Source organism: Lysobacter zhanggongensis, assembly GCF_046638635.1.
Taxonomy (GTDB): Bacteria; Pseudomonadota; Gammaproteobacteria; order Xanthomonadales; family Xanthomonadaceae; genus Novilysobacter; species Novilysobacter luteus.
Genome location: NZ_JBJXHK010000016.1, coordinates 1 through 44,801 on the forward strand (window position 1 = coordinate 1; position 44,801 = coordinate 44,801).

At 68.2% G+C, this 44,801-nt stretch carries 39 protein-coding genes and 1 pseudogene; 17 read left to right on the forward strand and 23 right to left on the reverse strand.

The features are described 5' to 3' along the window. The coding region (locus tag ACKVMH_RS04520) for a DUF5671 domain-containing protein (RefSeq protein ID WP_412699407.1) at positions 1 to 718 on the reverse strand (718 nt) is incomplete at its 3' end. Between the two features lie 172 nt (positions 719 to 890). Here ACKVMH_RS04520 and ACKVMH_RS04525 point away from each other — a divergent pair. Genes ACKVMH_RS04525 through ACKVMH_RS04540 form a run of 4 tightly spaced genes read left to right on the forward strand, consistent with a single transcriptional unit; the run spans position 891 to position 4,069 of the window. Then, positions 891 to 2,147 (forward strand): sensor histidine kinase, encoded by a 1,257-nt coding sequence (locus tag ACKVMH_RS04525; RefSeq protein WP_251370621.1) that lies wholly within the window; start codon positions 891 to 893, stop codon positions 2,145 to 2,147. Beyond that, positions 2,140 to 2,928 carry a LytR/AlgR family response regulator transcription factor gene (locus ACKVMH_RS04530; protein ID WP_412699408.1) on the forward strand — a complete coding sequence of 263 codons (789 nt, stop codon included), beginning with the start codon at positions 2,140 to 2,142 and terminating at the stop codon, positions 2,926 to 2,928. The genes ACKVMH_RS04525 and ACKVMH_RS04530 overlap by 8 nt, the downstream gene beginning before the upstream one ends. Positions 2,929 to 2,950: 22 nt before the next feature. Continuing rightward, positions 2,951 to 3,319 (forward strand): hypothetical protein, encoded by a 369-nt coding sequence (locus ACKVMH_RS04535; protein ID WP_215219395.1) that lies wholly within the window; start codon positions 2,951 to 2,953, stop codon positions 3,317 to 3,319. A gap of 48 nt (positions 3,320 to 3,367) precedes the next feature. After that, positions 3,368 to 4,069 carry an ion channel gene (locus ACKVMH_RS04540; RefSeq protein ID WP_215219394.1) on the forward strand — a complete coding sequence of 234 codons (702 nt, stop codon included), beginning with the start codon at positions 3,368 to 3,370 and terminating at the stop codon, positions 4,067 to 4,069. Positions 4,070 to 4,081: 12 nt separating this feature from the next. Here the strand turns inward: ACKVMH_RS04540 and ACKVMH_RS04545 are convergent, their stop codons facing one another. Then, positions 4,082 to 4,519 (reverse strand): Lrp/AsnC family transcriptional regulator, encoded by a 438-nt coding sequence (locus ACKVMH_RS04545; protein ID WP_215219393.1) that lies wholly within the window; start codon positions 4,517 to 4,519, stop codon positions 4,082 to 4,084. A 97-nt stretch (positions 4,520 to 4,616) separates the two neighbouring features. Here ACKVMH_RS04545 and ACKVMH_RS04550 point away from each other — a divergent pair, with 97 nt between their 5' ends. Next, positions 4,617 to 5,183: a cysteine hydrolase family protein gene (locus ACKVMH_RS04550; RefSeq protein ID WP_412699409.1), complete on the forward strand. Its 567-nt coding sequence runs from the start codon at positions 4,617 to 4,619 to the stop codon at positions 5,181 to 5,183. 69 nt (positions 5,184 to 5,252) lie between these two features. Then, on the forward strand, positions 5,253 to 5,660 hold the full coding sequence (locus ACKVMH_RS04555; protein WP_412699410.1) for an energy transducer TonB: 408 nt from the start codon (positions 5,253 to 5,255) through the stop codon (positions 5,658 to 5,660). Between the two features lie 17 nt (positions 5,661 to 5,677). Here the strand turns inward: ACKVMH_RS04555 and msrA are convergent, their stop codons facing one another. After that, complete coding sequence (msrA, locus tag ACKVMH_RS04560; protein ID WP_412699411.1) at positions 5,678 to 6,184, reverse strand: peptide-methionine (S)-S-oxide reductase MsrA; 507 nt, start codon at positions 6,182 to 6,184, stop codon at positions 5,678 to 5,680. Then, positions 6,181 to 6,633, reverse strand: a complete 453-nt coding sequence (msrB, locus tag ACKVMH_RS04565) for a peptide-methionine (R)-S-oxide reductase MsrB (RefSeq protein WP_215219389.1) — start codon at positions 6,631 to 6,633, stop codon at positions 6,181 to 6,183. The genes msrA and msrB overlap by 4 nt, the downstream gene beginning before the upstream one ends. A gap of 153 nt (positions 6,634 to 6,786) precedes the next feature. Between msrB and ACKVMH_RS04570 the strand changes: the two genes are divergently transcribed. Continuing rightward, positions 6,787 to 7,254 (forward strand): DUF1203 domain-containing protein, encoded by a 468-nt coding sequence (locus tag ACKVMH_RS04570; protein WP_412699412.1) that lies wholly within the window; start codon positions 6,787 to 6,789, stop codon positions 7,252 to 7,254. Between the two features lies 1 nt (position 7,255). Here ACKVMH_RS04570 and ACKVMH_RS04575 read toward each other — a convergent pair whose 3' ends face one another. From ACKVMH_RS04575 to ACKVMH_RS04600, 6 genes are all read right to left on the reverse strand, one after another. Further along, positions 7,256 to 7,456 (reverse strand): hypothetical protein, encoded by a 201-nt coding sequence (locus ACKVMH_RS04575; protein ID WP_215219387.1) that lies wholly within the window; start codon positions 7,454 to 7,456, stop codon positions 7,256 to 7,258. Next, positions 7,453 to 8,169, reverse strand: a complete 717-nt coding sequence (locus tag ACKVMH_RS04580; RefSeq protein ID WP_412699413.1) for a hypothetical protein — start codon at positions 8,167 to 8,169, stop codon at positions 7,453 to 7,455. Before ACKVMH_RS04580 ends, ACKVMH_RS04575 begins: the two co-directional genes overlap by 4 nt. Continuing rightward, positions 8,166 to 9,011 carry a DUF2167 domain-containing protein gene (locus ACKVMH_RS04585; RefSeq protein ID WP_412699414.1) on the reverse strand — a complete coding sequence of 282 codons (846 nt, stop codon included), beginning with the start codon at positions 9,009 to 9,011 and terminating at the stop codon, positions 8,166 to 8,168. Before ACKVMH_RS04585 ends, ACKVMH_RS04580 begins: the two co-directional genes overlap by 4 nt. A 125-nt stretch (positions 9,012 to 9,136) precedes the next feature. Next, entirely contained in the window at positions 9,137 to 10,054 is a 918-nt protein-coding gene (locus ACKVMH_RS04590) for a DUF808 domain-containing protein (protein ID WP_412699415.1), read from the reverse strand. Positions 10,055 to 10,262: 208 nt separating this feature from the next. After that, the gene (locus tag ACKVMH_RS04595) at positions 10,263 to 12,296 is read right to left on the reverse strand and encodes a S9 family peptidase (RefSeq protein ID WP_412699436.1); all 2,034 of its coding nucleotides are present in this window, start codon (positions 12,294 to 12,296) and stop codon (positions 10,263 to 10,265) included. 212 nt (positions 12,297 to 12,508) lie between these two features. Beyond that, the gene (locus ACKVMH_RS04600; protein WP_412699416.1) at positions 12,509 to 14,374 is read right to left on the reverse strand and encodes a DUF885 domain-containing protein; all 1,866 of its coding nucleotides are present in this window, start codon (positions 14,372 to 14,374) and stop codon (positions 12,509 to 12,511) included. A 120-nt stretch (positions 14,375 to 14,494) separates the two neighbouring features. Between ACKVMH_RS04600 and ACKVMH_RS04605 the strand changes: the two genes are divergently transcribed. After that, positions 14,495 to 14,740: a hypothetical protein gene (locus ACKVMH_RS04605; protein WP_215219381.1), complete on the forward strand. Its 246-nt coding sequence runs from the start codon at positions 14,495 to 14,497 to the stop codon at positions 14,738 to 14,740. Between the two features lie 17 nt (positions 14,741 to 14,757). Here the strand turns inward: ACKVMH_RS04605 and ACKVMH_RS04610 are convergent, their stop codons facing one another. Next, complete coding sequence (locus tag ACKVMH_RS04610; protein WP_412699417.1) at positions 14,758 to 15,546, reverse strand: TSUP family transporter; 789 nt, start codon at positions 15,544 to 15,546, stop codon at positions 14,758 to 14,760. A 101-nt stretch (positions 15,547 to 15,647) separates the two neighbouring features. Beyond that, positions 15,648 to 16,220, reverse strand: a complete 573-nt coding sequence (locus ACKVMH_RS04615; RefSeq protein ID WP_412699418.1) for a hypothetical protein — start codon at positions 16,218 to 16,220, stop codon at positions 15,648 to 15,650. A gap of 299 nt (positions 16,221 to 16,519) precedes the next feature. Between ACKVMH_RS04615 and ACKVMH_RS04620 the strand changes: the two genes are divergently transcribed. Continuing rightward, positions 16,520 to 17,470, forward strand: a complete 951-nt coding sequence (locus tag ACKVMH_RS04620) for an SOS response-associated peptidase family protein (RefSeq protein ID WP_412699419.1) — start codon at positions 16,520 to 16,522, stop codon at positions 17,468 to 17,470. Positions 17,471 to 17,592: 122 nt separating this feature from the next. Beyond that, positions 17,593 to 18,297, forward strand: a complete 705-nt coding sequence (locus ACKVMH_RS04625; protein WP_412699437.1) for a glycosyltransferase — start codon at positions 17,593 to 17,595, stop codon at positions 18,295 to 18,297. 45 nt (positions 18,298 to 18,342) lie between these two features. On the opposite strand, the gene ACKVMH_RS04630 is transcribed toward ACKVMH_RS04625, so the two are convergent. The 6 genes from ACKVMH_RS04630 to aceE form a co-directional block, all read right to left on the reverse strand. Further along, a complete protein-coding gene (locus ACKVMH_RS04630; protein ID WP_412699420.1) occupies positions 18,343 to 19,962 on the reverse strand; it encodes a type I restriction-modification system subunit M in 1,620 nt (539 codons plus the stop codon). After that, positions 19,959 to 21,137 carry an anticodon nuclease gene (locus ACKVMH_RS04635; RefSeq protein WP_412699421.1) on the reverse strand — a complete coding sequence of 393 codons (1,179 nt, stop codon included), beginning with the start codon at positions 21,135 to 21,137 and terminating at the stop codon, positions 19,959 to 19,961. The genes ACKVMH_RS04630 and ACKVMH_RS04635 overlap by 4 nt, the downstream gene beginning before the upstream one ends. Beyond that, entirely contained in the window at positions 21,134 to 22,135 is a 1,002-nt protein-coding gene (locus ACKVMH_RS04640) for a virulence RhuM family protein (RefSeq protein ID WP_412699422.1), read from the reverse strand. Before ACKVMH_RS04640 ends, ACKVMH_RS04635 begins: the two co-directional genes overlap by 4 nt. Further along, positions 22,132 to 23,337 carry a restriction endonuclease subunit S gene (locus tag ACKVMH_RS04645; protein ID WP_412699423.1) on the reverse strand — a complete coding sequence of 402 codons (1,206 nt, stop codon included), beginning with the start codon at positions 23,335 to 23,337 and terminating at the stop codon, positions 22,132 to 22,134. Before ACKVMH_RS04645 ends, ACKVMH_RS04640 begins: the two co-directional genes overlap by 4 nt. Continuing rightward, the gene (locus ACKVMH_RS04650; protein WP_412699424.1) at positions 23,337 to 26,357 is read right to left on the reverse strand and encodes a type I restriction endonuclease subunit R; all 3,021 of its coding nucleotides are present in this window, start codon (positions 26,355 to 26,357) and stop codon (positions 23,337 to 23,339) included. The genes ACKVMH_RS04645 and ACKVMH_RS04650 overlap by 1 nt, the downstream gene beginning before the upstream one ends. A gap of 128 nt (positions 26,358 to 26,485) precedes the next feature. Continuing rightward, positions 26,486 to 29,191 (reverse strand): pyruvate dehydrogenase (acetyl-transferring), homodimeric type, encoded by a 2,706-nt coding sequence (gene aceE, locus ACKVMH_RS04655; protein WP_412699425.1) that lies wholly within the window; start codon positions 29,189 to 29,191, stop codon positions 26,486 to 26,488. Positions 29,192 to 29,482: 291 nt separating this feature from the next. Here aceE and ACKVMH_RS04660 point away from each other — a divergent pair, with 291 nt between their 5' ends. Further along, positions 29,483 to 29,935 carry an REP-associated tyrosine transposase gene (locus ACKVMH_RS04660; protein ID WP_412699426.1) on the forward strand — a complete coding sequence of 151 codons (453 nt, stop codon included), beginning with the start codon at positions 29,483 to 29,485 and terminating at the stop codon, positions 29,933 to 29,935. A gap of 103 nt (positions 29,936 to 30,038) precedes the next feature. Here ACKVMH_RS04660 and ACKVMH_RS04665 read toward each other — a convergent pair whose 3' ends face one another. The 3 genes from ACKVMH_RS04665 to rsgA all read right to left on the reverse strand — a co-directional run bounded on the left by ACKVMH_RS04665 (position 30,039) and on the right by rsgA (position 34,987). Further along, on the reverse strand, positions 30,039 to 32,336 hold the full coding sequence (locus ACKVMH_RS04665; RefSeq protein WP_412699427.1) for an NADP-dependent malic enzyme: 2,298 nt from the start codon (positions 32,334 to 32,336) through the stop codon (positions 30,039 to 30,041). 82 nt (positions 32,337 to 32,418) lie between these two features. Then, entirely contained in the window at positions 32,419 to 33,684 is a 1,266-nt protein-coding gene (locus ACKVMH_RS04670) for a flavohemoglobin expression-modulating QEGLA motif protein (protein WP_412699428.1), read from the reverse strand. Between the two features lie 184 nt (positions 33,685 to 33,868). Next, complete coding sequence (rsgA, locus tag ACKVMH_RS04675; protein WP_412699429.1) at positions 33,869 to 34,987, reverse strand: ribosome small subunit-dependent GTPase A; 1,119 nt, start codon at positions 34,985 to 34,987, stop codon at positions 33,869 to 33,871. Positions 34,988 to 35,237: 250 nt separating this feature from the next. Between rsgA and ACKVMH_RS04680 the strand changes: the two genes are divergently transcribed. From ACKVMH_RS04680 to ACKVMH_RS04690, 3 genes are read left to right on the forward strand one after another with little or no spacing between them, the layout of a single operon-like run. After that, positions 35,238 to 36,488, forward strand: a complete 1,251-nt coding sequence (locus tag ACKVMH_RS04680; protein ID WP_412699430.1) for a pyridoxal phosphate-dependent aminotransferase — start codon at positions 35,238 to 35,240, stop codon at positions 36,486 to 36,488. A gap of 34 nt (positions 36,489 to 36,522) precedes the next feature. After that, a complete protein-coding gene (locus tag ACKVMH_RS04685) occupies positions 36,523 to 37,155 on the forward strand; it encodes an SGNH/GDSL hydrolase family protein (RefSeq protein WP_215219367.1) in 633 nt (210 codons plus the stop codon). 17 nt (positions 37,156 to 37,172) lie between these two features. Further along, complete coding sequence (locus ACKVMH_RS04690; protein ID WP_412699431.1) at positions 37,173 to 37,862, forward strand: methyltransferase domain-containing protein; 690 nt, start codon at positions 37,173 to 37,175, stop codon at positions 37,860 to 37,862. A gap of 9 nt (positions 37,863 to 37,871) precedes the next feature. Here ACKVMH_RS04690 and hemF read toward each other — a convergent pair whose 3' ends face one another. Both hemF and ACKVMH_RS04700 read right to left on the reverse strand, forming a co-directional pair. Beyond that, positions 37,872 to 38,822: an oxygen-dependent coproporphyrinogen oxidase gene (gene hemF, locus ACKVMH_RS04695; protein WP_412699432.1), complete on the reverse strand. Its 951-nt coding sequence runs from the start codon at positions 38,820 to 38,822 to the stop codon at positions 37,872 to 37,874. A 263-nt stretch (positions 38,823 to 39,085) separates the two neighbouring features. Beyond that, positions 39,086 to 41,487 (reverse strand): annotated as a pseudogene (locus tag ACKVMH_RS04700) (S9 family peptidase). A 317-nt stretch (positions 41,488 to 41,804) separates the two neighbouring features. Here ACKVMH_RS04700 and ACKVMH_RS04705 point away from each other — a divergent pair. The 3 genes from ACKVMH_RS04705 (at position 41,805) to ACKVMH_RS04715 (ending at position 44,668) form a co-directional block, all read left to right on the forward strand. Next, entirely contained in the window at positions 41,805 to 43,271 is a 1,467-nt protein-coding gene (locus tag ACKVMH_RS04705; protein ID WP_412699433.1) for a cytochrome ubiquinol oxidase subunit I, read from the forward strand. Next, positions 43,271 to 44,284: a cytochrome d ubiquinol oxidase subunit II gene (gene cydB, locus ACKVMH_RS04710; RefSeq protein WP_412699434.1), complete on the forward strand. Its 1,014-nt coding sequence runs from the start codon at positions 43,271 to 43,273 to the stop codon at positions 44,282 to 44,284. Before ACKVMH_RS04705 ends, cydB begins: the two co-directional genes overlap by 1 nt. 111 nt (positions 44,285 to 44,395) lie before the next feature. Beyond that, entirely contained in the window at positions 44,396 to 44,668 is a 273-nt protein-coding gene (locus ACKVMH_RS04715; protein WP_412699435.1) for a YcgL domain-containing protein, read from the forward strand. Positions 44,669 to 44,801 lie beyond the last annotated feature (133 nt).

Here is a 44,801-nt window from a genome sequence, read left to right on the forward strand (position 1 = left end):
CGGCGAGCGCCAGCGTGCGACCGCCCGGGCCGGCCCGTCGCGCGGGCGCGGACTGCGGCTGCTCCGCCTCGCCCGTACGCACCTGCTCCTCGCGCCGAAGGTCACCCAGGTAGTAGCCGAACACGGTCCCGGCAAGCACCCCGACCACCAGCACCTTCAGCAGGAACCGGACCGTGATCTCGCCACCCAGCACGTTGTAGACCAGCGCGATCAGGTCGCAGATCAGCACCGTCGCGGCCACGAACAGCGTCAGGTAAGTCAGCCAGCGCCGCACCGCCGACAGCCGGCGCGCGGGATTGGCCCGCTCCTCGCGAGCCAGCAGCCGGGCCACGAACAGGAAGACCGGCATCGCGATCACGAGCGACGCCACCGACCAGCGCATCGACTGCATCCGCCCGTCCACCATCCACGCCGCATCGGCCGCGTCGGGGAAGGCATGGTTGATCAGGTCGAACAGCAGGCTGCCCAGGTGCCAGGCCGACAGGTACAGCGCGGCGAACAGCAGCAGGTAGAGGAACGCGTCGCGCGGTGACAGGTACGGCTGCGGGCGTGGCACCGGCACCGGGAAGTCGATGTCCGCGTAGCCGGCGAGCACGCTGCGCACCTGCTCGGGTGGCCAGCCGGCCGAGGCGAGCGCCGCTTCGACCGCCTCGCGGCTGGCGCCACGGCCGAGCGCTTCGCGGACGAACAATTCGAGTTCCTGGGTGGCGGCGGCCATGGCGGTTCCTTCGATGGACTGTCCGCGGAAGCTAGCAAATCGCGCGGCGGCGGCGTGATTCGTCCGCCAACCTTCCGCTTCGTCGGCGCATCCCACGGTTCGTCACACCGGCCGCCATCCGCGCGTCCCTGCTCGCTATGCTCCGCCGCAATCACTCCCATCGGCCATTCCCGTGATCAAGAGCACCTTCTTCGTCCTGCGCCTTGCCATCGCCTGGATGCTGGCGATCTTCCTGGTCGCCGCGCTGTGGTCCAACCTGCCGCTGATCGGCTGGATCGAATGGCCGATCGTGCTCGCGGGCATGATCACGATGGCGCTGGTGGTGGCGGGCGCACTGTCGCACCTGGGCCGGGTCCGACTGATCACGGGGCGCATCGACAAGTCGACCCTGGCCAATCGGCAGCGCCGCCAGATCGAGATCCCGTTCGAGGCCGGCGAGGCGTTCGACCTGCTCGACGCCGCCATCCGCGAACTGCCGCGCATCGAACACGTCGAGAGTGCACGCGACAGCCTGCAGGTGCGCGCCCGGGTGGGACGTCCGAAGACCTACGGCGAGCATTCGATGGGCCGGTGGAACCCCTTGCTGTGGTGGTTCGGCATCCCGCGCAACCAGATCCTGGCCACCGTCACCCCGAGCCACGACAGCGGCAGCGTCACCCTGATCTGCGAGCCCGAGAGCCCGGCGTGGAGTGACTGGTTCCTGGTGGACGACGCAACCAACTACGAGAACGCCGAGGCGATCACCCGCGCGATCAGCCGCCGGGTCGCCGAGCGCCGCCGCGGCGAGAAGGCCGACGCCGCGCAGACCGCCACCGAGAAGGAACTCACCGTGGCCCGGTTGAGCCTGCTGCACGCGCAGGTCGAGCCGCACTTCCTCTACAACACGCTGGCCAGCGCCCAGTTGCTGACCCGCAGCGACCCGGCCCGCGCCGACCAGATGCTCGGCCACCTGATCCAGTACCTGCGCCGCTCGCTGCCCAGCGCCGACGAATCCATGTCGACCCTGGGCGCGGAGCTCGAGCGTGCGATCGCGTACCTGGAGATCCTCAAGATCCGGATGGGTGCGCGGCTGGCCGTGCAGGTGGACGTGCCCGAGCCGCTGCGCGCCACCCTGCTGCCGCCGATGATGCTGCAGACGCTGGTGGAGAACGCGATCAAGCACGGGCTGGAGCCGCGCACCGGCGGCGGCACCATCTGGATCCGCGCCCGCGCCACCGACGGCGACGTGGCGGTGACCGTGGCCGACGACGGCGACGGATTCAACACCAAGACCAGCGGCACCGGGATCGGCCTGAAGAACGTGCGCGAGCGCCTGCGGCTGGCGTTCGGGGGCGCCGCCTCGCTGGCGGTGGTGGCCAACTTCCCGACCGGTGTCGCCGCCACGCTCTCGGTGCCGGCCCGCTACGAGCGCGAGGCATCCCATGTCTGAGCACCTGCCCACCTGCATCGTCGCCGAGGACGAACCGCTGCTGCGGCGCGCCCTGCTCGACCAGCTCGCCGTCGCGTGGCCGCAACTGCAGGTCCTGGCCGAATGCGAGGACGGCGCCAGCGCGGTCGAGGCGCTGGCCGGGCACCGTCCCGACGTCGCTTTCCTCGACATCCGCATGCCCGGTCTGACCGGCCTGGACGTCGCCGCCGCCGCGGTCGAGGCCAGCCCGGCGACGCAGATCGTGTTCGTCACCGCCTACGACCAGTACGCGGTGGATGCGTTCGAGCGCGGCGCGGTCGACTACCTGCTCAAGCCGATCAAGCCCGAGCGCCTGGCCGCCACGGTCGAGCGCCTGCAGTCGCGCACCGGCAACAACGAGGCCGCGGCGCTGGCCGGCCTGCTGGAGCGCCTGGGCGCGCACGCCGGCATCAACCAGCACAACGACAACGCCGCGCCGCCGCTGACCTGGCTGACCGCGAGCGCCGGCCGCGAGACCCGCCTGATCCTGGTCGACGAGGTCGCGTACTTCCGCGCCGACAACAAGTACACCACCGTCGTGACCGCCGACGGCGAGGCGCTGCTGCGCACGCCGATCAAGGACCTGCTGGCCGCGCTGGACCCGACCACGTTCAAGCAGATCCACCGCTCGACCATCGTCAACCTGCGCGCGGTCGCCGGCGTGGTCCGCGACGACAGCGGCCGCGGCACCGTGCGGCTCAAGTCGCGCCCCGAGACCCTCGCCGTCAGCGCGCCGTTCATGGCGCTGTTCCGGCACATGTGAATCCGCTTTCCCGAGGTGATCCATGAACACGTTGCTTGCGTTGTGCGCTTTCGTGCTGTCCCTGGCCGGTGTCGACCTGGGCGCGGGCACGTTCGTCCACCAGTTGCGCGAAGGGGGCGCCGAGATCCTCCACAGCCGTGCGGTGGTGCAGGCCGGCGTGGGCCATTTCGAGTGCGTGCGCAGTGCCAGCGGGCGTTGCCATTACACCGTCTACCCGCGGGGTTGCGAACCTTCGGCCGAGTGCGGCGAGCATCCGCTCCGGCGTTTCGCGCTCGACAGTGGCGACAGCCGGCAGGTGACGGGGTTGGCCCACGTGCGCCTGTGCGTCGGGCCCGACGACCCGGCGCCACAGCGGACCTGCAAGCCGCCACGCGCCCTCGCACAACGCTGACCGCGACCCTACCGCGCGGGTGGCCGCCGGATGCGGCATCCTTGCGCGATGCCACTGCATCCGCTGATCCGCTCGCCCCGGCGCCTGTTCCTCCTGGCCGCGTCGCACCCGTCTGCGATGCTGCTGGCGGCGCAGTTGCTCAGCCTGCTGCTGTACCCGGCCATGGATGCCACGCGCGACGGCCGGGTGGTGTTCGGCGCGGTTGCGCTGGTGGTGGTGCCGCTCACGGTCTGGGTGGTGCGCAGCAGCCGCTCGGTGAACTGGGTCGCCTGGGCGCTGGCGATCCCCGCGATCGTGCTGTCGCTGACGGCGATCGCGCTCGACCGCCCGGGCCTGGTGGCCGGCTCGGCGGCGCTGGAGTCGGCGCTGTACTTCTACGCGGCCGCCGCGCTGATCCGTTACATGCTCGACGACCACCGGGTCAGCGTCGACGAGCTGTTCGCCGCGGCCGCAACGTTCACCCTGCTCGCGTGGGGCTTCGCCTACGCGTTCCTGGTGTGCGAGGCGCTCTACCCCGGCAGCTTCACCGGCATGGTCGAACCCGAACGGCCACGCCGCTGGATCGAACTGCTGTTCCTGAGCTTCGCGACGCTGTCGGGGACCGGTAACGGCGACATCCTGCCGATCGGCGCACAGGCCCGGGCACTGGTGATGCTCGAACAGTTCGCCGGCGTGGGCTACATCGCGGCGGTGGTCGGCCGGGTGATCGGCCTGACCCTGATCCGCGAGCAGCGCCGTCGCGACCGCTAGCGCGGCGCCGCCTTACCCGCCGCGATCCAGGGTCACCCGCAGCACGGGCATCGTCGTGACGTCATCGATGCCCTTGAACGCCGCGATGCGCTCGCGCAGGTCGGCCAGCATCGATGGCGTGTCGGCCTGCACCAGCACCAGCATGTCGATCTCCCCGGCGACGCTGTGGCAGGTCCGCACCGCCGGCAGCTCGACCAGCAGCGGCATCACGTCGTCGCAGCTGAAGCCGTCGGCGTAACGCAGCAGCAACCAGGCCTGAAGCGGGTCGCCGCCGCTGCCCAAGCGCACGGTGTACTGCGCGATGACACCGGCCGATTCGAGCCGGTGCACGCGCTCCTGCACCGCGCTGCGCGACAGCCCGACCGCCTTCGCGAGGGCGACCGTCGACAACCGCGCGTTGTCCTGCAGCAATGCGATGAGCTTGCGGTCGGTGGCGTCGAGGGTCTTCATGGGCCGGCAGAGCGGTGGCGTCACCGGCATTCTGCCGGGTTGAGACCGGCGCGCGCACGCGCGCATCGTGGCGGCCCACCCAACGCGACTGATCCCGATGACCCGTGTCCTGGACGTACCCACCGCATTGATTCCGATCGACGTGCAACAGGCGTTCGACATGGAGGCCAGCAGCAACCCGGCGATGGAAGCCAACGGCCTGCGCCTGCTATCGGCGTGGCGCGGCACCGGCCGGCCGCTGATCCACGTGCGGCATGACTCGGTGCAGCCGGGCTCGCCGTTCCAGCCAGGCCAGCCCGGCAACGGGTTGCGGTCGGGCTTCGAACCACGCGACGACGAGCCACTGGTGAGCAAGTCGGTCAACGCCGCGTTCATCGGCACCGACCTGGACCTGCAGCTGCGTCGCCTGGGCGTGCAGCAGGTCGTGCTGTTCGGCATGACCACCGACATGTGCGTGTCGACCAGCGCGCGCGTGGCCGCGAACCTCGGCTACCGCACCGTCATCGTCGGTGATGCGACCGCGTGCTTCGACCAGGCTGGCCCGGATGGCGGTACCGTTCCGGCGGCCGACCTCCATCGTGCGCACCTGGCGACGCTGCATGCCGAGTTCGGCATCGTCGTCACCACCGACGACGTCGTCGCGTGCATCACAGCAACCGGTTGAGCGATCGCGCATGCCATCGGCGTCGACGCATCTTGTAGGCTTGCCGGTCCGCCATTCGCGAGACATCGCATGCGTCTGACCCGTACCGCCATCGCCGCGGCCGTGCTGGCATTGGCCGGCTGCGCAAGTGCACCGGTCCTGCAAGCACCCCCGGTCGAAATCACCGGAGAGCAGGTGACGGAGTACTGGACCCCGGTCCACGACACGATCATGCGCCCCATGGGCCAGTCCCGGCTGCGGTCGGGCGAAGTGCGGCCGCACGCGGACAAGGTCACGGTCACCTACCTGATCGATTCCAACGGCCGGGTGCACGACGCGCGCGTGGTCTCCGCTGAACCAGCGAACGCCTACGCCGGCTGGGCGGTGGACGCGATCAGTGCGTTCTCCTACCGGCCCGCGCCGGACAACCCGGGGCGGGTGCCGGTGAAGCCGACCCAGACGCTGACCCTGCTGCCTGGGCCGCCACCGACACCCTGACGCAACCGCCCACAGGCTCAGTCCCGCTTGCGCGCGGGCAGTACCCAGTCGGGCCGGATGAAGTGGCAGGTGTACCCATCGGGGTAACGCTCGAGGTAGTCCTGGTGCTCGGGCTCGGCCTCCCAGAAGTCGCCGACCGGTGCGAGCTCGGTAACCACCTTGCCCGGCCACAGGCCGGACGCCTCGACGTCGGCGATGGTGTCCTCGGCGATGCGCTGCTGCTCCGGCGAGGTGTAGTAGATCGCCGAGCGGTAGGACATGCCGCGGTCGTTGCCTTGCCGGTCCGGCGTGGTCGGGTCGTGGATCTGGAAGAAGAACTCCAGCAACCGGCGGAAACTCGTCCGCTGCGGGTCGAACACGATCTCGATCGCTTCGGCGTGGGTGCCATGGTTGCGGTAGGTCGCATTGGGCACGTCGCCGCCGCTGTACCCCACGCGCGTGGACACCACGCCTTCCTGCTTGCGGATCAGGTCCTGCATGCCCCAGAAGCATCCCCCGGCCAGCACGGCGCGCTCGGTGTTCATCCCTCGCCCTCCTGCACCTGGTCGAGGTAGGCGCCGTAGCCCTGCGCTTCCATCTCTTCGCGCGGGACGAACCGCAGGGACGCGGAGTTGATGCAGTAGCGCAAGCCGCCGCGATCCATCGGGCCGTCCGGGAACACGTGGCCGAGGTGGCTGTCGCCATGGGTCGAGCGCACCTCGGTGCGGATCATCCCGTGCGAGGTGTCGCGGATCTCGTTGACGTGCGCCGGCTCGATCGGCCGGGTGAAGCTCGGCCAGCCGCAGCCGGATTCGAACTTGTCGCTGGAGGCGAACAGCGGCTCGCCCGAAACGATGTCGACGTAAATGCCGGGCTTCTTGTTGGCGAGGTACTCGCCGGTGCCGGGGTGTTCGGTGCCACTCTGCTGGGTGACGCGGAATTGCTCCGGCGTCAGCCGGGCGATGGCGTCGGGGTCCTTGCGGTAGTCGGGCATGGCGTGATCCTGCAACGACGGGGGTCCTGGATGGATGGGGACCCGCCGCCGGAACTCAATGTCACCCGCCGGATGCCATGTCCGGAAACGGCGAGAACCACAGGCCCGCCGCGCATACCGTGGTCACACCCCAACCCACGCGAACCGACGCACATGGACTACCGCATTACCGGTCTCTCCCCTGAACCCTTCGAGCCGCTGTTCGGCCTGTCCGACGCAGCGTTGGCCCGGCATGGCGCGCAACGCTGGGTCGCCGGACCCGACTCGCGCCTGCCGGACCGCATCGGGATGCGCGACGCCGAGCCGGGCGAGACGCTGCTGCTGGTCAACCACGTGCACCAGCCGGCCGACACGCCGTACCGCGCCAGCCACGCGATCTTCGTGCGCGAGGGCGCGACGCAGGCCTACGACCGGGTCGGTGTCGTACCCGAGGTGATGCGCAGCCGCATGCTTTCGCTGCGTGCCTTCGACCGCGCGCACCTGATGGTCGATGCCGAACTGGTTGATGGCCGCGAGAGCGAAGCCGCGATCCGGCGCCTGCTGGCCGACGCGCGTGTCGAGTACCTGCAGGCGCACTACGCCACGCGGGGCTGCTACGCCGGGCACATCGCCCGCGCCTGACTCACATTTCCCGGCGGACCGTCGGCTCGTCGCCTTCGGTATCCGCGTCGAGGCCGGGCGCGTCGGCAGCTTCCTCCGACGCGCCGGCATCCTGGTTGCCAGCTTCGTCATCGGTGCGCCCGAGCATTGGCAGGACGACCGCAACGATCCAGTAGCCGACCACCAGTCCGCCGATGACCACGACGATCTCGGTCCCGGTCATGGGGCCGCCTCCAACTGCAGGCGCGCCCGCTGTTCGCCGAGGCGGCCGACCGTCGCGCCGTCCGGCGGCAGGTAGGACAGCATGTCGTCGATGCGGTGCGCCGCGGCCCGGCGCAGACGGCGGTGGCCTTCCTCGCCGAACACCCGCCGGGCATCGTGCAAGCGGACCCGCTTGATCCGCCCGCTCAGCTTGCGGACGATATTGATCGCGAACGGCGCACACAACGCGCACTCCAGCGCGAGCGACGTGACCGCCGCCGCCGGCAGTTCCAGCACGTGCCGGTACCGCCACAACCGCCACGCGATCGAACCGATCACCGCATACACCGCCACCATCCATGCCAGCAGCTCGGCACCGGTGCCGAAGGTGCGGAGCACCAGCGGCAACCCGGGGAAGAACAGCATCAGCAGCACCGTCGCGCGCCGCCCGAACGGTCGCAGCGCGGCGAGGAAATGCCGGGTGTCGTTGCCGGGCGGCACGCGCTCACAAGCGAGCCGCTCGACCGAAACCGGCAGCAGCGCCCGCCACGGTCGCAGCAGGTCGGGCAGCAGCGGGCGGCGGCCGGAAACCAGCACGGCGGCGCCATCGCGTGCGCGCCACCGGTTGCCCCGGCCTTCCAGCATGAACTCGTCGGCATACAGCAGCCGGCCGGCGTCGAACGCGTACAGCGCGAACGCGCCCGCCACCAGCAGCAGCTCGCCGGCCGGGATCACCGGCGGTCTTTCTTCTTGAACAGCGACTTGAGCCAGACGCCCAGCCCAACCAGACCGGCCAGCAGGAGTTTCCAGCTGGCCGCCAGGAACGCCGCGATCGCGCCGAAGAAGCCCTTCTTGCCCGCCACCGCGACCGCGCCGCCGGTGATCAGCGCGGCCAGTCCGTACTCGGCAACGCGGTCGCCGGGAACGTAGTCGGCGTAGCGCTCGCCGGCGTTGTAGGCAAAGCCGTCCATGCTCGACTTGAACTCGGCCAGGCCGGTCTCGAAGTTGTCCGGCCGTGCGACCACCTGCACGCTCATCGTGCCCTTCCGCCCCAGCACGCGCGTGTTGTAGTTGATGGTGACGTTGCCCGACGCCGGCTCGGTCAGCCGCGTCGCCCATTCCAGCGCGCGTGTCTCGGCGTTGTAACGCGGCGGCACCTGCCAGCCGTCGATATGCAGCTCCGGCCAGCCGCGGCTGCGGCGCTCCTCGTTGGAGGCTTCCTGGCCTTCGCGCAGCGTGGCGAGCAGCGCATCGGCATCGAGTGCTTCGGTGTCCTTGACGTAGCCTTCGTCGTAGAACGAAAAGTACGCCTCCCACTCGTCCGTGGTCGGCCCGAACAGGTACTCCTCGCCGGACGGGATGTTCTCGGTCCACTCGACGTAGCGACGCGTCTCGTCGGCATCGAGGAAGACATAGCCCTCCGGGATCTGGATCGCCGCGCGCTTGCCGATGGCACCGGTCGAGGGCCCGCGCTGCCAGTCGAACTCGACCGCCGGCGCGCCCCCTTCCTGCGCCTGCACCGTACCGCCCGTCCACAGCACTGCCAGCAGCCCTGCGGCCGCAAGAAACTTCTTCATTCCCCTTCCCCTGTCAGTCAGTCCGTCGATGTGCGGCGCGCCATCCCCATGGCGCCCGGCCGCACCGGATCATCGCCGCTCGCACGGGCACTTGTCACCTTGCCGCCCCCACGGCAGGCCGATCGTCAGTGCGCGGGCTGCGTGGAGCCGCCGCGCATCCGGCGCACCACTGCGACGATGGCGACCACCAGCGCCCCCACCGCCATGCCGACCACCGCATTGCCCAGCGACGCAAGCAGGGTGCCGGCCAGCCCTTCGGGCACCAACCCTTCCAACCAGTGGGCCAGCGCCGGGATCGAGTGGACCAGGATGCCGCCGCCCACCAGGAACATCGCGGCGGTGCCGGCGATGGACAGGAACTTCATCAACCAGGGCGCGCTGTACACCAGCGCCCGGCCAATCACGGCGCGCGCGCCGCCCTTCTCGGTCAAATGCACGCCGGCATCGTCCATCTTGACGATGCCGGCGACCAGTCCGTACACGCCGACGGTAATCGCCAGCGCGATGGCCACCAGCACCAGCGCCTGCTGCAGGAAGGGACGGCCTTCCACCACCCCCAGCGACAGCACGATGATCTCCGCCGAGAGGATGAAATCGGTGCGGATGGCGCCCTTGATCTTGTCCTTCTCGTACGCGACCAGGTCGACCTTCTCGTCGGCGACCGCCTTGACCAGCTCGCCGTGCTTCTGGGCGTCCTCTTCCCTGGAGTGCAGGAAGCGGTGCGCCAGCTTTTCCATCCCCTCGTACACCAGGTAGGTGCCGCCGATCATCATCAACGGGGTGATCAGCACCGGCAGCCAGGCGCTGATGGCCAGCGCCGCCGGCACCAGGATCGCCTTGTTCTTGAACGACCCCTTGGCCACCGCCCACACCACCGGCAACTCACGCGAGGCCTTCACCCCGGTCACCTGCTGGGCATTGAGCGCCAGGTCGTCGCCGAGGACACCGGCGGTCTTCTTGGCGGCGAGCTTGGTCAGGATGGCGACGTCGTCGAGGAGGGTGGCGATGTCGTCGAGAAGCGTGAACAGGGTGGCGCCGGCCATGCGGACTCCGTGGTGCGACGGGGCGGGCATTGTGCCCGGCGCGGGTGTCATCCCGGCGCGATGGCCGGATCCGCCCCGCCGGCAAGACTGTGCCGTAGCCGGCAACGACAAAGCCCGGGCGTCACCCGGGCCTTGTCTGGCAAAGCGGTCGAACCTCGACGGTCGGCCCTTGCTTGCGACCGCGATCCGTTGGCGATCCCGCGTCGGCCTACTTGCGGATCACCTGCTCATGCTCGTCCAGCGCTTCGGCCAGGCCCGGCACGCCATCGGCGCCGGTCGGCACGCTGATGCTGGAGCCCTCGAAGTCGCTGCCGATCGGCTGTGCGCGGCCGCCGAGGCACTGGGCCAGGAAGCCTTCGGCCACCGCATTGAACGCCTTGCTGTTCTCCGGCCGCGCGAAGCCATGGCCTTCGTCGGGGAACAGCACGTAGGTCACCGGGATGTCGTTGGCGGTCATTGCCTTGACGATCTGGTCGGACTCGTCCTGCTTGACCCGCGGATCGTTGGCGCCCTGGCCGATCAGCAGCGGCTTGCTGATCCGGTCGGCCCGGGTCAGCGGCGAACGCTCGGTGAGCCACGCCTTGCCTTCCTCGGTGCGCGGGTCGCCCATGCGTTTGGTCAGCTGCTCGTAGAAGCTGGCCCAGTACGGCGGGACCGTGCCCAGCAGGGTGTTGAGGTTGGAGGGGCCGACGATGTCGACGCCGCACGCGAACGCGTCGGGAGTAAAGGTCAGCCCGGCCAACGTCGCGTAGCCACCGTAGCTGCCGCCCATGATCGCGACCTGGTCGGCGGTGGTGACGCCGGCATCGACCGCCCATTGCACCGCGTCGATCAGGTCGTCGTGCATCTTGCCGGCCCACTCGCCGTTGCCGGCGTTGGTGAAGTCCTTGCCGAAGCCAGTGGAGCCGCGGAAGTTGACCGACAACGTGGCGTAGCCGCGGTTGGCCAGCCACTGGTCGTAGCTGCTGTAGCCGTAGCTGTCGCGCGCCCACGGGCCGCCGTGGACGAACAGCACCAGCGGCACCGGCGCATCGGCCTTGCCGTCGTTGTCGGCATCGGCGCTCTTGGGCAGCGACAGGTAGCTGACCAGTGTCTTGCCGTCGCGCGAGCGGATCTCCTGCGGCCACATCGGCACCAGCGGCTTGCCTTCCAGCTCGGGTCGCGCGGAGAACAGCTTGGTCAGCGTGCCGCCGGCGCCGCGGTCGTAGCGGTAGTACGACACCGGGTCCTCGGCCGCCGCGTAGGTCACGATCCAGGTGTTGTCGTCGTGGGTGCGGCTGTTGACGCCGATCTCGCCCGGCCCGATCGCCTGCAGCTTCTCCAGGTCGGCCTTGATGGCGGGGTCGACCGCCTGCCACTCCTCGCGCAGGTAGTTGACCGACACCGCCTGCACCTCGCCGGTGCGCGGGTGGGTCAGCGACTGGCCGACGTCGGCGCGCGCATCCTCACGCACCAGCGTGCGCTCGCCGCTCGCGACGTCGACCGCGTACAGCGCGGCGGTGTCGCGGCCGCGCGAGTCGAGCATGTAGAGGGTGTCGCCGTCGGTGGTCAGGCCGGCCGGCGCGGTGGTGAGCGAGTCCTCGAACGGAATGTCGGACTGCACTTTCCAGCCGCCCTGGCCGTCGGGCTGCAGGATGTCGCTGCCACCGTCGGGCCGTGCGCGGGTCGCGTAGCGCAGGGTGTAGCTGTCGTCGACGAGGTAGTTGCCGATCCTGTCGTCGTTCTTCTCCAGCAGGGTGCGCTCGCCGGTGGCGAGGTCGACCTTGTACAGGTCGTGCCAGGCCGGGTCGCGGTCGTTCATGCCGACCAGGATCGTGCCGGGCTGCGAGTGGCTGGCCGCCACCACCTGCGCGGTGGTCTTCGGGAACGGCGTGAGGTCGGTCTCCTCGCCAGTGGCGATGTTGACGCTGTAGAGGTGGAAGTCCTCGTCGCCGCCGGTGTCGCGCAGGTACAGCAGCGTGTCGGGCTGGTAGGACCAGAAGTAGCGGCGGATGCCGCGGGCATCGTCGTCGGTAACCGCACGCGCCTGAGCCGGGTTGTCGGCCGGGGCGACCCAGACGTTCATGACGCCGTCGACCGGCGCGATCCAGCTCAGGGTCTTCCCGTCTGGGCTGATCATCACCAGCGCGCGCTCGGGGTTGCCGAACAGGGCATCGCGCGAAATCAGCTCGACGTCGGCGACGCGCTCGGCAGCACTCGGCGCCGTCTGCGCGGTCTGGGCAAGCGCGGTGGAGATCGACATCGCCAGGACAAGGCCGGCGATCCGGGGCAATTGCTTTTGCATGTGCGGCTCCATGGGTGCGGCGGTCCCGGGATGAGACCTGCCGGGCAGTAGATACCTATCCCGACCCCGGTTCATCCCCCAGAGGTTGGGGCTCCGGTGGCACCCGGCGGCGCCTCGCATGCAAAAGGCCCGGGCTTCCACCCGGGCCTCCTGGTTCTGCTGAAGGCGGATCAGGCCTTCTTTTCGTCCGCGATCCACTGGTCGATCTTGCGCTCCAGCAGGGTCAGCGGCAGGGCGCCGCCGCCGAGCACGGCGTCGTGGAACTCACGGATGTCGAAGTCGTCACCCAGCTCCTTCTCGGCGCGCGCGCGCAGCTCCTGGATCTTGATCATGCCGATCTTGTAGCTGGTCGCCTGGCCCGGCCAGGTGATGTAACGGCGCACCTCGGCCTCGACCGCTTCCAGCGGAATCGAGCTGTTGGCGGCGAAGTAGTCGACCGCCTGCTTCTGCGTCCAGCCCTTGGCGTGCAGGCCGGTGTCGACCACCAGCCGGATCGCGCGCCACATCTCCGAGGTCAGCCGGCCGTACTCGGAGTACGGGTCCGTGTAGGTGCCCGGCATCTCGCGCGCCAGCCATTCCGAGTACAGGCCCCAACCTTCCGAGTACGCGCTGAAGCCGGCCTGCTTGCGGAACTCCGGCACGCCTTCCAGCTCCTGCGCGATGGCGATCTGCATGTGGTGGCCCGGCAGGCCCTCGTGGTACGCGATGACCTCCAGCTCGGTCTTCGGCATCGCGTTCATGTCGGACAGGTGGGCGTAGTAGATGCCCGGGCGCGAGCCGTCGGGCGTGCTCGGGTAGTAGTGCTGCGCCGCGCCGGCCACCTCGCGGAACGGCTCGACCCGCTTGACCACCAGGTCGGCCTTGGGCAGCAGGCCGAAGTAGTTCGGCAGCTGCTTCTTGATCGTATCGATCGCCGCGGTGGCGTCGTCGATGTAGGCCTGGCGGCCGGCGCCGGTGTCGGGGTACTTGAACTGCGGGTCGGTGCGGATGAAGTGGAAGAACGCCTTGAGATCACCCTTGAAGCCGACCCGGTCCTTCAGCGCCTCCATCTCGCCGCGGATGCGGGTCACCTCGTCCAGGCCGATCTGGTGGACCTGGTCGGGGGTGAGGTTGGTGGTGGTCGATGCGGCCAGGCGCTGCGCGTAGTACGCCTTGCCGTTGGGATGGGTCGTGCCCACGCCCGACGGATTGACCAGCGCATTCGGCAGGTCGGCCTTGAACCACGCCAGCACCTCGTCGTAGGCCGGCTTGACCGCCTCCACCAGCGCGGCGCGGGCCTCGGCCTTCAGCTCGGTGGCGCGGGCGGCGTCGATCTTGCCGGCCTTGACCAGCGCATCGGCCTTGGCCTGCGCGTCGGCCCACAGCGCGCTGTCGGCGCCATCGGTGAATGGCGCGCCGGTGACGACCTTGGTGCCCTGCTCGATCACGCCTTCATGGGCGAAGCGCGGCGGGCGGATGCCCTGCTCGGCCGAATCGCGCACGTGGTCCATCAGCTGGCCGAACGCACGCGGCACCTCGCGCAGGCGCGCGATGTAGGCGGTGTAGTCGGACTCGTCGTCAACCTTGTGGAAGCCGATCATGAAGGTCGGCATCTGCGACTGCATGCCGCCCATCTGCTCGAACGGGTAGCCGTGCGCGGTGAACTGGTCGGCGGCCTTCGCGTTCTGCACCTGGTACTCGAACAGGTCCCACGACAGCTTGGCGGTGTCGCCCAGCGCGTCGTAGTCGAAGGTCGACTTCATCTCGTCCAGCGCGGCCACCATCCAGGCCAGCTGCTTCTTGCCGGCCTCGCGCGACATGTCGTCGAGCTCGGAGTAGCGGTCCTTGCGGCCGAGGAAGGTCATCTGGATCGGGCTGAACTGCAGTTGCTCCTCGTACTTGCGCTCGAACCACGCATTGATGCGCGCGTCCTCGGACGTGGCGGCGGCCTGCGCGGTGGTGGTGGCCGGCGCAGTCTCGAGTGACGACGGCGGAGTGCTGGCGCACGCGGCCAGCAGGGCCAGGGACAGGGCGGAAACGACAAGAACGCGGCGCATGGGCACTCCGTGGTCGGACGGGAGCCAGGCCCCCGGGAACGCCGATCATGCCGCAGGGTCGGGACGGGCGCAGCCTGCCGGAAGGCATGGTGCGGACGGGATGTGGGTCAGAATCCCCGCATGACACGTCTACTGGAATCGCTGGACCTGCACGTCGTCGGTATCGCGGCGATGGTCCTGGTGCTCGCGCTGATCCTGCCGCTGGCGTGGGTGCCGTGGCTGGTGGCGGTGGTGCCGCTGGGGCGCGTGGCGACCCGCGCCGGCGACCTGCGACGCTCGGGCACCTCGCCGGTGCCGCACCTGCTGGTCAACGGCGCGGTGGTGGCGCTGGCCACGGCGCTGGCGTTCCTGTTCTCGCCGGCGTGATGTGGTGCCGCGGTGGGCTACGCGGCTGCGCCCATCACCCACGCCGTCAGCGGGTTGCCCGGGTCGGCCAGCAGCTTGACCGTCAGCGCAAGCGCCATCACCACCAGCAGCGGCCGGATCACCCGGCCACCGACGCGCAATGCCAGGTGTGCCCCCACCTGGCCACCGGCGATGCTCGCCACCGCCATCAGCAGGCCGATCGCCCACAACACGTAGCCACCGATCACCAGCGTGATCAGCGCGGCGATGTTGCTGGCCAGGTTGAGGAACTTGGTGTGCGCCGTGGCCGAGACCAGCCCCATGCCGAACAGCGCGACCAGCGCGGTGGTCAGGAACGACCCGGTGCCCGGGCCGAAGAAGCCGTCGTAGAAGCCAATCGCCGTCGCGATGCCGACCAGCGCACCGGTGCCGAAGCGGCTGTGGCGGTCCTCTTCGGAGGCCTTCGGCGCGACGGTGAAGTAGATCACCATCAGGACCAGCAGCACCGGGATCAAACCGGCCAGGAACGCGGGATCGATCCGCTGCAACGTCCACGCGCCGACCACCGAACCGACGAACGCGCCGATCGCCGGCCGCGCGAACCGCCGGAAGTCGATGCGCCCCTTGCGCGCAAAGGCGACCACCGCGCTGGCGGTGCCGAAGCTGCTCTGCAGTTTGTTGGTGGCGATCGCCTGCACTGGCGGCACGCCGACGGCCATCAGCGCGGGGATGGTGAGCAGCCCGCCGCCACCGGCAATCGCATCGATGACACCGGCGATGAAGGCCACCCCCATCAGCAGAACAATGACATCGACGCCAAATTCCATGGAGTCTGGTTCCGGTTCGGTCTAGGCGACCGGTACTACGCCGCGATATCGACGTACTCGAAAGTGCACCCCGACCCTGCTTTGCAGTGCCGGGCCCCGGCTCAGCGGTCGGAGCCGGGCGTGCGCAGCGCCTTCGGCGGAATGAGCGCGTCCAACTCGACCGCCATGTCCTTCAGGTCCTTCATCTGCGGACCCGCAAATGGTGGCTCCTGCACGCTTTCCGCAAGAGCGCTGAACCCTTCCGACCCGGGCACCGTGATCATGGCCGAGAGCCGCTTGCTCTTGGCAGTGCTCTCGTCACGGGTCCAGATCGGATAGGCCACCCGTGCATCTGCCGAGCGCACCGCGCCGGTTCCTTCCAGGATCTCGTAGAACCTCTGCCGCGCCTCGCTGTCGCTGCTGCCTTTCAGCGTGGGCACGATCTTGACCGTCAGATGCTCGCTTCCATCCTTGGACCGCCACGAGCAGTTCGTGTTCCATCGCGTCGTCTGCATCGTGATCTCGAAGCCCGGCTCGCGCGCCAGCCAGTCACGGACGACACCCTGGATCTCTGGGGAATCGCATGCCAGCACCGGCACCCGGGACATCTGGCTGGGCCAATCGTCGGCCTGCGCCGGGCTGGCCATGAAGCTCATCGCAATGCCGAGGGTCAGAGCGGCTCGTATCGTGTTCATCACGTTCCATTGAGATCGGGCGTCGCGGCTGCAGTATCCCTGCCCTGCCCGGTGAGAACAATGTTGCGCCAACCGCAGCAGCGCGACATCGCCCTTCGCAGGACGTGGTCGGCGGTTCGACGTAGTGCACCTGCTGCTTCATTCACCCTGCCGTTTCGGAGGTGGATGGCCTGGACCAACGCGAGTGCCGGCAGATCGGACGCCCGCCCCCGGGCACGCCTGCCCGCTCATGCCATTCGCGCTCTGTGATACCTCGGCGTCTTAACCTTCCCAGTTCCGCTACCCATGGAATTGCCGCCATGTGCTACTCGGCCCGGATCCGCGCTGACTACGCCAAGTTCGTCCGCCAGTACGACGCGTCGGTCAGCCTGGAGGACTTCTTCCAGCTGTACTGGCTGCGCCAGCAGGACGGCAAGGCCAAGGTGCCGCGCGCGCTGGACGCCGCGTTCCTGGACGACCCGGCCGCCGCCCGGCTGCACCCGCTGATCCACGCGCACGCCGCGGCCGAGGCCACCCGGCTGGAGCAGGAGCTTTTCACCCAGCGCGCGCGGCTGGTCAAGGCAGAGCGCGTGCTGGCAACCAAACCGACCAAGAAGGCCGCCGACGACCAGCGCATCGCCACCAGCAAGATCGCGAAGGCACAGGCACGGATGGCGGAACTCAAGCGCCCGCCCGGCGACGACGACGCACGCATCTACCCCGGCTACTTCGCACCGGTGATGGTGGCCGAGCGCGGCCAGCGCGTGGTCAGGCCGATGCGCTACCAGTGCCGCCCCTGCGGCAAGCCGGCCGATTACGACCGCAAGTACCCCGGCACCTACAACGCCCGGCGCGACAACCTGGAAGGCTTCTGGAAGGAACAGTTCGGCCATACCCACGGCGTCGCGGTGCTGACCGCCTTCCACGAGCACGTGCCGCGCCACGCCGCCGAAGGCCGGGCGCTGGAGCCCGGCGAGAAGGAATCGACCGTGGTGCTGGAGTTCCGGCCCGACCCGCCGCAGGACATGCTGGTGGCGTGCCTGTGGTCACGCTGGACCGGCCCGGATGGCGAGGAGTTGCTGTCGTTCGCCGCCATCACCGACCACCCGCCGCCCGAAGTGGCCGCCGCCGGCCACGACCGCTGCGTGATCCCGATCAAGCCCGAGCACCTGGACGCCTGGCTCAACCCCGACCCGGCGCACCTGGCGGCGCAGTACGCGATCCTGGATGACCGCCAGCGGCCTTATTACGGGCACCGGATGGCGGCGTAGCGAACCCACTCGCCCTATAGGGCATCGCCACCGGCTTGGGATGTGAGTGATCCCATTTGGAAGCCCTTGAATCAGCCCCACCTTGCCGCAGTGCTGACCACCCCACGTGCGATCCTGCGGCCATGCTCTCCATCATCATTCCCGCCCATGACGAGGCCGCGCTGATCGGCGCCACGCTCGACGCGCTGGCACGGGCGACCACAGCGCTTGAGCTGCCGCACGAAGTGATCGTGGTGGACGACGCCTCCACCGACCGCACCGGCGACATCGCGGCGGAACGGGGCGCGCAGGTGTTGCGCGTCGAGCACCGGCAGATCGCGGCCACGCGAAACGCCGGCGCCGCCGTGGCGCGCGGGGATCGGCTGTTGTTCCTGGACGCGGACACCCTTGTGGATACCGCAGTGCTCGCCGCCGCCATGGCGGCCCTGGACCGCGGCGCCGTGGGCGGTGGCTGCGCCGTGCGGTTCGACGGCAACGTGCGCTGGCACGAGCGCGTCTTCACCGCGGGCGTGATGCATGTGTTCCGCTGGACCGGCATCGCCCCCGGCTGCTTCCTGTTCTGCACCCGCGACGCCTTCGACCGGGCCGGCGGCTTTGACGAACACTGGTACGCCGGCGAAGACGTCGCCATGAGCCGCGCCCTCGCCGCCCAGGGCACCTTCACCATCCTGCGCGAAGCCGTCCACACCTCCGACCGCAAGCTGCGGACCTTCGGGGTCCGCGAACACCTGCGCCTGCTCGGCCGGTTCCTTCGACACGGACGCAGCATGCTGGCCTCGCGCCAGCACTTGGCGCTCTGGTATGCGAAGCGGCGGGATACGGAGTAGCCCGTCTACCCGGCTGATCGAAAGCTGCCTTGCACCTCGCTCGAGTCAGGGCAAGGGCGCCAGACCCAGTTCGACCAGAAATGCGTTGTGTCGAACCTTCGCTTCGATCAACTCCTTTTCGATCTTCAACAGGTCACCGTGCACGCCGGCGAGGTCGATCTCCTCCTCCGGCTCGGCCGTGCTGACGTAGCGCGAGATATTGAGGTTGTAATCGTTGTCGACGATCTCCTGCATCGGCACCCGGCGCGAGAAGCGCTCGTTCTCGGTACGGTCGCGGTAGGCGCCGATGATCCGCTCGATATCCTCGTCGGACAGGTGGTTCTGGCGCTTGCCCTTGGTGAAATGCTCGGCGGCGTTGATGACCAGCACGTCGTCGGGCTTCTTGCACTTCTTCAGCACCAGGATGCAGACCGGGATGCCGGTGGAATAGAACAGGTTGGCCGGCAGGCCAATCACCGTGTCGATGTGGCCGTCATCCAGCAGCTTGCGACGGATGTTCGCCTCCTTGCCGCCGCGGAACAGCACGCCGTGCGGCAGGATGATGGCCATTACGCCGTCATCCTTCAGGTAATGCAGGCCGTGCAGCAGGAAGGCGAAGTCGGCGGCGCTCTTGGGCGCGACGCCGTGGTTGGAAAAGCGCGGATCGTCCTTGGTCGCGTCCTTCGGCTCCCAGCGGTAGCTGAAGGGCGGATTGGCCACCACCGCGTCGAAGGCCGGCTTCTTCGCCGGGTTGGTCTCGCGCAGCCAGTCCCAGTCGTTGGCCAGCGTGTCGCCGTGATGGATCTCGAATTCGGTGTCCTTTACCCCGTGCAGCAGCATGTTCATGCGCGCCAAGTTGTAGGTGGTGATGTTGGATTCCTGGCCCACGATGCGGCCGATCTGCCCACCCGCCTCCTTCACGCGGTGTCGCACGTTGAGCAGCAGCGAGCCGGACCCACAGGCAAAGTCGAACACGCTGCCCAGTGACCGGCGCGGTCCCGATGACGGCTCCTGGCTGTCCAGCGTGACGATCGCGGAGAGGATGCTGGAGACCTGTTGCGGCGTGTAGAACTCGCCGGCCTTTTTGCCGCTGCCCGCGGCGAACTGACCGATCAGGTACTCATAGGCATCGCCCAGCGTGTCGGTGTCCGTGGAGAACCCGGCCAGGCCTTCGGCAATGCGGCCAATGATGGTCGCGAGCTTGGCGTTGCGTGCGGCGTAGTCTCGGCCCAGCTTGTCCGAGGACAGGTTGATCTCGGAGAACAACCCCTGGAAATGACTTTCGAAGGACTGTTCCTCGATGTACTTGAAGCCCTTCTGCAGCGTATCCAGCAGCGCGCCGTCCTGTGTCCGCGCCAGGTGCACAATGTTTGTCCACAGATACGGCGGCTCGATCACGTAATGCGCCTTGCGCCGCATCTGCTGCTCGAACTGCGTCACGTCACCGGGGTTCTGCGCATACCAAACCGACAGCGGCGTCCTGCCGCCATTGCCGATGGCATCCGGGTTCGGGTAGTCCGTGCCGAGCTCACGCTTCGCGGCCGCCTCGTAGTTGTCTGACAGGTAGCGCAGGAACAGGAAGGACAGCATGTAGTCGCGAAAATCGTCCGCGTTCATGCTGCCGCGCAGCTTGTCGGCGATGTCCCACAGGGTCTTGCCGAGTTGCTTCTGGTCGTTCTCAGTCATGTTGCCGACTCTTCGTTTGCGATGGGCTCTGCAGGAAAGAGCGCCCTGTTGTAGGGGTAGCGATCAAGGAATTGACGCACGATCGTCCGGAAATATCGCTTTGTCTCGTCGCCCATCGTTTCGGGCTCGTAGAGCGAATACTTACCGTGGCTCAGCAAGTCGACGAAGCGCTGATGCAGAACACCATCGGCATCGTCCGGCCCCGTCTTGATGCACGCCGAGAAGTGCGTGTAACCAAGAAACAACGCCGTCTTTTCCAGAACGGCGCGCAGCATATTGAAATGATGAGTGTGGATGTCGTCTCCCCGCGCCACCTTGTCCAGCTCCACCAATGCGGCGACGTGGTGAAACGCCGGCGTGTCACCCTTCTGCTGGACTAACGTGTAGCGGCGGGTTGCCCGTGGGCAAGCGAGCACATGGTGCATTGCTTTGTTGCCAAAGCCATTCTTCAGCTCGTAGTACAAGACATTGAAGAACAAATGGTGATGCGTGGATATGACGGTCGAGACCTTGATCCGATCCGTTTCAATGTCGCCGGAATCGTTTCGCGCAATGTCCCGGTAAAGCTGCACGAGGTGGTTGGCGACTACGATGGCGTTGTGCTCGTCCAGCGACGAGATCGGGTCATCGATGTAGACGTACTTCACCCACGCGTACGCCTCAGCGCCGTCCAGCACCAGCTGCACGATGGCCAGGAAGAAGCACCAGATAAAGATGTTCTCCTCGCCACGCGACACCTTGATGTCGTCAACCGTGGTCGTCGCACCGTTTCGAGTCTCCTCGCGGGAGAAGCTCACCGTCCAGGCAGCTGTGTCGATGCGGAAGTCGAAGTCCGCATAACGGCTTAGCAACGGCCGGATACGGTTGTCCATCTCCAGCTCGGCGAGCCCGGCAAAGAAGCGGGAATCGCTGTTGATCTTCAACACCCGCCGGCTGTCGTTGGCGAGGTCGTTGTCCCACTGGAACAGGTCCTCGGTGAAGGCGTTGAAGTACAAGGTGTCACGCGCGGTCACCTCGCCATCGGCGTCCACTGTCTTGCCGATGTTCTTGAAAGCCGTGGACAGGCGTGTCTTGCCCGTGCCGTTGTAGGCATAGAGCAGCACGAACTTCTTGGTGTCGAGCTGCGCACGCAAATGCTGTGCGAGTTCAGGCAGATCGGCGAAGGTGTTGCTCATGGCTTCTTGCGCCGCTTGATCCGGTTTTCCAAGGCTGCAAGCTCGGCCTCGTCGGCAGCATCGGCCGCGCGCGCTTCTTCCTTCTTCCGCTGTTCATCGAAGCCTAGCCAGCGCGCGCCGGTGGTCGCTTCCATCTGCTCGCGGCTGACGGTGCCGGGACCTTCGAGCAGGGCAAAGCCGTTGCTGGCGATGATCTGACCGATGTTGTCCATCCAGAAGCGCATGGGGATGTCCTGCCGGCGCTTGGCACGCAGCTCGGCGGTTTCCAGGAAGATCACCACCAGCCGGTTGAGGGTGTCGATCTCGTCCTCGGTCAGGTAGTTCTTGGCCACCACGATGTCGTGCTTGCGCACCCGTCCGCCGCTCCAGCTGCGCAGGCCGAAGTGCGGGTCGTCCGGGTTGGCCCGGGCCAGGATCAGCTCGGCGGCAGTGTGGCCGGTGACCGCGTACAGCAAAAGATTCTGCACGGTGGCGAAGAAGGTCTGGGTGGCGCGGTCGGTCTTGTCGTAATCGATGCTCAGCGCGAACAGGTCGCGGACCTTCTGGTAGAAGCGCTTCTCCGAGGCGCGGATGTCGCGGATGCGCGCCAGCATCTCGTCGAAATGGTCCGGGCGACCGTCCGGGTTCTTCAGGCGCTCGTCGTCCATGACGAAGCCCTTGACGAGGTATTCCTTCAGCGCAGTGGTGGCCCAGCGGCGGAACTGCACGCCGCGCGGCGAACGCACGCGATAGCCCACGGCGAGGATGGCGTCGAGGTTGTACAGCCTGGTGCGGTAGTCCTTGCCGTCTGCGGCAGTTGTCAAGGATTCCTTGACAACTGAATCCACGTCCAACTCCTTGTCTTCAAAGATGTTTTTCAAGTGCAGGGAGATGTTCTGCTTGGTGGCGGCAAACAGCTCCGCCATCTCCGCCTGCGTCAGCCACACCGTCTGCCCGTCGGCACGCAGCTGGATGCGGCTGGCGCCGTCCTCGGTGGTGTAGAGGATCAGTCCGCTCATGCGCAAGTCGCCTCCGGCGCGGGGAACAGCTGCTGCATCAGGCCCTGCTTGTGGGTCTTGAGGGTGGCGAGCAGGTCTGCTTCGGCGGTGATCCGGGTGTCGAGGGAGCTAAGGCAGTCGGCGATGCGTTTTTGCTCGGTCTCCGTCGCCGGAACTGAACACTCGACAGACTTAAGTACATCTACCGACAACCCAGGTTGAGCTTGGCCCGTAGCGTACTTGTTCAATTCCAGTTTCCCTAGCGTGTAGTAGAGCCACGTGACATTTACGCCGGCCTGCGGTGTTGCCACGAGCGCGTGCTCTGTGGCGTGAAACTCACCCTTGGCAAATTGAACATTTCCACAGAGCGCCCCTTGCCGACCAATGAGCGGAAACACGCCCGAGTGAGTGAAGGATTTCGTAAATCCACGCAGGCCGTTGCCGCCGTAGCACGAATATGTGCCCTCGCCCGGCTCATCGGAAATCTCCGAAGCCGAGACGAACTTGCCTGCTTGCATGTCGCAAACACGATTCAGCGTTGTCCACTTCCACTCCGGCGCATCGCGGAACTCGGGGAAGCGCAGGCGGGGGCGGGTTTCGCCTTCGCGGGGGAAGAGCTGCTGCATCAGGCCGCGCTTGTGCGCCTTCAACGCCTCCACCTTGCACCCCTGCACGGCAATCACCTCGTCCAGCGACGTCAGGCAGTCGGCAATCTTTTTTTGCTCGGCGAGCGAAGGTAGTGTCACCTGGAGGCGAGCGAGATCCTTGTAGTAGATGCGTACGCGAACACTGCCGTCGCCGCCCTCGGTTACGAACTTCTCCCATGCGCCTGATTGCCTGAAGTGATCCAGATACGCGGGGGCGATCTCCGAACCAAGGCCTTTCGAGCATTGGAAAACAACGTAGTCCGGGCTAACGAGAATGTCGCTGTCGCCTTGCCATCGCGCGATCGAGCCGATATTGAGACGCATGGGATTGTAGGCAAACCAATCCTTCTGAACGACCTTGTATCGTGCGATATCCGACGCGATCAGCCGCTCCTCCATCGGGACGATGCCTTCCGCCTTCGTTACTCCCATTACCGATTTCGTCGAAAGCCCATCGACATTGCGAGTGATGCTCTCAGACGTCAAATCCTTGAGATGAACTTCGCGGAATGGCTTCCCAACGAACTCTGGAAACCGCAACCTCGGCACCGCCGTCTTCGCGCCCTGCTTCGCCATCACCGCGCATCCTCCCAAGCCCTCAGCCCGGCAATCTCGCGCCCGGCGGCACGCTTGCGCAGCAGCGGTGCCAGCTCTGCCATCAGCTGGCCTTCCTTCTGCGCGCGGGCTTTCCAGCCCAGTTCCAGCGGGCCGAGCAGGTCGGTGAGCGCTTCGCCGTCGAAGATGCGGCGGGCCAGCACGGCCTCGACGAAGGCACTGAGTGCCTCCATCGCAAGACCGTGCCGTTCGGCAAGCCCGGCCAGCGCGCGGGCGGCCTTGTCCTTCTTGAACGCCTCGTAACCGGCGCGGATGGCGGCCTCGTCGAGGCCGGCGCCGGCCTTCAGGCTGTGCACGTATTCGGTGATGTCCTCGCGCTCGTCGATGAACTTGGCGTCACCCGCGATCAGGCCGGCCAGCTCCTCGCGGCTCATGCTGGCCTTGCCGGCCGGCTGCATGGAGATGTCCGCCGCCAGCTTCATGATGTAGTCGTAGTCGATGGTGGCAGAGGCGAACAGCACGAACTCGAAGTCGAGCTGGTCGACTTCGTTTTCCTCGCCGCCCGCGTCCTTGCCCTTGCCCTGCTGGGCGCGCAGGCGCTGCGCGGTTTCCAGGTACGCGCCGCGGAAGGCGCGGTGCTCGTCGGTGGGCAGCACCTGCTCGATCTGCTGCGCCTGCTCGGGGGTGAGGTCGGTGTACTGGTCGAGCTGGGTCTTGAGCTTCTGCACTTCCTTGAAGTGTTCGACGAAGCCGGCCCGGGCGGCGTCGCCCTTGAGGTTGGGAATGTCGTCGGGTTCGCCGGTCAGGCCCTGCGAGTGCAGGAAGGTGGCGAGCCTGTCGCGGGCGTCCTTCAGTTTTTCGATCACCACCGGCGCCGGGTCCACCAGCCAGATGGTGCGCGCCTGCTCGGCCTTGACGCCCGAGAACAGCGCGATGGCGGCATCCACTTCCTTCTGCTGGCCGCGGAAGTCGAGGATGTTCCCGTAGGGCTTGGAATCGTTGAGCACGCGGTTGGTGCGGGAAAACGCCTGGATCAGGCCGTGGTGCCTGAGGTTCTTGTCCACGTACAGGGTGTTGAGGTACTTGCTGTCGAAGCCGGTGAGCAGCATGTCCACCACGATGGTGATGTCGAGCTTTTCCGCGCCCTTGCCCGGCAGGTCGGCGTTGGCGAACTGCTGGCTCTTGATGCGCTGCTGCACGTCCTGGTAGTAGGCGTCGAACTCGGCGATGCGGTGGTTGGTGCCGAAGCGCGCGTTGTAGTCGGCGATGATGGCGGTCAGCGCGGCCTTCTTGCCTTCCGGGTCCTGCCTGTTGTCTTCCAGCTCGTTGGGCAGGTCTTCCTGCAGCTGGCGCACGTCGGCGCTGACATCGCCCGGCGGGGAAAACACCGCGGCCACGCGGAGCGGCCGGTAATCCGGGTCGGCTGCCTGTTTCTCCGCCTGCACGGTCTGGAACAGCGCGTGGTATTCGATGGCGTCGTTGATGCTGGCCGTGGCGAGGATGGCGTTGAACTTGCGGTCAGAGGTGGCGATGTCGTGGCGCGCCAGGATGGCCTCGACCACGGCGCGCTTGGCCAGGGTTTCACCCGGTTTGACCGGGTGGGTGCCGTCGGGCTTGAAGTAGTCCACGTGGAAGCGCAGGACGTTCCTGTCCTCGATGGCGTGGGTGATGGTGTATTCGTGCAGGCACTGCTGGAACAGGTCCTGCGTGGTCTTGAGGGTCTGCTCTTCGCCTTCGATGCGCTTGTAGCTGGCGTTGGCCTCGAAGATCGGGGTGCCGGTGAAGCCGAACAGCTGCGCCTTCGGGAAGAACTCTCGGATGGCCTGGTGGTTGTCGCCGAACTGGCTGCGGTGGCATTCGTCGAAGATGAAGACGATGCGCTTGTCGCGCAGCGCGGCGAGCTGTTCGGCATGGCTGGCCAACCCGCGCTTCTCGCGGCCGCGGTTGCGGGTGCTGGATTCGTCCAGCGCCAGGCCCAGCTTCTGGATGGTGCAGACGATCACCTTGTCGGCGGCATCCTCGCTCAGCATGCGCCGCACCAGCGCGCCGGTGTTGGTGTTCTCCTCCACGCAGCCGGGCTGGAAGCGGTTGAATTCCTCGCGGGTCTGCCGGTCCAGGTCCTTGCGGTCGACCACGAACAGGCACTTGGCGATGTCCGGGTTGTGCTTGAGCAGGGTGGAGGCCTTGAAGCTGGTCAGCGTCTTGCCGCTGCCGGTGGTGTGCCAGACGTAGCCGTTGCCGAGATTTTTGTCGATACACTCGACGATGTTCTTGACCGCGTAGATCTGGTACGGCCGCATCATCAACAGCTTCTGCTCGCCCTGCACCAGCACCATGTAGCGGCTGATCATGTGGCCCAGCGTGCACTTGGCGAGGAATGCATCGGCAAAGGCGTCCAGGCCGGTGATCTTGCGGTTGTCCGGCGCGGCGTATTCGTACACCGGCAGGAACTGCTCCCTGGCGTCAAAGGCGAAGTGGCGGGCGTTGTTGTTGGCGAAGTAGTAGGTGTGGTCGCGGTTGCTGACCACGAACAGCTGGATGAAGCACAAGAGCGTGCGCGCATAGCCGCTGCCGACGTCGGCCTTGTACTGGACGATCTGCTCCATCGCCCGGCGAGGATTGATGCCGAGCGTCTTCAGCTCGATCTGCACCACCGGCACGCCGTTGATCAGCAGCACCACGTCGAAGCGGTGGTGGCTGTAGTCGGTGTTGATGCGCAGCTGGCTGGCGACCTCGAAGGTGTTCTTGCACCAGTCGCTGATGTTGACCAGCGTGTAGTTGAGCGGCGTGCCGTCGTCGCGGGTGAAGGCGTTGCGGTGGCGCAGGGTGTGGGCGGCGGCGAAGACGTCGGGGGTGACGATCTCGTCCAGCAGGCGGGCAAACTCGGCATCGGTCAGGGTGACCCGGTTCAACGCCTGGAAGTGCTGGCGGAAGTTGGCTTCCAGCGCGGCGCGGTCGCGGATGTCCGGGCGCAGGGTGTACTTGAGTTCGCCGAGCTTTTCGATCAGCTCCTGCTCGATGGTGGCTTCCCTGACGCGCATGACATCCCCCATTTGACCCTCACAAGCCGGTGGCTGTGAGCCGCCGACTGGCAGAGAAGCTTACGTTCGATTTCGACGGGACAACAGAAAAGGGCGGCATCAGCCGCCCTTTTCCAGATCTACAAGACTCAAACCGAAATCGGATTCAGCTTATCCGTATCGATCCTGTACTCCTTGATCGCCCGCGCCACATCCTTCGCCGCCATCTTCCCTTCCGCCGCCAGCGCCGCAATCGCCGCATGCGCCACGTGGTACCGGTCCACCTCGAAGTGGCTGCGCAGGTTCGCCCGGGTGTCGCTGCGGCCGAAGCCGTCGGTGCCCAGCACGGTGTAGTGCATCGGCACGTAGGCGCGGACCTGCTCGGGGTAGGCGCGGATGTAGTCGGTCGAGACGATCGCCGGGCCTTGGCGGCCTTCCAGCAGGCTGGTGATGTACGCCTTGCGCGGGGCCTTCGACTCGGGGTTCATGCGGTTGTACCGCTCGGCGTCCACACCGTCACGCGCCAGCTCGTTGAAGCTCGGGCAGGACCAGATGTCGGCCGTGACGCCAAAATCCTTCTCCAGCAGTTCGGCCGCTGCGATGACCTCGCGCAGGATGGTGCCGCTGCCCATCAGCTGCACGCGCAGCTCGCCCTTCTTGGCCTTGCCGGCGTCCTTCAGCAGGTACATGCCCTTGATGATCCCCTCCGCGCTGCCCTCGGGCATGTCCGGGTGGGTGTAGTTCTCGTTCATCAGGGTGATGTACCAGTACTCGTCGACCTGGTCCTCGAGCATGCGCTTCATACCGTGCTGCAGCAGGGTGACCACCTCGTAGCTGAAGGTCGGGTCGTAGCTGCGCACGTTCGGGATCAGCCCGGCCTGCATCATGCTGTGGCCGTCTTCGTGCTGCAGGCCCTCGCCGTTGAGCGTGGTGCGGCCGGCGGTGGCGCCCAGCAGGAAGCCGCGCGCACGCATGTCGGCGGCCTGCCACGCGGAGTCGCCGATGCGCTGGAAGCCGAACATCGAGTAGTAGATGTAGAACGGCAGCAGCTGCAGGTTGTTGGTGCTGTAGCTGGTGGCGCAGGCCATCCAGCTGGCGAAGGCGCCGGCCTCGGTGATGCCTTCCTCCAGCACCTGCCCGGCGACGTCTTCGCGGTAGTACATCAGCTGGTCACGGTCGACCGGCTTGTACTTCTGGCCGTGCGGCGAGTAGATGCCCAGCTGGCGGAACATGCCCTCCATGCCGAACGTGCGCGCCTCGTCGGCGACGATCGGCACGCAGCGCGGGCCCACCTGCTTGTCGCGCAGGGTGATGCTGAGCGCCTGCACGAACGCCATGGTGGTGCTGATCTCGCGCTCGCCGGTGGACTTGAGCAGGCGCTCGAACACCTCGAGCTTGGGCGCGGCAAGCGACTCGCTCGACTTGCGCCGGCGCTGCGGCAGGAAGCCGTTGAGCGCGGCGCGGCGCTCCTTCATGTACTGCACTTCCTCGGAGTCTTCGCCGGGGTGGTAGAACGGCACCTTGCCCTCGGCCAGCTGCTCGTCGGTCACCGGCACGTTGAAGCGGTCGCGGAACACCCGCACCGCCTCGTCGTCCATCTTCTTGGTGCCGTGGGTCGGGTTGAGCGACTCGCCGGCCAGGCCCATGCCGTAGCCCTTGACCGTCTTGGCCAGGATGACGGTGGGCATGCCGGTGTTGTTCACGGCCTGGTGGTAGGCGGCGTACACCTTGTGCGGGTCGTGGCCGCCGCGGTTGAGGCGCCACACGTCCTCGTCGCTCATGTTGGCGACCAGCTTGGCGGTCTCCGGGTACTTGCCGAAGAAGTTCTCGCGGGTGTACTTGCCGCCGAACGCCTTGCAGTTCTGGTACTCGCCGTCGACGGTTTCCATCATCAGCTGGCGCAGCTTGCCGGACGTATCGCGGGCGAGCAGCGGATCCCAATAGCTACCCCAGATGGTCTTGATGACGTTCCAGCCGGCGCCGCGGAAGTTGCCTTCCAGCTCCTGGATGATCTTGCCGTTGCCGCGCACCGGCCCGTCCAGGCGCTGCAGGTTGCAGTTGATGACGAAGATCAGGTTGTCCAGGCCCTCGCGGCCGGCGATGGAGATCGCGCCCAGGCTCTCGGGCTCGTCGGTCTCGCCGTCGCCGAGGAAGCACCAGACCTTGCGGTCGGTCTTGGGCATCAGGCCGCGGCCTTCCAGGTACTTCCAGTTGCGCGCCTGGTAGATCGCCGCCAGCGGGCCCAGGCCCATCGACACGGTCGGGGTCTGCCAGTAGTCGGGCATCAGCCACGGGTGCGGGTAGCTGCTCAGCCCCTTGCCGCCGGTCTCCATGCGGAAGCAGTCGAGCTGGTCCTCGCTGATGCGGCCTTCAAGGAACGAGCGGGCGTAGATGCCCGGCGAGCTGTGGCCCTGGATGTACAGCAGGTCGCCCGGGTGGTCTTCGGACGGGGCGCGCCAGAAGTGGTTGAAGCCGACGTCGTACAGCGTGGCGCCCGAGGCGAAGCTGGCGATGTGGCCGCCCAGGTCGCCCGGCTTGCGGTTGGCGCGCACGACCATCGCCATCGCGTTCCAGCGGATGATCGAGCGGATCTTCCACTCCATTGCCGCGTCGCCCGGGCTCTTGGCCTCCAGGTGCGGCGGGATGGTGTTGATGTATTCGGTGGTAGGCGCAAACGGCAGGTGCGCCCCGGCGCGTCGGCTGACCTCGACCATGCCCTCGAGCAGCGCGTGCGCCCGGTCGGTGCCGTCGCGCGCGATGACCGCCTCGATCGACTCGATCCACTCCTGGGTCTCGGTGGGGTCGGGATCGTCCTGCAGCAGGTCGGTGAACGGGCTTTCGTAGGTCGTGGTCATGCGCCTCGCGGCCCCTTGGCCGCGCCTCGTAATGGGGGTGGAGAGATTGCTTCGATTCTATCAGCGGGGGTCGCGGCGGGGCTGGCCGCGGCTGGCGGAATGGGGATGCGGGGGCGTATGGGGGGCCCATCCTGTAGGAGCGGCTTCAGCCGCGATCAAACGGCCGCCGGCCCGCGCTTGACCAATTGATCGCGGCTGAAGCCGCTCCTACAACGGCGTGGGGGTTGGACCGATGGGGAGACGCGGGGATCCCCGCTGTTTGGCGGGCGCGTGGTTAACCACGCTTGCCGGATGGGACACGCCCGCCTGCGCATCGGCCGCCAATCGCTCACCGGCCAGGTTTACCTGATCACCTTTGCCACCGTTGATCGGGCCCGGACCTTCGCCGACTGGGCGGTCGCCGCAGAGGCCTGCCGGGTGATGTCGGCTACGCCGGCGTGGCAGCGCTCGCGGCTCCTCGCCTGGGTGTTGATGCCGGACCACTGGCATGGGCTGGTGGAACTGGGTGGCTTCGACTCGCTGCCGACCTGCGTCGGGCGACTGAAGGGCCGCAGCGCGCGACTGCTTCGTCAGGCCCACCCGGGCATAGGGCCGACCGTCTGGGCCCCCGCCTACCACGACCGGGCGTTGCGCGCGGAGGAGCAGTTGGTGGATGCCGCGCGGTACGTGGTGATGAATCCGGTTCGCGCCGGGCTGGTGCGGCGGGTCGCGGATTACCCGTATTGGGATGCGGTGTGGGTTTGATGCGGCCCAGGTCTGTAGGAGCGGCTTCAGCCGCGATCCTCAATCGGCACAGGTTGCCGTTAGTTGGATCGCGGCTGAAGCCGCTCCTACAGGTAATGCGGCGTTACCGCTCGCGGGCGGCGCGGATCTGGGCGTCGACGGCGGCGATGGCGGTCAGGTTGACGATGCGGCGGGAGGTCGAGTCCGAGGTCAGGATGTGCGCTGGCTTGTCCAGGCCCATCAGGATCGGGCCGATGGCCACGCCGTCGGTCGCCACGCGGAACATGTTGTAGGTGATGTTGGCCGCGTCCAGGTTGGGCAGGACGAACAGGTTGGGCCGGCCGCGCAGGGTGGTATTGGGGAAGATCCGCTTGCGCAGGGCTTCGCTCCACGCGGTGTCGGCCATCATCTCGCCGTCGACCTCGAGCTTGGGCACGCGCTGGGCGAGGATCTCGCGGACCTTGCGCATCTTCGCCGCCGACGGGTTGTCGTGGCTGCCGTAGTTGGAGTGCGACAGCAGCGCCACCTTGGGCTCCACGCCGAACAGCTTGAGCCGGTAGGTGGCCTGCATCGTCGCTTCGGCGATCTGCTCGGCGGTCGGGTCCAGCTGCACGTGGGTGTCCAGGAAGAACCACGCGCCGGCGTCGTTGATCACGCCGGTCATCGCCGCCGTGCCGGTGACGCCACGGTCGAAGTCGAACACGCTGCGCAGGTAGCCCAGCTTCTTGTGGAAGCGCCCGACCACGCCGCAGATCAGCGCGTCGGCCTCGCCCCGCTCCACCATCAGCGCGGCGATCAGGCTCGGGCGCGAGCGCAGCAGGCTCTTGGCGGCCTCCACGGTGACGCCGCGGCGTTCGGTCAGCGCGTGGTACTGCTGCCAGTACTCGTCGAAGCGCGGGTCGGAATGGATGTTGGTCAGTTCGAAGTTGACACCCTCGCGCATGCGCAGGCCGAGCTTCTCGATGCGCGCGTTGATGACCTCCGGGCGGCCGATCAGGACCGGGAACGCCAGCCCTTCGTCGACCACCGTCTGCACAGCGCGCAGCACCACGTGCTCCTCGCCCTCGGCGTACACCACGCGCTTGCGGGTATGGCGGGCGCGGTCGTAGACCGGCTTCATCAGCAGGCCGGTGCGGTAGATGAACTGGCCGAGGGTTTCCTCGTAGGCGGCCATGTCGGTGATCGGCCGGGTCGCCATGCCCGAGTCCATCGCCGCCTTCGCCACCGCCGGCGCCAGCATCACCAGCAGGCGCGGGTCGAACGGGCGCGGGATGAGGTATTCCTCGCCAAAGGTCGGGATCTCGCTGCCGTATGCGGCGGCCAGGTCACCGGCCTCCATCCGCGCCAGCTGGGCGATCGCGTGCACGCAGGCCAGCTTCATCGCCTCGTTGATCTCGCGCGCGCCCACGTCCAGCGCGCCGCGGAAGATGTACGGGAAGCACAGCGCGTTGTTGACCTGGTTGGGGTAGTCCGAGCGCCCGGTGGCGATGATCGCGTCGGGTCGGACCGCCTTGGCCGCCTCGGGCAGGATTTCCGGGTACGGGTTGGCGAGCGCCAGGATGATCGGCCGCTCGGCCATGGTCGCGACCATCTCCGGCTTGAGGATGCCGCCGGCCGAGAGCCCGAGGAACACATCGGCGCCCGCCACGATCTCGGCCAGCTCGCGCTTGTCGGTGTCGGACGCGTAGCGCGCCTTGTCGGGGTCGAGGTTGGGGCGGCCCGTGTGGATCACGCCGTCGCGGTCGAACGCGATGATGTTTTCCTTGCGCACGCCCAGCGCGACCAGCATGTCCAGGCAGGCGATGCCGGCCGCGCCGGCACCGGTGGTGGCCAGGCGGATGTCGCCGATCTGCTTGCCGGCCACTTCCAGTGCGTTGAGCACGGCCGCGCCAACGATGATCGCGGTGCCGTGCTGGTCGTCGTGGAACACCGGGATGTTCATGCGCTGGCGCAGCTTGCGCTCGACGATGAAACACTCCGGCGCCTTGATGTCTTCCAGGTTGATGCCGCCGAAGGTCGGTTCCAGCGACGCGATGATGTCGACCAGCTTGTCGGGGTCGCGCTCGTCGATCTCGATGTCGAACACGTCGATGCCGGCGAACTTCTGGAACAGCACGCCCTTGCCTTCCATCACCGGCTTGCCCGCCAGCGGGCCGATGTCGCCCAGCCCCAGGACCGCGGTGCCGTTGGACACCACCGCCACCAGGTTGCCGCGCGCGGTGTAGTCGAACGCCGTGGTCGGGTCGGCGGCGATCTCCTCGCACGCGAACGCCACGCCCGGCGAGTACGCCAGCGCGAGGTCGCGCTGGGTCACCATCGGCTTGGTCGCGGTGACCTTGATCTTTCCGGGCGGGCTCAGGCGGTGGTAGTCGAGCGCGGCTTGGCGGAAATCGTCGGCGTGCTTGGAGTCGGTGTCTGACATTGCCTGGGGGTGCGACCGGAGGAACCAGCGATTCTAGCCACCGCGGGGTGCACGCGCCGGCACGGCAGTCGGCCTTTCGGTCTCAGATGTCGAAGAATCCGCTGTCGTCGACCGCGTCCAGCCGGATCTGGTTGGCGAACAGCGAAAACGCCAGGACTCCCGCCAGGCCGTTGGCGCGGGCCACCCAGCGCGGCATCCAGCGCGGCGGCAGCAGCACGCCGGCCTCGAACAGCGGGGCGAAGCGCTGCACGTCGGCCAGGGTCATCTTGCCGGCGAACAGCCAGCGGCACAGGCGCAGCTGGCGCGTGCGCAGCGCCCAGCGGAAGAACGTGTGCACGCCGATCAGGCCGCGCAGGTACACCGCGTCCTTGGTGAACGCCGCGCCGCCGGTCACCGGCACACCACGGAATACGCGCTGGGCCGAGGCAAAGCTCTCCTCGGGGCTCTGGCCGGCATCCACGAAATAGCGGAACACCTCGATGAAGTCGGCGCCCTCCAGCGCCATCGCCACCGCTTCGATCCGCAGGCTCAGCCGCTTCATCCGACTGATGTCGATGCTGCCGGTGATCTGCTCGGCAAACGTCGCCAGCCCTTCCTGGGTGGCGGTGGCGCGCGGCGACGACAGCGCCAGGCTGGCCAGCACCGGCTGCTCGCGGCCGTTGAGCGCGCTGAGCGAATGCACGAACGCCTCGTGCTGCAGCAGCTGGTCGCGGTCGTAGTCGCTGAACGATGCGGTGGTGCGCAGCCGGATGCGGGTGGCACCGGCGGCGGCCTTGGCGATCAGGTCGGGATCGAGCTCGACGTCGATCACCCGCTCGCCGAAGTAGTCGTCGAGGTCGCGCTGCAACTGCAACTGCAACGCGGTGGCGGAGATGGTGACGTGCTCGGACGGCGCCAGCAGCTCGCGGTCGAACTCGTCGGCGATGGACAGGAAGTGGCGGGCCGCGACGCGGGCGTCCGGGCCGTCGCCGGGCAGCGGATCGAACGGGCTGCCGTACAGCTGGATGGACAGGTCGGTAACCGCCGCGGTGCCGAGGTGTTCGCACAGCTGGGCGGCGGTGTCCCAGCTGCGGCAGGCATCGATCAGGTACTGGCCGAGCGGGTGTTCGGGGTCTGCCTCGGCGGCGACAGCGGCGAGCTCGGAGCGGGTCGCGGAAAAGTCGTGCCGCGGGTACTCGATGACCGGCATGCGGACCACGCCGCGGGCGTACTCGGCGACGAAGTCGGTCTCCATCCCGGCCGGCCAGCTGGCCAGGTTCAGCAGCCGCACGTCGCGCGCCGCCTCCACCATGCGCGCGTCGAGCGCGGCATGGTGGGTGACGTCGGGCGGGAAGGTCGCGTGGGTCATCCGGCGGGCGCTCGCTCTGCGTGGGTGCGCGTCGTCTGGAGCTTACCCCGGGCGGGCGTGGGGTGGCCTTGGTTTGTAGGAGCGGCTTCAGCCGCGATCGGATGGTCGTCCGCCCGCGCCGACTCCACGATCGCGGCTGAAGCCGCTCCTACCGATGCGTTGTCAGCGTTTGCCGTTACGGTTGTCAGCGCTTTCCGTTGCGGTTGTCGGGCTTGCCGGTGGGCGGCTTTCCGGGCGCCTTCTTGTCGACGCTCTGCGCGCGACGGTGGGCAAGCCGGTCGGCGGCGCCGGCCACCTCGTCACCCAGCTTGAGGTAGTTGGCGAAGCGTTGCGGGTCGAGCCGGCCGCCCTCGATCGCCGCTCGCACCGCGCAGCCCGGCTCTTTCAGGTGCCGGCAGTCGCGGAAGCGGCACTCGGCCGCCAATGCCTCGACGTCGCTGAAGTTCTCGGCGACATCCTCCTCGCCGGTGGGCTTGAGCTCGCGCATGCCCGGAGTGTCGATCAGGCAGGCACCGGTCGGCAGCGGAATCAACGCGCGGTGGGTGGTGGTGTGGCGCCCGCGCGCGTCGGACTCGCGCACCTCGCCGGTCTTCATCCGTTCGATGCCGAGCAGCGTATTGGTCAGGGTCGACTTGCCGGCACCGGAACTGCCCACCAGCACCGCGGTGCGGCCGGGCCTGAGCCACGGCTTTAGCGCGGCGACGCTGTCGGGGTCGCGCGCATTGACCGCACGTACCGCGATGTCCTGCGCGGCCAGCTCCACCAGCGCCGCGAGCGAGCCGGGCACGTCGTCGACCTGGTCGGACTTGGTCAGCACCACCACCGGCTCGGCTCCGCTGCCCTGCACCAGCAGCAGGTAGCGCTCGATCCGGCGCGGGTTGAAGTCGGCGTCCAGGCCGCAGACCACGAACACGGTGTCGACGTTGGCGGCGATCAACTGCTGGCGGTAGTGCTCACCGGCGGCGCCGCGCTTGATCGCGCTGCGGCGCGGCAGCAACGCGACGATCTGGTCCTTGCCGGTCGCCGGCTCGATCAGCACCCAGTCGCCGACCGCAGCGCGCTGCTCCGGCGGGATGCCTCCCTTCTTGTAGCTCGGCGGGCGCTGCCACTCGGGCAGCGACTCCACGGTGAACCCGGTGTCGGGGCCGTCGGCGACGACATAGCCACTGCGGTGCTGCTCGATCACCCGGACCGGGCGGGCATCGGGGTGCTGCAACAGCGCTTCGCGCCATTCGGCGACCGCGGGCTGGCCGTCGTCGTCGAGCGGCCAGCCGATCGCCTGCAGGGCGAGTTCAAGGGTCATGTTTCCGGGCGCGGCGTAGTCATGGGGCGGATTCTAGCCGTGGCCGTGCGGCCCGTTGCGCGCCGCCCGTTCATACCCGGTCGGGAATTCACTCCCCGGAGGTAGGAGCGACGTAAGTCGCGACCTGTACATCGTTTCCTGGGGGGTACGGAATCGCGACTTACGTCGCTCCTACGGGGGCCCGGCGCGAGGGTCCGGATGCCGGGGCTTTTCCGCTAGGCTGGCGGCTCCCCCATTCGCCCCTGCACCGATGTCGCCGCCGACCCTCGCCACCCGCGCCCGCCTGTCCGAAGTCCGTTACGAAATCCGCGGCGAGCTCGCCCGCCGGGCGCGCGAGCTGGAGGCCCAGGGACGGACCCTGATCAAGCTCAATATCGGCAATCCGGGCGCATTCGGTTTCCGTGCACCCGAGCATCTGCAGCAGGCGATCGCCGGACGCATCGCCGACACCGACCCCTACACCCACCAGCAGGGCCTGCCGGCCGCGCGCGAGGCCATTGCCACGTTCCACCACCAGCGCGGCACGCCCCATGCCAGCGCCGAACGGGTATTCATCGGCAACGGCGTCAGCGAGCTGATCGACCTGTCGCTGCGTGCGCTGCTGAACCCGGGCGACGAGGTGCTGCTGCCATCGCCCGACTACCCGCTGTGGTCGGCCGCGACGATCCTCAACGACGGCCGGCCGGTGTACTACCGCTGCCACCCCGACAATGGCTTCCTGCCCGACCCGGACGAGATCGAGGCACTGGTGACCCCGCGCACGCGGGCAATCGTGCTCATCAACCCGAACAACCCGACCGGCGCGACCTACCCGCGCGAGCTCCTTGAGCGCATCGTCGCGATCGCCGCGCGCCACGGCCTGCTGCTGATGGCCGACGAGATCTACGACTCGATCCTGTATGACGGCGCCGGCTTCGAGCCGCTGGCACCGCTCGCCGGCGACGTTCCGTGCCTGTCGTTCGGCGGCCTGTCGAAGGTGCATCGCGCCTGCGGCTGGCGGGTGGGCTGGGCGGTTCTGTCGGGCGACCCGATCGCCAGCGGCGAGTTCCACCACGCGATGGACCTGCTGGGCGCGCTGCGCCTGTGCGCCAACGTGCCGGGGCAATTCGCGATCGAGGCCGCGCTGCACGGCGAGGACACGATCGCGCCGCTGTGCGCGCCCGGCGGGCGGCTTTACGAGGCGCGCCGCGCGGTGGTGGAAAGCGTTGCCGCCAGCGAGCATCTGTCGCTGGTCGCACCGGCGGGCGCGCTGTACGCGTTCCCGGCGGTCACCGGCGAGGCGGCCCACGGTTTCGACGACCACGCGTTCGCGCTCGAGCTGATGGAGACCGAAGGGGTGCTGGTGGTGCCCGGCTCGAGCTTCAACGTGCCCTACCGCAACCATTTCCGCGTGACCCTGCTGCCGCAGCCGGACGAACTGCGCGAGGTGTTCGCGCGCATCGAGCGGGTGCTGGCGCGGCGCGTCGAATCCTCCACCGGCGCGCGTACCGCCGTCGCCTGACAGACCACGCACCGCGCGTCCACCGGAGTTGTCCATGGCTACCGATCCCGCCGCCCTCACCTACCTCGCCCTCGGCGACAGCTACACGATCGGCGAAGGCGTCGCCTCGGGCGAGCGCTGGCCGGTGCGGCTGACGTTGGCACTGCGCGAGGAAGGCATTCCGCTGGAGTTCCCTCGCACGCTGGCGACCACCGGGTGGACCACGGACGAGCTGTCGACCGCGATGGACGCCGCGCAGCCGCCGCTCGGCCGCTACGACTTCGTTTCGCTGCTGATCGGCGTCAACAACCAGTACCGCGGGCGCAGCACCGCCGAGTACCGCGGCGACTTCCACGAGTTGCTGGGCCGCTCGATCGCGCTGGCGCACGGGCGCGCCGACCGGGTGCTGGTGCTGTCCATTCCCGACTGGGGGGTGACACCCTTCTGCGCTGCCAGTGGCCGCGACCCGGCGACCGTCGGACGCGAGCTGGACGCCTACAACGCGATCGCCGCGGCGCTGTGCGCCGAGCACGGCGTCGCCTTCGTCGACATCACCGGCAGCAGCCGCGCGCAGGGTGGCGACGCCGCGATGGTGGTCGACGATGGCCTGCATCCGTCCGCCGCGATGTACGAGTTGTGGGCGCAGCAGGCGTTGCCGGTCGCACGCGCAATGCTCGCCACGCCGTGACGGCCGCCACCCGACCGATGGGCGCCGCGCCGGCACGCGCGATCGCCGCCGCGTTCGCCCCCGGCCATCCGCTGGGCAACCGCTGGGACTACTACTACAGCCGCACCAAGCTCGGCAGCGACCCGCTGTACCCCGGCGTCTGCGACGCACTGCGTGGCACGGCCGCGCCACTGCTGGACCTCGGTTGCGGGCTGGGCTTGCTGGCGCATGCGCTGCGGGCCGACGCGATCGCACTGCCGTACCTCGGGGTCGACAACGACGCCGGCAAGATCGACCGCGCCCGGCGTGCGGCCGGACGCGCCGCCCTGGCGCAGGCGCGCTTCGAGCACGTCGACCTCGCCGACCCCGCGTTCGCATTCGACACGCTCGGCCACCGCGGCAGCGTGGCCATCCTGGACGTGCTGCAGTTCATCCCGCCCGCGGCGCAGGACCGCACGCTGCAGGCCGCGATCGCGATGCTCACGCCGGGCGCGAAGCTGGTGATCCGCACGGGGCTTGAAGACGGCGGCGGGCGGGCGCGGGTCACCCGCGCGGTGGACGTGTTCTCTCGCGCGCTGGGCTGGATGAATGCCGGCCCCAGCCGCTACCCCGACGCCGACGCGCTGCGTGCACGTTTCGACGCGGCCGGCCTGTCGTCGGAGTTCACCCCGCTGTACGGCAACACGCCATTCAACAACTGGCGCGTGGTGGCGACCCGGCCGGCGTAGACCGGCGCCTTACGGCTCGGCCAGCCACTCCCGCGGCTGCAGGTAGTCGCCCAGGCGCGATTCGGGGCTGCCCGGCTCGGGCTGGTAGCCGTATTCCCAGCGCGCCAGCGGCGGCAGGCTCATCAGGATCGACTCGGTGCGTCCGCCCGACTGCAGGCCGAAGTGGGTGCCGCGGTCGAGCACCAGGTTGAACTCGACGTAGCGCCCACGCCGGTACAGCTGGAACTGGCGCTCGCGCTCGCCATATGGCGTGTCCTTGCGGCGTTCCACGATCGGCAGGTAGGCGACGAGGAAGCCATCGCCCACGGCGCGCATGTAACCGAAGTCGGTCTCGAAATCGCCCTGCAGGTCGTCGAAGAACAGCCCGCCAATGCCGCGGGTCTCGCCGCGGTGCTTGAGGAAGAAGTACTCGTCGCACCAGCGCTTGTGCGCGTCGTAGCGCGCCTGGCCGCCGAACGGTTCGCACAGCGCGCGCGCGGTGCGGTGCCAGTGCATCACGTCCTCGTCGACCGGATAGAACGGGGTCAGGTCGAAACCGCCGCCGAACCACCAGGCGACGGTCTTGCCGTCGCGTTCGGCGCGGAAGTGGCGGACGTTGGCGTGGGTGGTCGGCAGGTACGGGTTGCGCGGGTGGAACACCAGCGACACGCCGACCGCGCGCCACGAGGCGCCGACCAGTTCGGGGCGGTTGGCGGTGGCCGAGGGCGGCAGCCTGGTACCGGACACGTCGGAAAAGCCGATGCCGGCCTGCTCGAACACCGCGCCATCGCGCAGGATGCGGGTCCGGCCGCCACCGCCGAGTCCGGCCGGGCCCGCCTCCGCGGGCGCACGCGTCCAGGCGTCCTCGCCGAAGCGGGCCTGGCCGTCGGCGTGCTCTATCGCGGTGCAGATGCGGTCCTGCAGCCCGGTGAGGTAATCGCGGACGCGGATGAAGTCGGGATCGGGGGAGTGCGCGGTCATGCGCGCATTCTAGGCGAGCGGCGCAAACGATCCCGTAGGAGCGACGTGAGTCGCGACCCCACTGACAACCGGTTCCAGCGCGGTCGACGCGCTTTCGCGGCCATTTGATTGCCGGGACGCGTTGAGCGCGGCTTGGCCAGGCGTACGGCGGGTCGCGACTGACGTCGCTCCTACCGGGGGTGGCTTGCGCGGTGCAAAAGAAAAGCGCCTGCACACGGGTTGTGCAGGCGCGGGTGGGGAAACCTGGGGCCGGGCCGGGCGGGCTACTTCAGGTTGTCCTCGAACAACTCGTAGATCCGCCGGTACTCGTCGTACCAGCTGTCGGGGTGGACGAAGCCGTGGCGTTCGAGCGGGTACGAGGCCAGCTCCCAGTCGTCCTTGCGCAGCTCGATCAGGCGCTGGGCGAGCATCACCGAGTCCTTGTAGAACACGTTGTTGTCGATCATGCCGTGGGCGATCAGCAGGTTGTCCTGCAGGCCTTCGGCGAACTCGATGGGCGACGAGCGCAGGTACGCCTCGGGGTCGAGCTCGGGCGTGTTGAGGATGTTGGACGTGTACTCGTGGTTGTACTGCGACCAGTCCGTCACCGGGCGCAGCGCGGCGCCGGCCTTGAACGTGCCCGGCTCCTTGAACAGCGCCATGAAGGTCATGAAGCCACCGTAGCTGCCGCCGTAGATGCCGGCGCGGTCAACGTCGCCCTGCCGGTTGGCGCCGAGCCACGCCAGGCCGTCGAGGTAGTCCTGCAGCTCCGGCGTTCCCATCTGCCGGTAGATCGCGGTGCGCCAATCGCGCCCGTAGCCTTCCGATGCGCGGTAGTCCAGGTCGAGCACGATGTAGCCCTGCTGCACCAGCAGGTTGTGGAACATCTGCTCGCGGAAATACACCGGGTAACGGTCATGCACGTTCTGCAGGTAGCCGGCGCCATGCACGAACATCACCACCGGATACTCGCGCCCGGGCTGCATGTCGGCCGGCCCGTAGTACTTGCCCCAGATCGTGCCCGCGCCGTCGCTGGACGGAATCTGGACGATCTCGGGCTGCACCCACTGGCGCGCCTTGAACTCGGCGCTGCGGGTGTCGGTCAGCTGGGCGGTGCGCTCGCCGGTCGTGTCGACCACGGCCAGCTGGGTCGGCAGGTAGCTGTCGGAGTGGCGCACCAGCAGCCGGGAGCCGTCAGGCGAGAGTGCGAAGCTTTCCACGCCGTCGAGCGCGGTCACCTCGCGGACGGCGCCACCGTCACGGTCGACCGCGCAGACTTCGTAGTCGCCCGGCCAGTTGCGGTTGCAGGTGAAGAAGAACGTGCGGCCGTCCGCGCCCAGCACCGGCGAGGATGCCTCCCAGTTGCCCGAGGTCAGCGCGCGCGGCTCGCCCGCGCCATCGGCAATGTAGAGATGCGAGTGCCCGGTCTGCTCCGACAGCAGCCACAGCGCACCGTCGCCGGTCCAGCCGAAGTCGTTGAAGCTCCAGTTGATCCAGGCGTCGTCGTGGAGGCGATGGCGCGTCGCCAGGGCAGCCTGGTCGACCTGCCCGGCCGCCGGGGTCACGGTCGCGATCCAGCGGTCCTTGTTGTCGACCGCGCGCAGCAGCACGGCGGCGCTGCGGCCGTCGTCGCGCCAATGGATCGCCGGGCCGCTGCCGTCGCCGTCGGTTTCCACGCGCACCGGGCGGTCGCCTTCCAGCGGGGGCAGCTCGGCCTTCTCGCGCATCGTGGCGAGCGGGTCCGTGCCGATGCCGGGCAGGCCGTCGAACCCGAGCTCGGAGACCTTGCCGCTGGCGACCTCGACCAGCCACAGGCGATGCGGCAGCGGCGCGTTGCGACCGACCCGCACCCGCACTTCCTCGAACTCCTCGTAACCGGACTCGGTCACGTACTTGGGCATCTTGCCGGCCTGGCCTTCATCGGCGCCCTTGGCCTCGGTCACCACCAGCATCCACGCCGCGTCGGGTGAAAGTGCGCTGTCGACGATCTCCAGGCCGTCGCCGAGGTAGGCCGGCAGCGGCGCGCGGGTCGGGTCGACGGCGCGCCAGGCCTGCTCCTGCTCGCGCGCGGCCTCGCGCCGGGCGCGCTCGGTGGCGAGGGTTTCGATCAGCCGCAGCTGGCGGTCGCGCAGGTCGTCGGGCATCGGCTCGACCGCCGGATCCTTCTCGGCCTTGACGATCGCGGCCTGGCTGGTGCCGAGGCCGGCGTGCCACTGGAACCACTCGTTGCCGGCGCGGAACACGAGGTTGCCGCCACGGCTNCCGCCGGATCCTTCTCGGCCTTGACGATCGCGGCCTGGCTGGTGCCGAGGCCGGCGTGCCACTGGAACCACTCGTTGCCGGCGCGGAACACGAGGTTGCCGCCACGGCTCCACTGCGGGCGCGACTCGGCGTCGTTGCTGCGGGTCACCTGGGTCAGTGCACCGCTGCGCAGGTCGCGCACGAAGATGTCGCCATTCCGCACGAAGGCCATGCGCGTGCGGCTGGCGTCGTAGGCCGGGTCGGCGGCATCGAGCTGCGCGCGCGCCGGGCCGTCCACCCGCACCGGCACGCCGCCGTCGACTCCGACTTCCCAGGTGTCGCGGATCGACTCGCCGGCGCGCTTGAGGTTGTACTGCGCGCGGGTGCCGTCCCACGACCACCACGCGCGTTCCACCGGCGGGCCGATCCAGTCCGGGTCGGCCATCGCCTGGTCGAGCGTGATCGGGGTCGAGGCGGTGGACGTGTCGTTGAGCGGTACGCCCTGGGCGGACGCGTGGCCCGGCAACAGCGAGGCGGACAACAACAGGGCGGCGGACAACGGCAGCAAGCGGAGCATCGGCAAGGGTCCCACGGACAAGTCGCCGAAGCGTATCAGCGACGTGCAAGCGTGGGACCGGCCAGCGGTCATGGCCACGGTGACCGGCGTCGCGCTTCCGCCGGCCGCCGTGCCTTGGGGCGTCACGGGGCGGTGCGTACAATGGCCTGCGCGGCGCACCCCCGCGTGCCGCGGAGGTGCGATGCGTGGATGCCGACTGGTTCTCGCCGCTGTTCCTCTCACGGGTCCAGTTCGGCTTCGTGATCTCGTTCCACATCCTGTTCCCGGCCTTCACCATCGGCCTGGCGAGCTGGCTGGCATTCCTGGAATTCCGCTGGCTGCGCACGCGCGAAGACCTCTGGCGCGACCTCTACTTCTTCTGGCTCAAGATCTTCGCGATCTCGTTCGGCATGGGCGTGGTCAGCGGCATCGTCATGAGTTTCCAGTTCGGCACCAACTGGGCGGTGCTGAGCGAGCGCGCCGGCAACATCCTCGGGCCGCTGCTGTCCTACGAGGTACTGACCGCGTTCTTCCTGGAGGCGACCTTCCTCGGGGTGATGCTGTTCGGCTGGAAGCGCGTCTCCGACCGGCTGCATTTCTTCGCCACCTGCATGGTCGCGCTGGGCACGTTGATCTCGACGTTCTGGATCATCTCGGCCAACAGCTGGATGCAGACACCGCAAGGGCACGAGATCGTCGATGGCGTGTTCATGCCGGTCGACTGGTGGGCAATCATCTTCAATCCGTCTTTCCCGTACCGCCTCGCGCACATGGTGCTGGCCGCGTTCATCACCACCTGCTTCGTGATCGGCGGGGTCGGGGCGTGGTACCTGCGGCGTGGCGAGCACGTCGCGGCCGGCAAGCGGATGCTGGGGCTGGCCGTCGCGTTCGCGATCATCGCGGTGCCACTGCAAGTGGGCGTGGGCGACCTGCACGGCCTCAACGTCGCCGAGCACCAGCCGACCAAGCTGGCGGCGATGGAGGGCCACTGGGAGGAAGGAGAAGCCGGCGCCGGCTTGCCGCTGGTGCTGTTCGGCTGGCCCAACGCGGCGGAGGAACGCAACGACTACGCGGTCGAGGTCCCGCGGCTGGGCAGCCTGGTGCTGACCCACAGCTGGGACGGCACGATCGAGCCCCTGAGTGCGGTGCCGGCGTCGGAGCGCCCGCCGGTGGCACCGGTGTTCTGGGGCTTCCGCATCATGGTCGGGATCGGCCTGGCGATGCTGGCGCTGGTGGTGGCCTCGGCCTGGGCCTGGCGTCGCCGGTGGCTGTACGACTCCAAGTGGCTGCTCAACGGCTGGCGCCTGATGGCGCCGTCGGGCTTCGTCGCGCTACTGGCCGGCTGGTACGTGGTCGAGATCGGCCGGCAACCCTACGTGGTCTATGGCCTGCTCCGTACCAGCGAGTCGGTCAGCCCCAACATCCAGGCGGCGGCGGTCCTGGGTTCGCTCATCACTTACGCGGTCGCCTACGCGGTGATCTTCGGTGCCGGCATCTGGTACCTGCTTGCGCTGATCCGGCGCGGGCCGTTGCCGCACGAGCCGGCACCGCAACATGACGAAGGCGAGCGCACGCCCGCGCGGCCGCTGTCGGTCGGCAACCGGCACGGCGAAGCCACTCCCGGCCCCGCCGGTACCGGCGACGATGCCGACGTGATCAGGGAGGCCCGCTGATGGACTTGCAGACGGTGTTGCCGGTGATCTGGTTCGGCGTGATCGGTTTTGGCGTGCTGATGTACGTGCTGCTGGACGGCTTCGTGCTCGGCCTCGGCATCCTGGCGCCGTTCGCCGAGGACGAGGGCCAGCTGGACCACATGATGAATACCGCCGCGCCGATCTGGGACGGCAACGAGACCTGGCTGGTGCTGGGTGGTGCCGGTTTGCTGGCGGCGTTCCCGAAGGCGTACGCGCTGGTGTTGTCGGCGCTGTACCTGCCGGTGCTGCTGATGCTGATCGCGTTGATCTTCCGTGGCGTTGCGTTCGAATTCCGGTTCAAGGCGCGGCGGGCCAAGCCGTTCTGGGGCGCGGCGTTCTCGCTGGGCTCGATGCTGGCCGCGTTCGCGCAGGGCGTCATCCTCGGCGCACTGGTCGAAGGAATGCCGCTGGAAGGCGGCCAGTACCTCGGTGGCGCGTTCGGCTGGTTCAGCCCGTTCTCGATGCTGACCGGCATCGCGGTGGTGTTCGGCTATGCGCTGCTCGGGTCCGGCTGGCTGATCCTCAAGACCGAAGGACCACTGCAGAAAGTCGCGCGCGTGCTGGCCCGGCCGCTGGTGCTGGTGGTCGCCGCGTTCATGGGACTGGTGAGTGCATGGCTGCCGTTCCTGGACTCGCGGATCATGGCGCGCTGGTTCGAGGACGGGAACTTCTGGTGGCTCGCACCGGTGCCGCTGCTGGTGCTCGCCAATGCGGTCGCGCTGTGGCGCGCAGCGATGCGCGAGGGGCGCGACGCACGCCCGTTCGTGCTCACGCTGTGCTTCTTCGCGCTTGGCTTCGCCGGGCTGGTGCTGGGTATCTGGCCCAACATCGTGCCGCCTGCCATGACCATCTGGGATGCGGCCTCGCCGCCGTCGTCGCAGGGGTTCGTACTGGCCGGGCTGGTATTCCTGCTGCCGGCGATCCTGGGTTACACGTGGTGGTCCTACAGCGTGTTCAAGGGCAAGGTGGCGGCGGACGCCGGCTATCACTGAAGCGCTTGCACGACGGGCATCGACCCGCGCTGAACGGTGGATTCGCGCCCCCGCGGGCTGCGGGTATGCTTGTCGCCAGCCCCCGTCGCGCAGCTTCCCCGGCCGCCGCCCATGCAAGCGCATATCTACAAGAGCCTCCGCAAGGACGACACCTACGTGTTCCTCGCCGCGCGCGACGATTTCGACCGCGTGCCCGCGCCCGTGCGCGACGCGCTGGGCCGGTTGCAGTTCGTCATGGAACTTGACGTCACGCCCGACCGCAAGCTGGCCCGCGGCGATGCGGCGACGGTCCGCGAGAACCTGGCGACCCGCGGGTTCCACCTGCAGATGCCGCCCAACGGCGCGGGGGACCCGATGACCGAGGACTGGGGCACCGATGCCTGAGTTGCCCGTGAAGCACGCCCCGCTGGCCGGCCTTGGTGCCGTCGCCGCGGTGCTGGCGCTGCTCGCCGGCATCGGCGGATGGGCCGGCGCCCTCGCCGGCACCCTCGCACAGCCGCTGTTCGCGCTGGCCGCG

Bases quoted from the DNA above. Each gene is read 5' to 3' on its own strand.
- ACKVMH_RS04530 (WP_412699408.1), top strand. From the start codon at position 2,140: ATGTCTGAGCACCTGCCCACCTGCATCGTCGCCGAGGACGAACCGCTG.
- ACKVMH_RS04535 (WP_215219395.1), top strand. From the start codon at position 2,951: ATGAACACGTTGCTTGCGTTGTGCGCTTTCGTGCTGTCCCTGGCCGGT.
- ACKVMH_RS04540 (WP_215219394.1), top strand. From the start codon at position 3,368: ATGCCACTGCATCCGCTGATCCGCTCGCCCCGGCGCCTGTTCCTCCTG.
- ACKVMH_RS04545 (WP_215219393.1), bottom strand. From the start codon at position 4,519: ATGAAGACCCTCGACGCCACCGACCGCAAGCTCATCGCATTGCTGCAG.
- ACKVMH_RS04550 (WP_412699409.1), top strand. From the start codon at position 4,617: ATGACCCGTGTCCTGGACGTACCCACCGCATTGATTCCGATCGACGTG.
- ACKVMH_RS04555 (WP_412699410.1), top strand. From the start codon at position 5,253: ATGCGTCTGACCCGTACCGCCATCGCCGCGGCCGTGCTGGCATTGGCC.
- msrA (WP_412699411.1), bottom strand. From the start codon at position 6,184: ATGAACACCGAGCGCGCCGTGCTGGCCGGGGGATGCTTCTGGGGCATG.
- msrB (WP_215219389.1), bottom strand. From the start codon at position 6,633: ATGCCCGACTACCGCAAGGACCCCGACGCCATCGCCCGGCTGACGCCG.
- ACKVMH_RS04570 (WP_412699412.1), top strand. From the start codon at position 6,787: ATGGACTACCGCATTACCGGTCTCTCCCCTGAACCCTTCGAGCCGCTG.
- ACKVMH_RS04575 (WP_215219387.1), bottom strand. From the start codon at position 7,456: ATGACCGGGACCGAGATCGTCGTGGTCATCGGCGGACTGGTGGTCGGC.
- ACKVMH_RS04585 (WP_412699414.1), bottom strand. From the start codon at position 9,011: ATGAAGAAGTTTCTTGCGGCCGCAGGGCTGCTGGCAGTGCTGTGGACG.
- ACKVMH_RS04590 (WP_412699415.1), bottom strand. From the start codon at position 10,054: ATGGCCGGCGCCACCCTGTTCACGCTTCTCGACGACATCGCCACCCTC.
- ACKVMH_RS04595 (WP_412699436.1), bottom strand. From the start codon at position 12,296: ATGTCGATCTCCACCGCGCTTGCCCAGACCGCGCAGACGGCGCCGAGT.
- ACKVMH_RS04600 (WP_412699416.1), bottom strand. From the start codon at position 14,374: ATGCGCCGCGTTCTTGTCGTTTCCGCCCTGTCCCTGGCCCTGCTGGCC.
- ACKVMH_RS04605 (WP_215219381.1), top strand. From the start codon at position 14,495: ATGACACGTCTACTGGAATCGCTGGACCTGCACGTCGTCGGTATCGCG.
- ACKVMH_RS04610 (WP_412699417.1), bottom strand. From the start codon at position 15,546: ATGGAATTTGGCGTCGATGTCATTGTTCTGCTGATGGGGGTGGCCTTC.
- ACKVMH_RS04615 (WP_412699418.1), bottom strand. From the start codon at position 16,220: ATGAACACGATACGAGCCGCTCTGACCCTCGGCATTGCGATGAGCTTC.
- ACKVMH_RS04620 (WP_412699419.1), top strand. From the start codon at position 16,520: ATGTGCTACTCGGCCCGGATCCGCGCTGACTACGCCAAGTTCGTCCGC.
- ACKVMH_RS04625 (WP_412699437.1), top strand. From the start codon at position 17,593: ATGCTCTCCATCATCATTCCCGCCCATGACGAGGCCGCGCTGATCGGC.
- ACKVMH_RS04630 (WP_412699420.1), bottom strand. From the start codon at position 19,962: ATGACTGAGAACGACCAGAAGCAACTCGGCAAGACCCTGTGGGACATC.
- ACKVMH_RS04635 (WP_412699421.1), bottom strand. From the start codon at position 21,137: ATGAGCAACACCTTCGCCGATCTGCCTGAACTCGCACAGCATTTGCGT.
- ACKVMH_RS04640 (WP_412699422.1), bottom strand. From the start codon at position 22,135: ATGAGCGGACTGATCCTCTACACCACCGAGGACGGCGCCAGCCGCATC.
- ACKVMH_RS04645 (WP_412699423.1), bottom strand. From the start codon at position 23,337: ATGGCGAAGCAGGGCGCGAAGACGGCGGTGCCGAGGTTGCGGTTTCCA.
- ACKVMH_RS04650 (WP_412699424.1), bottom strand. From the start codon at position 26,357: ATGCGCGTCAGGGAAGCCACCATCGAGCAGGAGCTGATCGAAAAGCTC.
- aceE (WP_412699425.1), bottom strand. From the start codon at position 29,191: ATGACCACGACCTACGAAAGCCCGTTCACCGACCTGCTGCAGGACGAT.
- ACKVMH_RS04660 (WP_412699426.1), top strand. From the start codon at position 29,483: ATGGGACACGCCCGCCTGCGCATCGGCCGCCAATCGCTCACCGGCCAG.
- ACKVMH_RS04665 (WP_412699427.1), bottom strand. From the start codon at position 32,336: ATGTCAGACACCGACTCCAAGCACGCCGACGATTTCCGCCAAGCCGCG.
- ACKVMH_RS04670 (WP_412699428.1), bottom strand. From the start codon at position 33,684: ATGACCCACGCGACCTTCCCGCCCGACGTCACCCACCATGCCGCGCTC.
- rsgA (WP_412699429.1), bottom strand. From the start codon at position 34,987: ATGACCCTTGAACTCGCCCTGCAGGCGATCGGCTGGCCGCTCGACGAC.
- ACKVMH_RS04680 (WP_412699430.1), top strand. From the start codon at position 35,238: ATGTCGCCGCCGACCCTCGCCACCCGCGCCCGCCTGTCCGAAGTCCGT.
- ACKVMH_RS04685 (WP_215219367.1), top strand. From the start codon at position 36,523: ATGGCTACCGATCCCGCCGCCCTCACCTACCTCGCCCTCGGCGACAGC.
- ACKVMH_RS04690 (WP_412699431.1), top strand. From the start codon at position 37,173: ATGGGCGCCGCGCCGGCACGCGCGATCGCCGCCGCGTTCGCCCCCGGC.
- hemF (WP_412699432.1), bottom strand. From the start codon at position 38,822: ATGACCGCGCACTCCCCCGATCCCGACTTCATCCGCGTCCGCGATTAC.
- cydB (WP_412699434.1), top strand. From the start codon at position 43,271: ATGGACTTGCAGACGGTGTTGCCGGTGATCTGGTTCGGCGTGATCGGT.
- ACKVMH_RS04715 (WP_412699435.1), top strand. From the start codon at position 44,396: ATGCAAGCGCATATCTACAAGAGCCTCCGCAAGGACGACACCTACGTG.